This window comes from Streptosporangium sp. NPDC006930, assembly GCF_040635605.1.
Classification (GTDB): Bacteria; Actinomycetota; Actinomycetes; order Streptosporangiales; family Streptosporangiaceae; genus Streptosporangium.
In genome coordinates this window covers 1-40,995 of record NZ_JBEYID010000041.1, presented here as the reverse complement: position 1 = coordinate 40,995, position 40,995 = coordinate 1, and the positions used below count along the sequence as shown (strand labels likewise).

23 protein-coding genes are annotated in these 40,995 nt (G+C 70.7%); 8 read left to right on the top strand and 15 right to left on the bottom strand.

The window, feature by feature from the left end; translation table 11 throughout:
• From ABZ664_RS38440 to ABZ664_RS38425, 4 genes are all read right to left on the bottom strand, one after another.
• A partial coding sequence (locus ABZ664_RS38440) for a beta-ketoacyl synthase N-terminal-like domain-containing protein (protein WP_362522018.1) occupies positions 1 to 5,492 on the bottom strand: 5,492 nt, incomplete at its 3' end.
• 166 nt (positions 5,493 to 5,658) lie between these two features.
• Positions 5,659 to 6,882: a type III PLP-dependent enzyme gene (locus ABZ664_RS38435; RefSeq protein ID WP_362522015.1), complete on the bottom strand. Its 1,224-nt coding sequence runs from the start codon at positions 6,880 to 6,882 to the stop codon at positions 5,659 to 5,661.
• The gene (locus ABZ664_RS38430; protein ID WP_362522013.1) at positions 6,879 to 8,411 is read right to left on the bottom strand and encodes an AMP-binding protein; all 1,533 of its coding nucleotides are present in this window, start codon (positions 8,409 to 8,411) and stop codon (positions 6,879 to 6,881) included. Before ABZ664_RS38430 ends, ABZ664_RS38435 begins: the two co-directional genes overlap by 4 nt.
• Positions 8,412 to 8,701: 290 nt before the next feature.
• Complete coding sequence (locus ABZ664_RS38425) at positions 8,702 to 10,240, bottom strand: AMP-binding protein (RefSeq protein ID WP_362522011.1); 1,539 nt, start codon at positions 10,238 to 10,240, stop codon at positions 8,702 to 8,704.
• A 261-nt stretch (positions 10,241 to 10,501) separates the two neighbouring features.
• On the opposite strand from ABZ664_RS38425, the gene ABZ664_RS38420 reads away from it, so the two are divergent.
• Positions 10,502 to 10,750 carry an acyl carrier protein gene (locus tag ABZ664_RS38420; RefSeq protein WP_362522008.1) on the top strand — a complete coding sequence of 83 codons (249 nt, stop codon included), beginning with the start codon at positions 10,502 to 10,504 and terminating at the stop codon, positions 10,748 to 10,750.
• Positions 10,751 to 10,807: 57 nt separating this feature from the next.
• On the opposite strand, the gene ABZ664_RS38415 is transcribed toward ABZ664_RS38420, so the two are convergent.
• The 4 genes from ABZ664_RS38415 to rfbC (ABZ664_RS38400) all read right to left on the bottom strand — a co-directional run bounded on the left by ABZ664_RS38415 (position 10,808) and on the right by rfbC (ABZ664_RS38400) (position 14,599).
• Complete coding sequence (locus ABZ664_RS38415; protein ID WP_362522006.1) at positions 10,808 to 11,758, bottom strand: ACP S-malonyltransferase; 951 nt, start codon at positions 11,756 to 11,758, stop codon at positions 10,808 to 10,810.
• Between the two features lie 4 nt (positions 11,759 to 11,762).
• On the bottom strand, positions 11,763 to 12,662 hold the full coding sequence (locus ABZ664_RS38410) for a proline iminopeptidase-family hydrolase (RefSeq protein WP_362522004.1): 900 nt from the start codon (positions 12,660 to 12,662) through the stop codon (positions 11,763 to 11,765).
• Between the two features lie 157 nt (positions 12,663 to 12,819).
• Positions 12,820 to 13,944, bottom strand: a complete 1,125-nt coding sequence (locus ABZ664_RS38405) for a DegT/DnrJ/EryC1/StrS family aminotransferase (RefSeq protein ID WP_362522002.1) — start codon at positions 13,942 to 13,944, stop codon at positions 12,820 to 12,822.
• Positions 13,945 to 13,969: 25 nt separating this feature from the next.
• A complete protein-coding gene (gene rfbC, locus ABZ664_RS38400; protein ID WP_362522000.1) occupies positions 13,970 to 14,599 on the bottom strand; it encodes a dTDP-4-dehydrorhamnose 3,5-epimerase in 630 nt (209 codons plus the stop codon).
• Positions 14,600 to 15,389: 790 nt separating this feature from the next.
• On the opposite strand from rfbC (ABZ664_RS38400), the gene ABZ664_RS38395 reads away from it, so the two are divergent.
• The 4 genes from ABZ664_RS38395 to ABZ664_RS38380 all read left to right on the top strand — a co-directional run bounded on the left by ABZ664_RS38395 (position 15,390) and on the right by ABZ664_RS38380 (position 20,280).
• On the top strand, positions 15,390 to 16,838 hold the full coding sequence (locus ABZ664_RS38395) for a carboxyl transferase domain-containing protein (RefSeq protein WP_362521997.1): 1,449 nt from the start codon (positions 15,390 to 15,392) through the stop codon (positions 16,836 to 16,838).
• A gap of 134 nt (positions 16,839 to 16,972) precedes the next feature.
• The gene (gene ccrA, locus ABZ664_RS38390; RefSeq protein WP_362521994.1) at positions 16,973 to 18,403 is read left to right on the top strand and encodes a crotonyl-CoA carboxylase/reductase; all 1,431 of its coding nucleotides are present in this window, start codon (positions 16,973 to 16,975) and stop codon (positions 18,401 to 18,403) included.
• A 6-nt stretch (positions 18,404 to 18,409) separates the two neighbouring features.
• Entirely contained in the window at positions 18,410 to 19,423 is a 1,014-nt protein-coding gene (locus ABZ664_RS38385; RefSeq protein ID WP_362521991.1) for a ketoacyl-ACP synthase III, read from the top strand.
• Complete coding sequence (locus ABZ664_RS38380; RefSeq protein ID WP_362521989.1) at positions 19,420 to 20,280, top strand: 3-hydroxybutyryl-CoA dehydrogenase; 861 nt, start codon at positions 19,420 to 19,422, stop codon at positions 20,278 to 20,280. Before ABZ664_RS38385 ends, ABZ664_RS38380 begins: the two co-directional genes overlap by 4 nt.
• 320 nt (positions 20,281 to 20,600) lie before the next feature.
• Here the strand turns inward: ABZ664_RS38380 and ABZ664_RS38375 are convergent, their stop codons facing one another.
• Complete coding sequence (locus ABZ664_RS38375) at positions 20,601 to 21,398, bottom strand: alpha/beta fold hydrolase (RefSeq protein WP_362521987.1); 798 nt, start codon at positions 21,396 to 21,398, stop codon at positions 20,601 to 20,603.
• A gap of 623 nt (positions 21,399 to 22,021) precedes the next feature.
• On the opposite strand from ABZ664_RS38375, the gene ABZ664_RS38370 reads away from it, so the two are divergent.
• Positions 22,022 to 24,796: an AAA family ATPase gene (locus tag ABZ664_RS38370; protein WP_362521984.1), complete on the top strand. Its 2,775-nt coding sequence runs from the start codon at positions 22,022 to 22,024 to the stop codon at positions 24,794 to 24,796.
• A gap of 67 nt (positions 24,797 to 24,863) precedes the next feature.
• Here the strand turns inward: ABZ664_RS38370 and ABZ664_RS38365 are convergent, their stop codons facing one another.
• Positions 24,864 to 26,402, bottom strand: coding sequence for an MFS transporter (locus ABZ664_RS38365; RefSeq protein ID WP_362521981.1), 1,539 nt, complete (start codon positions 26,400 to 26,402; stop codon positions 24,864 to 24,866).
• A gap of 516 nt (positions 26,403 to 26,918) precedes the next feature.
• Between ABZ664_RS38365 and ABZ664_RS38360 the strand changes: the two genes are divergently transcribed.
• Positions 26,919 to 27,608 carry a TetR/AcrR family transcriptional regulator gene (locus ABZ664_RS38360; RefSeq protein WP_362521978.1) on the top strand — a complete coding sequence of 230 codons (690 nt, stop codon included), beginning with the start codon at positions 26,919 to 26,921 and terminating at the stop codon, positions 27,606 to 27,608.
• A 116-nt stretch (positions 27,609 to 27,724) separates the two neighbouring features.
• Here ABZ664_RS38360 and ABZ664_RS38355 read toward each other — a convergent pair whose 3' ends face one another.
• Together ABZ664_RS38355 and rfbA are read right to left on the bottom strand one after the other, a co-directional pair.
• Positions 27,725 to 28,015 carry a DUF5988 family protein gene (locus ABZ664_RS38355; RefSeq protein WP_362521974.1) on the bottom strand — a complete coding sequence of 97 codons (291 nt, stop codon included), beginning with the start codon at positions 28,013 to 28,015 and terminating at the stop codon, positions 27,725 to 27,727.
• Between the two features lie 87 nt (positions 28,016 to 28,102).
• Positions 28,103 to 28,975, bottom strand: a complete 873-nt coding sequence (gene rfbA / locus ABZ664_RS38350; RefSeq protein WP_362521972.1) for a glucose-1-phosphate thymidylyltransferase RfbA — start codon at positions 28,973 to 28,975, stop codon at positions 28,103 to 28,105.
• A gap of 354 nt (positions 28,976 to 29,329) precedes the next feature.
• On the opposite strand from rfbA, the gene rfbB reads away from it, so the two are divergent.
• The gene (gene rfbB / locus ABZ664_RS38345; protein ID WP_362521970.1) at positions 29,330 to 30,304 is read left to right on the top strand and encodes a dTDP-glucose 4,6-dehydratase; all 975 of its coding nucleotides are present in this window, start codon (positions 29,330 to 29,332) and stop codon (positions 30,302 to 30,304) included.
• A 143-nt stretch (positions 30,305 to 30,447) separates the two neighbouring features.
• On the opposite strand, the gene rfbC (ABZ664_RS38340) is transcribed toward rfbB, so the two are convergent.
• The 3 genes from rfbC (ABZ664_RS38340) to ABZ664_RS38330 form a co-directional block, all read right to left on the bottom strand.
• Positions 30,448 to 31,047: a dTDP-4-dehydrorhamnose 3,5-epimerase gene (gene rfbC, locus ABZ664_RS38340; protein ID WP_362521968.1), complete on the bottom strand. Its 600-nt coding sequence runs from the start codon at positions 31,045 to 31,047 to the stop codon at positions 30,448 to 30,450.
• Positions 31,048 to 31,319: 272 nt separating this feature from the next.
• Positions 31,320 to 32,129, bottom strand: coding sequence for a 4'-phosphopantetheinyl transferase superfamily protein (locus ABZ664_RS38335; protein WP_362521966.1), 810 nt, complete (start codon positions 32,127 to 32,129; stop codon positions 31,320 to 31,322).
• A 216-nt stretch (positions 32,130 to 32,345) separates the two neighbouring features.
• Positions 32,346 to 40,955, bottom strand: coding sequence for an SDR family NAD(P)-dependent oxidoreductase (locus ABZ664_RS38330; RefSeq protein ID WP_362521964.1), 8,610 nt, complete (start codon positions 40,953 to 40,955; stop codon positions 32,346 to 32,348).
• Between the last annotated feature and the right edge of the window lie 40 nt (positions 40,956 to 40,995).

The following is a 40,995-nucleotide window of genomic DNA, read 5'->3' as shown; positions in this document are numbered from 1 at the left end:
GCCTCCGGCGCCCGCCGCACATCCCACGACCGCACCGGCAACGGCCGCAACACCCCCCGCCCGAACAGCCCAAGCACCTCCGCCAACATGTCGCGCAGGCGGTCGAACCCCGCCTCCATCAGCGAGTACGGGATGTAGTCGACTCCGGGACACGTGGTGGCGATCTCCTCGGGGGCGCGCAGGTCGGTCTTGCCGATCTCCAGGAACCGGCCGCCTCGGGGCAGCAGACGCAAGGAGGCGTCCACGAACTCACGCGCCAGCGAGTTCAGCACCACATCCACCCCGCGACCACCCGTCACCCCCAGGAAACGCTCCTCGAAGTCCAGATCCCGCGACGAGGAGATGTGCTCCTCATCCAGCCCCAACGACCGCAACACCCCCCACTTGGCAGGACTCGCCGTCGCGAACACCTCCGCCCCCAGATACCGCGCCAGCTGCACCGCCGCCATACCCACCCCACCGGCACCCGCGTGCACCAGCACCGACTCCCCTGAGCTCAGGCCGCCGAGCTGGACGAGCCCGTAGTAGGCGGTGAGGTAGACCACCGGGACGGACGCGGCCCGCTCGAAGGTCCAGCCCTGGGGAATCGGCGCGAGCAGCCGCCGGTCGGTCACCCCCACCGGGCCGAACGCGCCGTCCAGCAGACCGAAGACCCGGTCACCGGGCGCCAGGTCGTCCACCCCGGCACCGACCTCCAGCACCACGCCGGCGATCTCTCCGCCGATGGGCTCGTCGTTCTCGGGCACCATGCCCAGGGTGACGACCAGGTCCCGGAAGTTGAGCCCGGCCGCGCGGATGGAGACCCGCACCTCACCGGCCTCCAGTGCCCTCGCCGCCTCGGGTGCCGGGACCAGCGCCAGGTCCGACAGGCTCCCCTTGACCGGCGCGTCCAGCCGCCACTCGGCCACCCCCGCCGGCACCGCGAGCCCGTCCCCGCCCGCCGCCCGCGCCAGGCGGGGGACGAGCACCGTGCCGGACCGTACGGCCAGCTGCGGCTCGCCGGAGCCCGCGGCCGCGAGCAGGGCCGCGCCCGGCACGTCGTGCTCGTCGAGGTCCACCAGCACGATGCGATCCGGGTTCTCCGACTGCGCCGACCGCAGCAGGCCCCACACCGGCGCGTTCGCCAGGTCGCGCACATCCTCACCGGGCCCGGTCGCGACGGCGCCCCGGGTCACCACCACCAGCAGCGCCGACCCGAACCGCTCCTCGGCCAGCCACTCCCGCACCAGCCCCAGAGCCCGGCGCGTGGCCTGTCGTGCCTCGCCCGCCACATCCGCGTCGGCCCCGGCTCCCGAGAAGGAGGTGAACACCAGGTCGGGAACCGCGTCCGCACCCGCGAGCGACCCCAGGTCGGCGAACTCCCCGCCCACCACGCCCGCCGACCGCAGGCCGTGCGTGTCGGGGCCGAGCAGGGCGGCCCCGCTCGCCCCCGGCGTCTCCACCACCGGCAGCACCGCCCAGTCGAGGCGGAACAGGGAGTCGTGACGCGAGGTGGTGGCCGCGGAGAGCGACTCTGCGGAGACGGGGCGCGAGACCAGCGAGCGTACGGACGCGACGGCGGCCCCTGAGGTGTCGGCCAGCCGCAGTGACACGGTGTCCGGACCCTCCGACCACAGCCGCACCCGCACGGCGGAGGCGCCGGTGGCATAAAGGGAGACCCCGCTCCAGGCGAACGGCAGGCTCACGCCGCGCCCTGCGGTCTCCTGCTCGCCCTCCAGCAGCGATTCGGCGTGCAGGGCGGCGTCCAGCAGCGCCGGGTGCAGGCCGAACCTCCCGGCGTCGGCGGCCACGCCCTGGGGCAGGTCCACCTCCGCGAAGATCTCCTCACCGCGCCGCCAGGCCGCCCGCACCCCCTGGAACACCGGGCCGTAGCCGTAACCCTGGCCCGCCAGCCGCTCGTACAGGCCGTCCACCTCCACCGGCGTCGCATTCGCCGGAGGCCACTCGACGAGATCGAACACCTCCGGAGATCCGGCAGGGGTCACGAAACCGGTCGCGTGACGGGTCCACGGGGCGTCGAGCGGGGCGCTCTCCGAGCGCGAGTGGACGGCGACCGGACGGCGACCGGACCCGTCGGGCGCACCTACCGACACCTGTACCTGCACGCCGTCGTCCCCCAGCGGCAGCGGCGCCTCCAGGGCCAACTCGTCCACCACCCCGCATCCCACCTGGTCACCGGCACGCACCGCCAGCTCCACGAACGCCGTACCCGGCAGCAGCACGGTGCCCGAGGCCGCGTGGTCGGCGAGCCAGGGGTGGGTCTGCAGCGAGAGGCGGCCGGCGAACAGCACCCCGTCGGAGTCGGCGAGCATCACGGCCGCGCCCAGCAGCGGGTGCTCGGCGGCGACCAGCCCCGCCGAGGTGACGTCGCCTCCGGACACGTCGGCGTCCAGCCAGAAGCTTCGGTGCTGGAAGGCGTAGGTGGGCAGGTCGACCCGCCGCGGGCCGTACGGGGCGAACGCCTGCTCCCAGTCGACGCTCAGGCCGCGGACGTGGGCCTCGGCCGCCGAGGCGAGGAAACGGCGCGGGCCGCCCTCGTCGCGGCGCAGGGAGCCGAAGGCGGAGGCGTCGACGCCGGCCTCGTCGATCGTGTCCTGGACGCTCATCACGAGCACCGGGTGCGGGCTCGACTCCAGGAACACGCGGTGTCCCTCGGCCAGCAGCATCCGGACCACCTGGTGGAACTCCACCGGGTAGCGGGCGTTGCCGAACCAGTATTCGGCGGTCAGCTCGGCGGTGTCGAGCAGGCCGCCGGTCACCGTCGAGTAGAACGGGGTGTGGCCGGTCTTCGGGGAGACCGGGGCGAGCAGTTCCAGCAGCCGCTCGCGCAGCGGATCGACCTGGGCGCAGTGTGAGGCGACCGAGGAGGCAGGCACGCGGCGGGCGCGCACGCCCTCGGCCTCGCATCCGGCGACCAGCTCGGCCAGGGCGCCGGCGTCGCCGACCACGGTCGAGGAGCGGGGGCCGTTCTTGCCGCCGACGGACAGCTTGCCGTGCCAGCGGGCGAGCCGCCGCTCGACCTCGTCGGCGGGCAGCGCGACCGCGGCGACCCCGCCCTTGCCCAGCAGGGTCTCGGTGAACAGCCGGCTGCGCAGCACGATCACGCGTACCGCGTCGGCCAGCGACAATCCTCCGGCCACATACGCGGCGGCCACCTCGCCCTGCGAGTGACCGACGACGGCGGCCGGCCTGACCCCGTAGGACTCCCAGAGCGCGGCGAGCGAGACCATCACCGCGAACAGCACCGGCTGGACCACGTCCAGCCGGTCCAGGGAGGGCGCGTCCGGTGCGCCGCGCAGCACGTCGAGCAGTCTCCAGTCCACGTGGGTCTCGATCTCCGCCGCGCATTCCTCCATGCTCCGCGCGAAGACGGGGAAGGAGTCGAGCAACTCGACGGCCATTCCCGCCCACTGGGACCCCTGACCGGGGAAGACGAAGATCGGGCCTTCCCCGGCGGAGGCGACGCCCTCGACCACGCCGGGGGCCGACTCGCCCTCGGCGAGGGCGGCGAGGGCGGCGAGCAGTTCCTGCCTGTCCCCGGCGACGACCACGGCGCGGTGGTCCCACGCCGACCGTGTGGTCAGCAGGGAGTGTCCGAGATCGACCAGTCCCAGGTCCTCGTGGGCCTCCACGTGGGCGGCGAGGCGCGCGGCCTGGTCGCGCAGCGCCTTCTCTCCCCTGGCCGACAGCGCCACCGGCACCGCGGCGGGCTCGGTCCGCTCCTTCGCGACGGCGGCCGGCGCTGCGCCCTCGCCGCCCTCGCCGCCCTCGCCGCCCACGTCGTCCGGGACGCGCTCGGCGGCCGGGGACTCCTCCAGGATCACGTGGGCGTTGGTGCCGCTGACGCCGAAGGAGGACACCGCGGCCCGGCGCGGGGCGCCGGACTTGTCCCAGGGCAGGTCCTCGGTCAGCAGTTCGACGGCGCCGACGGACCAGTTGACGTACGGGGAGGGCTCGTCGACGTGCAGGGTGCGGGGCAGCACGCGGTGCCGCATCGCCATCACCATCTTGATCACACCGGCCGAGCCGGCGGCCGCCTGGGTGTGGCCGATGTTCGACTTGATCGAGCCCAGTTTGAGCGGCCGGGCGTCGCCACGGTCGCGCCCGTACGTCGCCAGCAGGGCGTGCGCCTCGATCGGGTCACCCAGCTTGGTGCCGGTGCCGTGCGCCTCGACCACGTCGACGTCCCCGCTGGACAGTCCGGCGTTCGCCATCGCCTGGCGGATGACCCGCTCCTGCGAGGGGCCGTTCGGCGCGGTCAGCCCGCTGCTGGCACCGTCCTGGTTGATCGCCGAGCCACGGATGACCGCCAGCACCGGGTGCCCGGCGCGCACCGCGTCCGAGAGCCGTTCGACCACGATGACGCCGACACCCTCGGAGAAGCCGGTGCCGTTGGCGGAGGCGGAGAACGCCTTGCAGCGGCCGTCGGCGGCGATCACGCCCTGCCGGCTGAACGCGGTGTAGGTACCGGGGGTGGACATCACGGTCACGCCGCCGGCGAGGGCGAGCGAGGTCTCGCCGGTCCGCAGCGACTGGCAGGCGAGGTGGATCGCGACCAGGGAGGCGGAACAGGCGGTGTCGACGGTGAGGGTCGGACCCTCCAGGCCGAGGGCGTAGGCGATCCGGCCGGACACCACGCTGGTGGCGTTGCCGGTGACGAGGTATCCCTCGATCTCCCTGGGCGCCTTGTCCAGGCGGGGTCCGTAGTCCTGCGGCTCCGCGCCGATGAACACGCCGGTCTGGCTGCCCTTCAGCGAACGCGGGTCGATACCGGCTCGTTCGAAGGCCTCCCAGGCGGTCTCCAGGAGGAGGCGCTGCTGCGGGTCCATCGCCTCGGCCTCGCGCGGGTTGATCCCGAAGAAGTCGGGGTCGAACTCCGCGGCGTCGTGCAGGAAGTGCCCCACGCGCGCGTAGCTGGTGTTGGACTTCGCCGGATCGTCGTCGAACAGCCGGCCCAGATCCCACCCACGGTCCGTGGGAAACCCGGTGACCGTCTCGCGCCCCTCGGCGACGAGCCGCCACAGCTCCTCGGGAGTGGCGACGCCGCCCGGGTAGCGGCAGCCGATGCCGACGATCGCGATCGGCTCGTCGGAACCGGCGGCCGCGCGGACCTCGGAGACCCTCTCCCCTGCCAGGTCGAGGACCTCGGTGAACAGGTAGGCGGCGACGGCCGCCGGGGTGGGGTGGTCGAAGGCGATCGTCATCGGCAGCTCCGCGCCGATCCTCTCGGCCAGCCGGTCGTGCAGTTCGACGGCGGCGAGCGAGTCGAAGCCCATCTCCCTGAACGCCTGGTCGGGGTTCACCTCCTCCGGCGCGTACGGGAGCATGTTCCCCAGGATCTCGACGGTCAGGTCGTGCACGAGCCCGACCAGGAAGCCGAGCCGCCGCTCGACGGGCAGGTCCGCGAGGGATGACGCGAACGCCGAAGGTTCTCCCTGCCTGCCGCCCGCCACGTCGGAGGTGCTGGAAACGAACTGCTCGGACTCGCTCATCGGTCCACTCCACGTCGTGTGAAAAGCCGTATAGGTCTTCGAAGTCGGCGGAGACCACCGCGGGTCCGCGCCGGACGGCCCCGCCGCTCCGCCCTGCCGGGGCTCGTGCCGCCGAGGTCAGGGCCCGGCAGGGGCTCGGGCCACTGAGGTCGGGGCCGGTGGGATCTCAGTCGTATTTCCTGGTGAACTCGACGCGCGAGGCGGACACGACCTCGCCGCCGCGTACGACGACCTCGGTGGGCGCGGGGCGCCCGAGGAACATCAGCAGGCTCGCGGTCATCCCGTACGCGCCGGCGTTGGGGATGCTTACCACGTCGCCGACCTTGAGCACCGGTAGCGGCACGTTCTTGCCGAGCACGTCGCCCGGCGTGCACAACGGCCCCGCCAGGGTCGCGACCTCCCGCTCGGCGGGGTCGGTCTCCTCCAGCCGCACCGACACCGGCAACAGCCGGCCCAGTCCTGACATGCCGCCGAGGGTGTTGATGCCCGCGTCGAGGATGACGAACTTGCGGCCCCGGCTCTCCTTGATGTTGACCACGGTGCACAGCAGCTCCCCGCAGTCGCCGACCAGGTGACGGCCTGACTCGCAGGCGATCCGAGGGACGCCGCGGCGCCAGTCGGGGAACTCCTCGTCGAGGATTCCTTCCAGCTCCGCGCGGAGGTTGGGGTAGGCGGGCCGCTCTCCCGGCGAGAGGTACGGGGCGGCGAATCCCCCGCCGATGTCCAGGAGGTGGACGGGCAGGCCCACCTCCCGCCGGAGTCGCGCGGCGACGGAGATGGTGTGGCGAAACTCGCCGACGAGGCTCTCCTCGTCCTTGGCGTTGCTCAGTGAGAACAGGTGGGCCCCGAACAGCCGGGTGCCGGGCACCGCGCGCAGCTCGGGCATCAGCTCCGGCAGCGTCTCGCTGTCGATGCCGAACTGCGACGGCGTGCCGGTCATCCTGATGCTGGTGGCGGCGCTTGAGGTGGCGCTGTTGACGCGCAGCAGGCAGTCGGCGACCACGCCGTGCCCGGTCGCGACCTCTCCCACGTGCCGCAGGTCGCTCGGCGACTCCACGGAGAACGAGGTGACCCCGGCGCCGATCGCGACCTCCAGCTCCTCGTGGGTCTTGCCCGGCCCGGTGTAGAGCATCTCGGGGCCGGTGAAACCGGCCTCCAGCGCGGCGGTCAGCTCTCCGGTCGAGCTGATCTCGGCCAGGCAGCCGCGCTCACCGTCCCCGCGCAGCGCCCGCGCGATCTGCGGGTGCGGGTTGGCCTTGAAGGAGAAGAAGAGTTCGAAGCCCTCGGGAAGCGAGGACAGCAGGGAGTCACGGGCGGCCGTGACACGGTCGAGGTCGTAGACGTACAGCGGGGAGCCGTACCTGGCGACGAGGTCCGCGTTCCGCGTCATCGCGCGCTCTCCTCCAGCAGCGACGCCAGCCGCTTGCGCTCGTTCTTGCCGTTGAGGGTGAGGGGGAACCTGTCGAGCACGTGGCAGGCGGCGGGCACCTTCGGCGGTTCCAGCCGCCTGGCCAGCTCGCGCAGCACCACGTGGGAGGGCAGGTCACCCTCCACGAACACGACGAGGTCGCGGTGCTCGTCGGGGGGCAGCGCGACCGCCGCCGTGACGCCGGGGATGTCCATCGCGGCGGCCTCGATCTCCACCGTGCTCATCCGGGTGCCCTTGCGTTTGAACATGTCGTCTCGTCGCCCCTGGAAGTAGAGGTAGCCGTCCTCGTCGAGCCGTCCGTAGTCGCCGGTGTGCAGGCGCACCTCGCCGGTGTCGGGGTCGGGGCGGTAGGCGCGCGCGGTCAGGACGGGGTCGCGCCAGTAGCCGGCCATCACGTTCGGCCCGGCCACGACGATCTCCCCGACCTCCCCCGGGGGCACCGGGCGGCCCTCGCCGTCCAGGATGAGCACCCGGGTGCCCGGTAGCGGCCTGCCGGACGCGCCGGGACGCTCGGTGTCGAGCTCCGGTTCCATGATGGTGACGCGCTTGCACTCGGTGATGCCGTACATCCGGACCACCCGCGCGCCGGGAAACGACTCGTGCAGGCTGTCGATGGTCGCGGTCGGCAGCGCCGCCCCGGTGTTGGTGAACATCCGCACGGTGGGCGCGGAGCCGGGGGCGCGCCTGGCCAGGGTCGCGATCATCCCGCCCAGGGAGGGGACGACCGGGACGATCGTGGCTCCGCACTCGCGGATCTGCCGCAGCAGCACCAGGTCCGGCTCGTCACCGGCCAGCACCAGCTCCGCGTGACCGAGGGCGGACAGGAAGATCTGGTACAGGCCGTAGTCGAAGGACATCGGCGGGCGGCAGAAGACCACGTCGCCTCGCCGGTAGCCGAGCACCGCGTTGATGGCGGAGGCGGCGTAGGTGACCCGGGCGTGCGGGCAGACCACGGCCTTGGGCGCGGCGGTGCTGCCCGAGGTGTAGATGAGGATCGCCACGTCCTCCGGGAAGATCTTGACGGGCTCGCGCTCGGCGGGCCGGCCGGCCCGCTCCTCCACCTCGGCCCAGATCTCGTCGATGTCGTGTACGGGCACCTCGGTGCCGGTCTCCCGCACGGTCTCCCCGGAGCTCCCGGTCCCGATGACCAGCGCGGGTTCGGAGTCCTTCAGGACCGATCCCAGGTGGAAGGACTTCATGCCGGGGTTCAGCGGCACGAGGACGGCGCCGCGTCTGGAGACGCCGTAGACGATGGGGGCCACCTCACGCCGGTTGGGGAGTTGGACGATCACCCGGTCGCCGGGGATCACCCCCCGGTCCGCCAGCCAGCCGTCGAAGGCGTGGCTGAGTTCGACGACCCGCTGGTAGCTCCACGCGCCCCGCGAGTCGCGGACCGCGGGTTCGGCCGGGCCCGCGGCCGCGGCGTCGTCCAGCAGGTGGTGCAGGAGATCCGACCGCAGTGGCGGTGTCCCGGGTACCAAGCCTTCCAACGCGACTCTCCCGTTCCTGAATGAAAAAAGAATTCACTCCGGCTCTCACACCACTTACTCAATAAGTGGGAGCCGAACAAATACATGGAAACGTTACCCCGGCACTCCCCGGACCCCACACCCCTACGCCCCCCTAAAGGATTCCGAGATCATCCACGCATGCTCGGCACCCTTTTCCGAGGCGGCTTCCAGGAGAACACATTCGCTGTCCTGGGCGCCATTGGGTGTGGCGCTGCAGGACCTGACGGGTGAAATTCCGTATCCATGGGTCGCGCCGTTTCCGGCAACCGTCACACAGACCGGCCGGCACCGGCGAGCACGGTGGTGGCCCGGTCGCGCAGGCCCGCACGGTCGACCTTGCGATTGGGGTTCAGCGGCAGCTCGTCCATGTGCCGGTAGTGGCGGGGGACGATGCCCGGCGGCAGGACCCGGCGGAGCCCGGCGGCGAGGTCCGCCGGGCGCGAGGGCGTCCCGGTGTAGAACACGACGAGCTCGGTGACGCCGTTGATGGTGCTGCTCACGGTCACCGCGTCGTCGACCCCTTCGCAGCCGCACACGGCGTGGTCGATCTCGGCGAGCTCCACCCGCCAGCCCTGCACCTGCACCTGCGCGTCGGCCCTGCCCAGGTAGACCAGCTCGCCGTTGGCCGCCCGGCGGATCCGGTCGCCGGTGTTGTACCAGGTGCGCCCGTCGCGCTCGACGAACCGGCCGTCGTCGTCGGCGGGGTCGAGGTAGCCGGGGGTGGTCTGCGGCCCGGTGATCCACAGTTCGCCCTCGACCTCGGCGGGCCGGCCCTCGTCGTCCAGGAGCACGTGGTCGTGCCCGTCGTTGACGGTTCCGATCGGCGACATGCCGTTCACGCCCAGAGCCGGGGAGGTCTCCTGGTCCCAGCGATGACCGGCGATGGTGATGGTGAGCTCGGTCGGCCCGTAGAGGTTCTCCAGCGCGCAGGCGCCCGCCGCCCGTTGCCAGTCGGCGGCGTCGGCGCACTTCAGCGCCTCGCCGGCGAAGAAGCTCCAGCGCAGGTCGGGCATCGTGCCCGGCTCCAGGCGGCCCGTCCTGCGGACCATGGAGATGGCGCTCGGCGTGGAGAACCACACCGTGACGCCCTGCTGCCGCAAAAAGGCCGGCAGGTCCCGGTAGGCGTGCGGCGGTACGGCGACCGCCGTGGCCCCGGCGCCCCAGGCGCAGAACAGGTCGAACATCGCGCAGTCGAAGGTCAGGTCGAAGGTCTGCGAGAAGACGTCGTCCGGGGTGAAGTCGTAGCGCGCGTCGAGGAGGTCGAAGTAGTGAGCGGTGTTGCCGTGGGTGATCGGCACCCCCTTGGGGCGCCCGGTGGAGCCGGAGGTGAACAGCACGTACGCGACGTCGGAGGGGGCGACGGGACGCGGACGCGCGAGCGCGCACTCCGGATCGAAGGAGGTGATCGCCGGTTCGAGAACCTCGACGTCCAGCCCCGCCTCGCGCAGCTCGGCGGCTCGCGCCCTGCCACGGCCGTCGACGATCAGCGTGGAGACCCCCGCGGCCTCGATCATCTGCCGGGTGCGGGCCGCGGGGAAGTCCGGCTGCAGCGGCACGACGGTCGCCCCGGCGAACAGTCCGGCGAGGATGCCGGTGTAGGAGGTGGCCCCCTTGGCGGCGAGCACCCCGACGGCCCCGAGCGGGGAGGGGGTGAGGAGTGGCAGCGCCCCGGCCCACAGCAGCGCCGAACGGTGGACCTCGGCGTAGGTGGCGACGGCACCGTCGACACGGAAGGCCGCCCGTCCCGGAGACACCTCCAGGCCGCGCAGGAAACGCGCGTAGAGGGCGTGCGAGCTTTCTCCGTTCATTTCCATCCTAAGATCTCGACGAGTATCCGTAGTTATTCGGATACGCTTCACGGAAAGCGCGGGGACAATTAAATTAATTCCGGCCGGCTCGATGGACATCGAAGCGCACGCGCGCTAGATTCAACAACGGAAGGGCTGATTCCACAGCGTCGCCCGGTGCGGGCACCGACTTCGACGGCGAATTCCGCGAACCACGGCCCCGCCCCTCCTTTTCGCACGCCCGCTCATCGCGACTCTCCTTGAGAAGGGAAATCGATTGCCATGTGGGACGATCGTTTCGAGGAAACCCTGCGCAGGCAGCTCCCCTTTCTGCCCGCCGACGAGAGGATCCGGGAGGACACCGGCCTGTCCGACTTCGGGCTGGACTCGCTCGGCATCGTCGAGTTGCTGGCCACGCTGGAGGAGGAGTACGGGGTGAGGTTCAGGGACGAGGCGCTGACCATGGAGACCTTCGAGACGCCGGGGACGCTCTGGAAGGCGCTGTCGGGGATGTTCAGACCCGTCGCCTGACCGGTGACCTGACCGAGGGTGCCCGCGGGACACCTCCCCGCGGATCCGCGGGCCCCCTCACGCACCTGAGCGCCGCACCGGCTGCGGCATCGTCGCCACCCGGGGATTCACCGGGACCACCGTGAAGTTCCTCGTCGTGACGGGCACCCGCCCGAACAGGCTGTCCTGCCCGGCGACGCAGACTCTGGCCACGCCGAGCTCCCGAAGGGTGGCCACCACCTCTGGCCAGCGCAGCGCTCGGACGAAGCCGTCCAGCAGCATCGTCCGCACCGCCTCCCCCGTCCTCAGCACGGTCCCGTCGTGGTCGTCGACGACCGGCAGGCGCGGATCGGCGAAACGCAGGCCGTCGAGAACCTCCTCCGCGGCCCTGCGTCGCAGCGGCTCGAACGCGGCCGAGTGCATCGGGGGGCGCATGGTGTAGAGGGAGAGACCCCCGAGGGAGCGCACCCGCCCCTGCAGCCACTCGACCCGCCGCTCGCGCAGGGACAGCATGTGGAAGTCGTGGTCGATGCGGCAGGAGAGGTCGTACCACTCGTTCCCCGCGTCCAGCTCCGCCAGCACCTCCTTCAGCGCGGGCTCGGGGACGCGGACGAAGGAGTGGGTGACGACGTCGGTGTGCTCGCGGCCGAAGTAGTCCTCGGTGACGCGGGCCAGCCCCGCGGTCACGCGCACGGCGTCCTCGAAGGACAGCGCGCCCGAGTAGGCCGCGGCGGCCTTGCCTCCGAAGCTGGGTCCCGCGCACACCTCGGGCTCGACGCCGAGCTCCCGCTCCGCCCAGTCGGCCAGGGCGAGGCAGTTCACCATGAACGCGACCTGGGCCGCCTCCGTGTAGTCGTCTCCCGAGTCGCGGAAGCGGTCGACCAGCGAGTAGCCGAGCGCGTCGTCGGCGAGGGCGACCAGCCGCCGCGCCGAGGGGTTGTCGAGCATGAACCCGGCGACGTCGGCGAACCTGGTGGGGCCCATACCGGGAAAGACGATCGCCGTGACGGCCTTGGCGCCGGTCTCCATATCGCTATTCCAAACTCTTGAGAAACTCGATCATGACCGCGATGAAGCGCTCCGGCTCCTCCAGGTGCGGAGTGTGGCTGGAGTCCTCGAAGATCTCCCAGCGCGCGCCGGGGACGAGCTCGGCGTACGGCCGGACCGTGGCGGGAGTGGCCTCGTCGTGCCGCCCGGAGATCACCAGCGTGGGCACCTCGATGTCGGGCAGGCAGTCGACGACCCCCCAGTCCCGCAGCGAGCCGATCACGTGGAACTCGCTGGGCCCGTTCATCGCGTAGTAGACGGTGGGATCGTTGTAGATCTCCATGAACGTGGCGACGAACTCGCGCGGCCATGGCCGGAGCGTGCAGACATGCCTGTTGTAGAAGACCATCATGGCGTCGAAGTACTCCTTGGAGTCCGTCGTGCCCGCGGCCTCGTGCTCGCGCAGCGTGTCGTCGACGCCGGGCGGCAGCCTGTCGCGCAGGACCCGCATCTCGCTCAGCCACAGCGGATACGAGGCGGGGGCGTTGGCGACCACCAGACCGCGCAGGCCCGCCGGCCGGGCGGAGGCGTGCTTCGCCGCGAGCAGGCCGCCCCACGACTGGCCGAACAGCACGTAGTCACCGTCCACGCCCAGCCGTCGCAGCAGGTTGTCCAGCTCGTCGAGGAAGAGCTGCGGCGTCCAGAAGTCAGTGCCCGCGTCGGGCAGGTGGGTGGAGCCGCCGTTGCCCAGCTGGTCGTAGTGGACGACGGGCCATCCCGACTCGGCGAGCACCGCCATGCCGACCAGGTAGTCGTGGGTGCTGCCGGGGCCTCCGTGCAGGGCGACCACGGTCGGCCGCCCCGAGTTGGGCGTGCCGGTCACCCGGTACCAGGTCCGGTGCTCACCGAACGGCACGGTTCCCTTGGCGCTGGGGGCTGTGGACATGTGAACCTCCCTCACCGGATCGGCGTGCCGGGAACGGACTCCGGGCCCGAGGCGCGACGGGCGCCTTCCCGCTCCCGGTGGTTTCCGGGGGTCCGGTGCCCTCGCGCGTCCGGCTCTCCGGGCGGACGGGCACCCGGCCGCCCGGGTGACGGGGGCGTCACCACCCCTTCCTGATCGTGTCGACGATGTGGCCGCGCTGCTCGTCGGTGACCCACGAGCCGACGGGGACGCACACGACGCGCGGGGCGACGCGTTCGAGGTTGGGCAGCAGCGCCGAGTACTCACGCACGCAGGTGTGCAGGTCGTTGCGCTCGTGCACGTTGCTGACCATGATCCCGGCATCGTCCATGCGCTTCATGAACGACTCGCGGTCCTCGACCTTCATCGGGTAGATCCAGAAGGAGGACTCCCGGTCGCCCGCCCGTTCGGTCAGCTCCAGTCCCGGGATCCCGGCGAGCTCACTGTCGTAGAAGGCGGCGTTCTCCCGGTGCCTGGCCAGGACCCGGTCGACGCCCGCGAGATTGGCCAGGCCGATCGAGGCGTTGATGTCGTTCATGTGGAACTTGAAGCCCCACTCCAGGACGTCGGGCGGGTTGCGGAGCCGGTCGGCGGTGCGGTCGATGCCGAACCAGCGCAGCAGCCGGGCGCGCTCGTGCGCCTCGTCGGTGGGCAGCACGATCGCGCCGCCGTCGCCCGAGGTGAGGTGTTTGATGGCCTGGAAGCTGAAGACGGAGATGTTGCCGTGGTTGCCGAGCGGCCTGCCCCGGTAGGTGGCGCCCCAGGCGTGCGCGGAGTCCTCGATCACCGCCGGCCGGAACCCGAACCTGGCCTCGGCCTCGTCGAGGATCTCCTCCAGCCTGTCGAGGTCGACCGGGTAGCCGGCGAAGTGCACGACCATGATGGCGCGCGTCCTGGGCGAGATCTTGCGGGCGAGGTCGTCCAGGTCGACGTTGAGGGTGGCCGGATCGACGTCGACCCAGCGGATGCGCAACCGGTTGGCCAGGATCGCCCAGTTGGTGGCCTCCATGGTCAGCGGCGTGGACAGCACCTCGCCCTCGGGGTCGCCGCCGGGCCCGCCGTCGCCGGCGACCAGGCGCAGCGCCAGGTGCAGGCCGGCCGTGGCGCTGTTGAGGGTGGCCACCCTGGGGTTGCCGATGGCCGCACCCAGGGCTCTCTCGAACTCCTCGACCTTGGCCCCCTGGCCGATCCTGCCGCTGCCCAGGATCTGGGCGACCGCGGCCGGGGCGTCGGCGGACATCGACACGCTGAACAGTGGGATCATCGCTGGCTCCAGGCTTTGCGGGGTTTCATCCGGTGAAGGCGTATTCGTCGAGGTCACCGAGGCCGTCGAGTTCCGCGTACCTGGCCTTGCAGTCGGCGTACGTCGGCAACATGCCGCACTCGGCGGCCTCCCGCAGCGAGGGGGCCACGCGGTCCTTGTCCGACAGCAGCAGCCGCTGCCCCCGCGGCCAGGGCAGGGCCAGTTCCTCGTCCAGCGGGTCGATCTGGATCTGGCCTTCGGGTGACCAGGTGCTGGAGCACAGGTAGACGACCGTGGCGTGCTCGGTCAGCGGGGCGAATCCGTGCGCCAGGCCCTCCGCCAGGTAGAGGGCCTGGCGGTTCTCGGCGCTCAGCGTGACCGCGACGTGGTTGCCGTACGTGGGCGAGCCGACCCGGATGTCGACGAGGATGTCGACGATGGCCCCCTGCGCGCAGGTCACGTAGCGGGCCTGGCCGGGAAGGGCCGTCGCGTGCAACCCGCGGATCGTCCCGCGCCGGGACAGCGAGCAGTTGACCTGGGCGACCGAGAGCGGGTGACCGATGGCCTTGTGGAACGCGGGCTGGTTGAAGACCTCCAGGAACAGCCCTCGGTCATCCGTGAAGATCTGGGGGCTGATCAGGAACGAGCCGTCCACCTCAAGCTGGTGGATCTCCATGTCCGGAACCTTTCTGGGAGCCTGCCATCTGCCGGGGAACACGCGCGGGCCCGCGAAGCCTCTGACCACACGCAGAAAAACCGCACTCGGTCTCTCCGGATGTCACCGAAGATTTTCCTCGCACCATCGGAACGCGCATCGTGAAATCACGCCCGGTTGAATGCGAATTCACCGTGAACCCGCATTCCCGGAAACGTGTTCCGCGCCGGCCCCTCCCGCGCCCTGCCTTTCCGCCGCCTGCCTTCGGAAGGGGATGGACGTGTTTCACAGAGGCTCGGCGAACTGGATCACACGTCCGGCGCCGTTTCTTGTTGACACCGTTCATGGTTGTCAGCGGCACCGCGCGGGACAACCCCTACCTGCCCCTTAACGAGGTGCGCGGGACCGTTCAGATCACGGCGTCCGCGCCGGACCGGTCATCGGCGAAAACTCCGCACGCTCCTGATCTGCGAACAGGTGCCGACATCTCCACCCGGGGCTGCTGACGTGCACTCGCGGAGGGCTCGGTCTCCCCGACCGGTCCCGCGGAAGGATCCGGCACCGCGCGACCGGCGCGGCACGGCCATTCGGATGGACAATCCGTTAGGGGTGCGATAAGGGTTGGTGCTCACCTGGACGACATATAACGTTTCCTCCACATGCCGGGTAAAAACTGCGAACCCCTGTGGCGGTGACTGCGAAACCTCCTGGCCGCCGGCCGCCGATCGCGCCCGTACCTGATTTCGATGGGGGTGCCCCACGTGCAAGGAAAAACGCCCTTCACCGTGTCGACTTTTCTTGGGAATGGATTATGGCACTGACCGCCGGCTATCCGAGCACTCAGCGGGGACCGGAACTCGTCCAGCGAGAGCCCGAGCTCGACCAGCGCGCACCGGCCGTCCGCCTGGCACGGCTGCTCGACCCGGACTCCCTGATCCCGCTGCACGAGGCGGACGGGAGCGGTGTGTCCGCCGTGCGGGGCCGCGTCTCGGGCATCGACGTGATCGCCTACTGCACCGACGCCACCGACATGGGCGGCGCGATGGGCGCCGCGGGCAGCGCCAGGGTCGTGAACGCCATCGACACGGCCCTGCTGGAGGGGGCACCGGTGATCGGCCTGTGGCACTCCGGTGGCGCCAGGCTGGCCGACGGCGTCGAGTCGATGGACGGCGTGGGCCGGATGTTCGCCGCGATGACCAGAGCTTCCGGCCGGGTGCCCCAGGTGTCGGTGGTCCTCGGCCCGGCGGCGGGCGCCGCCGCGTACGGGCCCGCGCTCACCGATGTGGTGATCATGGCGGAGGCCGGCCGGATGTTCGTGACCGGACCCGACGTGGTGCGCGCCGTCACCGGTGAGCAGATCGACATGGAGTCCCTGGGCGGAACCGTCGCGCACGGCAGCAAGTCCGGTGTGGCGCACGTGGTGGTCGCCTCCGAGGCCGAGGCCTACGAGCAGGCGCGCCGGACCGTCGACCTCCTCGCCCGCCGTTCCGGCTTCGACGTCACCGCGGTGCACGAGGGAGCGGACCCTCGGGCACTGCTGCCGGACAACCCTCGCCGGGCCTACGACGTGCACCCTCTGCTGCGCGAGATCCTCGACCCCGGCGTGCCCTTCGTGGAGATGCAGCCCCGCTGGGCGGCGAACGTGGTCGTCGGCCTGGGCCGGCTGGCCGGGGGGTCGGTCGGCGTGGTCGCCAACAACCCGCTGCGCAAGGGCGGCTGCCTCGACTCGCTGAGCGCGGAGAAGGCGTCCAGGTTCGTTCGCATGTGTGACGCGTTCGGGGTGCCCTTGGTGGTCGTCGTGGACGTGCCGGGCTACCTGCCGGGTGTCGGGCAGGAGTGGGGCGGGGTGATCCGGCGCGGGGCCAAGCTCCTGCACGCCTTCGCCGAGGCGGTCGTCCCGCGGGTCACGCTCGTCACCCGCCAGTCCTACGGCGGGGCGTACATCGCGATGAACTCCCGGTCCCTGGGCGCCACCGCGGTGTTCGCCTGGCCGGACGCGAAGGTCGCGGTGATGAGCGCGGAGGCCGCGGTCGGCGTGTTGCACCGCAAGCGGCTCGCCGCCGCCCCTGACGACGAACGCGAGGCGCTGCGGCTGCGGCTCGTCGACGAGCACGTCCGTACGGCGGGAGGGGTGAACCGCGCGCTCTCCCTCGGCGTCGTCGACGAGGTGATCAACCCGGTGGAGACCCGGCGCAGGATCGCCGAGGCCCTCGCCGCCGCCCCGGCCCAACGTGGCCGACACGGGAACATCCCCCTCTGAAACTCTCCTCCGATCTCTCCCCCGAGTCCCGTGACCGTCGCGGCAAGACCACTTCAGGGCCAAAGACGGGCTCGCCCGCAGAGGGCCGTCACCGCAGGCAGACCCACCACACCGAAAGGAGCCGGTGGATTCCGATGAACGCCGTTTCCCCCGACCTGCCCTTCCCACGCCGGACGACCCCGGCGGCCCTCACCGCGGATCCGGTGGCCGAGGCCGTGCTCGGTGGGGCGTCCCCCGACCAACTGGCGCGGACCCCGGTACCGGAGGACTACCTCGCCGCCCACCTGCGGATCGAGGACGTCGACATGTTCACCGGCATCGAGGACAAGGACGTGCGCAAATCGATGCGCGTCGGGCGGGTGCCGATGCCCGAGCTCGCACCCGACGAGGTCCTGATCGCGGTGATGGCGAGCTCCATCAACTTCAACACGGTCTGGTCGTCGATCTTCGAGCCGCTGCCGACGTTCAATTTCCTGAAGCGGTTCGGCGCCACCGGCGGGTTCGCGACCAGGCACGACCTTCCGTATCACGTCGTGGGCTCCGACTGCGCCGGGGTGGTCGTGCGGACCGGGGTCGGGGTGCGCCGCTGGCGGGTAGGCGACCGCGTCGTGGTGAGCCCGATCCAGACCGACGACCAGGAGCCGGCGACGCACGGCGACGGCATGCTCGGCGCCGAGCAGCGCGCCTGGGGCTACGAGACGAACTTCGGCGCGCTCGCCCACTACGCGGTGGCGCGTGCCAGCCAGTTGATCCCCAAACCCGCCCATCTCACCTGGGAGGAGGCCGCCAGCATCACGCTGTGCGCGGGTACGGCCTACCGCATGCTGGTCAGCCGCCAGGGGGCGGACATGAAGCAGGGCGACATCGTCCTCATCTGGGGCGCGACCGGCGGGCTCGGCGGATACGCCGTGCAGATGGTGAAGAACGGCGGCGGCATCCCGGTCGGGGTGGTCGGCTCCGCGTCGAAGGCCGCGGCCCTGGAACGGCTCGGCTGCGACATCGTCATCAACCGCGGCGAGATCGGAATGGGCGGCGACGCCCCCAGCAGCCCGGAGCGGACGGTCGAACTGGGCAAGCGCCTGGGGAAGATCATCCGGGAGCGGGCGGGCGGGGACCCGCACATCGTCTTCGACTACATCGGACGGGCCACGTTCGGGATCTCGGTGTTCGTGGCCCGCCGCGGCGGCACGGTCGTCACCTGCGGCTCCAGCACGGGCTACCAGCACCAGTTCGACAACCGCTACCTCTGGATGAACCTCAAGCGCATCGTCGGCAGCCACGCGGCCAACATGCAGGAGATGTGGGAGTGCCTGCGGCTGTTCGAACTCGGCAAGCTGATGCCGACCCTGTCGTCGTCGTACCCGCTCACGGAGGTCGCCGAGGCCGCCCGGCTGGTGCAGACCAACACCCACCTGGGCAAGGTGGGCGTGCTGTGCATGGCCCCCGAGCCCGGTCTCGGCGTGACCGATCCCGAACTGCGGGCCAGGATCGGCGAGGAGAGGCTGAACCCGCTGCGAGACCCGTCGGCCCGGCGCGACGCGCCCCTCCTCGCCGGAAAGGTGTAGGCGACCGTGGCCGGGCGAACCGCCGGAATCCTGGCGACCGGCTCGTATCTTCCGAAGGAAGAGGTCGGCAACGCGCAGGTCGCGGAACGAGTCGGTGTCACCCCGGAATGGATACTGCGCAAGACCCGGATCTCCTTCCGGCGGTACGCCGCGCGGGACGAGGCGACCTCGGACCTCGCGGCGCGGGCCGCGATGAGCGCGATCGAGCAGGCAGGCATCGATGTGGACCGCATCGGCTACGTCATCGTCTCCACCTCGACGGGTGACCACCCGCAACCGCCCACCTCCTACCTCGTGCAGAACGCGCTCGGCGCCTACGGCGCCGCCTGCTTCGACATCAACGTCGTGTGCAGCGGGTTCGTGTACGGCCTCGCCCTGGCGAAGGCCCTGCTCTCGCTCCAGCCCGACACGTACGCGCTCGTGGTGGGCGCGGACCTCTACACGCGCTGTGTCGACTTCACCGACCGCCGCACCTCGGTGCTCTTCGGGGACGGCGCCGGCGCCGCCCTGGTCGGCATGGTGCCCGAGCCGTACGGGATGATCGCCTGCGACCTGTCCAGCCGGGGCGAGGCGAGCGGGCTCATCAGCGTCAAAGCCGGGGGCAGCAGGTTCCCGACCTCGCACGAAACCGTCGCGGCCGGCGAGCACTACTTCAGGATGGACGGCCGCGGGGTACGGGACTTCGTGATGGAGAACGTCCCGCCCGCGCTGAAAAGGCTGGTGGTCGGTGCCGGGTACAGCCTCGACCAGGTCGACGCCTTCGTGCCGCACCAGGCCAACGGGGCGCTGCTCGACGAACTGGTGGAACGCTGCGGGCTCACCGGCGCGCACACCCCGCGCACCGTGGAGCGTTACGGGAACATGGGGAGTGCCTCGGTGCCGGTGGCGCTCGACGAGGCCAACAGGGCGGGCATGCTCGGCGACGGCGACCTGGTGCTGCTCGCCGGTTTCGGCGGCGGCATGTCGATGGGAACGAGCCTGCTTCGCTGGTCGGCGACCACACGTCTGGAGACGAGATGAGCGACATCCACAGGGTCGGTATCGTCGGATGCGGGCTGATGGGCTCGGGTATCGCCGACGTGTGCGCCCGCGCGGGGCTGGACGTGCGGGTCGCGGTCACCAGCGGCGCCTCGATGAACCGGGGACGGCAGCGGCTGCTGAGATCCCTCGACGGCGGGCTGCGCAAGGCGACGATCACCGAGACGGAGCGAAGCGAGGCGCTGGAGCGGGTCTCCTTCACCTGCGACCTCTACGATCTGGGCGACCGGCAGATCGTCTTCGAGGCCGTCCCCGAGCACGAGCCGACCAAGCTCGACCTGTTCCGCACCCTGGACAAGATCGTGGAGGATCCGGACGCGATCCTGGCGTCGAACACGTCGTCCATCCCGATCATCAGGATGGCGAGGGCCACCGAACGGCCCGGCCAGGTGGTCGGCGTGCACTTCTTCAATCCCGTACCCGTCATGCCGTTGGTGGAGCTGATCGGCTCGCTGCTCACCGAGGACGAACCCCTGGCGCGGGCGGAGGCGTTCGTCACCGGGACGCTCGGCAAGCAGGTGATCCGCTCCTCCGACCGGGGAGGCTTCGTGGTCAACGCCCTGCTCATCCCGTACCTGCTGTCGGCCATCCGGATGGTGGAAACGGGGTTCGCCACCGCCGACGTGATCGACAAGGGGATGGTGCTGGGCTGCTCGCACCCGATGGGTCCGCTGAGGCTCGCCGACCTGATCGGGCTGGACACGGTGGCCTCGATCGCCGACGCGCTGTACGGGGAGTTCAGGGAGCAGCAGTACGCGCCTCCGCCGATACTGCTGCGCATGGTCGAGGGCGGCCTCCTCGGCAAGAAGACCGGCCGAGGATTCCACGTCTATCCCTGATCCCTCTCCTCTCTGGAACGGCGCCTGGACACGGTCCGGCGCCGTTCTCGCGTCTGTACGCGGGGGCGGGGCCGGGGCGTGTGGTCGGGGCGCGTCGCTCGTCTACGCCACGCGTGTCCGTGCGCGAGCACGCGTGGGGGCGCGGGACGGGGACGCGGAAAGGGTGCGCGGGACGAGGGCGCGGCGAAGCGTTTCGACGCGAGGGCGCGGTCGTTTCCGCGCGGCGGGCGGTCATTTCAACACAGGGCGGGCGATACGCGAAAAGCGAAAGGCATCATTTCAACACGGAGAGGGCGCGTGACGGCCCCCGGGGCAGGGCCTCAGCGGCGCGAGTCCGCGGCGAGCAGGGCCGACGAGACGCGGCCGGCGACGAGGGCGACGATCTCCTCGGCGTGTTCGGTGAGGTAGAAATGACCGCCGGGAAAGAACCGCGCCTCGAACCGCGCCCGCGTATGGTCGCGCCACGCCCGCACGTCGTCCGGGCGGGCCTTCGGGTCGTCGATGCCGGACAGGGCGGTGACCGGGCACGACAACCCCGGCCCCGGCCGGTGGCGGTAGGTCTCGACGGCCCGGTAGTCGCTCCTCACCACGGGCAGCATCGCCCGCATGAAGTCGTCGTCGCCGAGCACCGTCGTGGCGGTTCCGCCCAGTGCGCGCAGTTCGGCCAGGAGCCCGTCGTCCGGCCGCAGGTGCGTCCGGTCGTCCCGGTGGATCGACGGGGCGCGCCGCCCCGAGACGAACAGTTCCAGCGGCGCCGTACCGCGCCTCTCCAGCCTGCGGGCCACCTCGAAGGCGACGAGAGCCCCCATGCTGTGCCCGAAGAGCGCCAGGGGGCGTGTGACGGCCCTGGCCGGTAGCGCCGAGACGATCAGGTCGGCCAGCTCGTCGATGTCCTCGACACACCTCTCGGCGCGCCGATCCTGCCTTCCCGGATACTGCACCGCGAGCACCTCGACCGTGGGCGGGGCGAGGCGCGCGACCGGAAGGTAGAAACTCGCGGAGCCTCCGGCGTGCGGGAAGCAGACCAGCGTGGCCGGTGCCCGCACGGCCCTTTCCCCCGCCTGCCCGAAAAGAAGGCGCCGGACCCACATGTCGTCGCCGTCCTTGACCGCGCTCATGACTCCCGCCCCGTCTCGACCATCGCGTTCCGGCCGGCGCGTCTCGATCCCGCCATCCAGGACGACCGGTCATCGGCGGCCTTTCCGACATCCGGAATCAGGTCTCCGATAGATCCAAAATCATCGACCTCTTTCACATCAATACCTCGGAAGGAATATAATCCATCTCGCCCTGCACTCCCGGAAGCATTCGTCACCCACCGTCATACGCCAATCACATTACGGCAACATCTAGCCGTCGGCATGCGGAAGGATATCCAAAGTAGCCTGCGACGATCCAGGGAGGCAGCCCTTCGCGCCCCCCTAAATCAAACCCCCCGATAAGGGTTAATAGGGGGTTTGCATTTTCCCCGAGAGCCATAGATGATCCCGCTGGGGCGGATACGGGGTTACCGCCGAGTTAAGCGTTCTGGATGCCGTGATGAAATTAGGTGCAAGAGAATGACGAAATCATGGACAGCACCGTGATGAAATTCCAGAACGGTACCTTATCGTCGTCGGCAGTTCCATCGGAAAAGAGGAAAGCTTGACGTCACCTACCGGCAGATACAGGTTTCCTTCTCTTGTGAGCCGGGTGTTATCGTTCCATCATCTGCTTTCATCTAGGGTGGGCGGGGAGCCCTATGATACTTATCGAGCGGGATAGCGAAACCACTTTTCTCACAAACCTGCTTTCGGATTGTGCGCGCGGCCGTGGCCGGGTGGCGACGATCACGAGCCCTACCGCGACCGGCAAGACCGAGCTGGTGTACGCCTTCGGTCGCAGCGCCGTCGAGTCGAAGGTCACCTGGCTGAGCGCCACCTGCTCACGGGCGGACCAGAAGGTGCCCCTCGGCGTGGTGAGCCAGATCTTCCACAACGCGGCACTCCCCATCGACCACGCCTTTCGGGCGGCACAGCTCATCGAGGACGCCGTGCTCGGGGCGAAGTCGTCCGGTGAGCGCCCCGAGGAGTCCGACTGGCTCCGTATCACTCAGGGCCTGTGGGCCATTGTCCTCGAACTCTCCAAGTCGAATACCGTGCTCATCACCGTGGACGACATCGAATATGCGGACTCCCTTTCCTGGCAGCTTCTGCTCAACTTCCTCCATCGGCAGAAGAGTGCCAACGTGCTCATTCTCCTGACGGCGACAGAGGGCCTTCAGGGAATGGATCCGCACCTTGAGATAAACCTTATGCGCCATCCTCACTACGAGCGCATAACACTGGCACCGCTTTCCCTGCGAGGCGTCATCAAGACATTGTCCGCTTTTGTCGGCACCACTGCGGCGGTTAAGTTCGGCCCAGCGGCCCACAGCGCCAGTGGAGGCAACCCACTGCTGGTCAAGGCATTAACGGAAGACTACAGGAGTGCCGGCGAACCGGATAACCTCATCGTCTCCGACGCATTCTCCCGATCGGTCCGGGCCCTCCTGCACCGCAGCGATCCCACCATGTTGCTGGTCGCCCACGGGCTCGCGATACTTGGGGACCTCGCCCTGCCGACTCTTCTCTCGGAGTTACTCGGCATCACGACGACAATGGTGAATCAGGCGCTGAACCGTCTCGGTGTCATCGGCATTGTTGACTCGCTACGTTTTCGGCACCCCGCCGCCAGGTCCGCCGTGCTCGACGACCTGGACCCACATCGACGTCAGGAAATGCATCGGCTCGCCGCGCGGCTTCTCCACGCTGAGGGAGCCGCGGCCGCCGTGGTCGCCGAACATCTCATCGGCTCTCCCCACTTCCGGGAGTCCTGGGCACTGGCCGAGCTCCGCGAGGCCGCCGAGCAGGCGCTCACGAACGACCGGCACGAGTTCGCGGTCCAGTGCCTGAAGCTCGCCCTGCAGTTGTGCGACGACGACCGGCAGCGCACGACGACCACGGCGATGCTCGCCCGGGCGGAGTGGCGCCTCAACCCCGCCGCCGCCAACCGGTACGTCGACCGGCTCATCACGGACGCCCGCGAGAACAGGCTGGGCTTCGACGAGCTGGACACCCTGCTGGGGTTCCTGCTCTGGCACGGGCAGCACGACGAGGCTGTCGAGGTGCTCGAACGGCTGACCGAGCTGGCAGGCGAACCCGGCGCCGACGAGGAGGCGGCCTGGCTCGACGTCCTCCGCCACCGGCTGTCGTGCATCCACCCCACGGTCCTCGCCCGTGCCCGCGTCGTCGCGAGCGCCGACTCCGTGACCAGAACGACGTGGACGACGTGGACGACGGTCGAGGGCGGTCCGCACTCGCAGGCGGCGGCTCTGCTGGCGGGCGTTCTGCGGGACGGCCCGGACGAGAGCACGCTCAGGACCGCCGAGCGCGTGCTGCACTCCACCTCGCTGGACGACGTGAACCTGGAGACCGTGGGGGTGGCGCTCCTCGCCCTGGTCTACTCCGACCGCCCCGACAAGGCCGCGCTCTGGTGCGACCTCCTTTACTCGGAGGCCGTGCGGCGCCGCTCACCCACCTGGCGGGCGCTACTCGCCTCCCTGCGGGCGAGCATCGCCATCCGCCAGGGGGACCTGTTGACCGCCGAGGAGTACGCGCGTGCCGCACTGGACATCCTGCCGCCCCGGAGCCTGGGCGTCCTCGTCGGGTTGCCACTCGCCGTACTGATCCGCGCCACCACCGAGATGGGCAAGTACGACGTCGCCGAGCGCCATCTCAGATGGCCGGTGCCCAACGCGATCTTCCAGACCCACTTCGGGCTCCACTATCTGCAGGCCCGTGCCCATTACTATCTGGCGACGAACCACTCGCATGCCGCGTTCAACGACTTCTCCACCTGCGGGCGGTTGATGCGTGCCTGGAATCTGGACACCCCGGCGCTGGTGCCGTGGCGTCACGGCGCCGCGGCCGCCCTGCTCCAGCTGGAACAGCGGGAACAGGCACGGACCCTGCTGGAGCAGCCCTACGACCTACCCGGCGGCGACTCGCTCAGGACACGGGGGATCTCACAGCGTCTCCTCGCCGCCACCAGCGACCTCAGGCAGCGTCCATCCATGCTCCGGGAGGCGATCGACACGCTCCAGAGCGCGGGCGACCGCCTGGAAATGGCCTACGCGCTGGTCGACCTCACCCACACCCTCAACGAGCTCGGCGAGCCCAACAAGGCACGGATGATCGGTTACCGTGCCGACAGTGTGGCCGGCGAGTGCCGGGCCGAGCCGCTGCGGCAGGCCGTACGGCACAACAGCGACGGTTACGACAGCGGCGACGGCGGCGACGGCGCGGAGAGCATGAACGTGCTCAGCGACGCCGAGCAGCGCGTCGCCTCGCTCGCCGCGCTCGGCTACACCAACCGCGAGATCTCCAGAAAGATCTACATCACCGTCAGCACCGTGGAGCAGCATCTGACCCGCATCTACCGCAAGCTCAACGTGAAAGGCCGCAGGGATCTGCCGGCACAGTTCTCGCAGATGTGAATGTGAATGACCGGCTCGCCGCCCGTGCCCGTCCGGCCGGGGCTTCCGGGGGCACGGGCGGCGAGGGTCACTCGGTGCGACCGTCCACCTGCGGGGTGTCCACTCGTACCGATCGGAGAAGGATCGTGGCGAGAACCGCCGTCAACGCCATGATGACGGCTCCGAGGACGGCGGCCACCTGCATGCCGCCGGTGAAGGCCGAGCGGGCGGCGTCGAGCAGGGCCGTCCCGGTCTGTTCCGGCATCCTCGCGGCCACCCCGAGCGCACCGCCGAGGGTCTCGCGCGCCGCCTCGGCGTCTTCGGGGGGCAGGGCGGGCGCCGAGGCGACGAACCTCTCGCTGTAGATGGAAAGGCCGACGCTGCCCAGGATCGCGATACCGAGCGCGCCCCCGAGTTCGGTGGCGGCCTCCATGACCGCGGACGCCGAGCCGGCGCGTTCCGGCGGGGCGGCAGCGACGATCATGTCGGATGCCACCGCCTGCACGGCTCCGATGCCGGATCCCAGCAGGAGCAGACCGCTGATGAGAAACCACCGCTCGGAGTCCACATCGATCAGGCTCATCACGACGAAGCCTCCGGCGGCGAGCGTCATGCCGCCGCCCATGATGTATCCCGGACGCGTCCACTTCGCGATCACGGCGGTCAGTACGGAACCGGCGAGGGCCGCACCGGCCGCGGGCAGGGTGAGCAACCCCGCGGTGAACGGCCGCAATCCGAGCACCATCTGCAAATACTGGGCGATGAAGTAGAACAGCCCCACCAGAGCGAAGATCGCGAGTGTGCTCGTGATCAGCGACATGCTGAAGGCCCGGCTGGAGAACAGTCTCAGGTCGAGCATCGGGTCGGGCAGCAACCGCTGCCTGCGCAGGAACACGACACCGAACGCCAGCCCGACGACCACGCCGGTCAGGGCCTGGAGCTCGAAGCCGTCGGCGGCGAACTGCTTGATCCCGTAGACCATCGGCAGCAGGGCCGCCAGTGACAGCAAGGCGCTGAGCAGGTCGAACCTCCCGGGACGGGGGTCGCGGTACTCCGGCAGCACGATCGGCCCCAGCAGCAGGAGCAGGACCATGACCGGCACATTGATCAGGAACACCGATCCCCACCAGAAACGCTCCAGCAGCCAGCCTCCGACGATCGGTCCCAGCACGCTGCCTCCGGCGAAGCCCGCGGCCCACACGGCGATGGCCATCCGGCGCTGCCCAGGGTCGTGGAACATGTTGCGGATCAGCGCGAGGGTCGGAGGCATCAGGCTCGCCGCCGCCGCGCCCTGCAGGGCGCGGGCCACGACGAGCAGCTCGGCGCTGGGGGCGTAGGCGGCGACGGCCGACGTGACACAGAACGCGGTGGCACCGATCAGCAACAGTTTCCTGCGGCCGATCCTGTCACCCAGGGTGCCCATCGGAATCAGCAGACCGGCCAGCAGGAAGGCGTAGATGTCGACGATCCACAGCAGCTGGGAACCGGTCGGCGCGAGGTCCGCGCTCAGGAAGGGGAGCGCGAAGTACAGCACCGTCACGGTCACGGAGATGAGCAGGACAGGCAGGACCAGCACCGCGAGGCCGAGCCATTCCCTCCGCCCGGCTGTGGCTACGCCCTGTGTCATGACTACAACTCCTTGGGTACTTCGTACATCAAATAGACGCATACATCGTACGCACAACTCTTCCGGGAGTACAACGACTCATCTTCAGATCGACCTTGACTTCTGGAAAGTTCCAGATAAACCCTAGAGTGCAGCGAGTTCGCGCCCAACGACACCTCGCCCCCACTAGCCATTTCATCACATCCGGATCACTAATTACGTCACAAAAAGCATGTGCTAGAGTTTCGTCACACGGCTGTGCATCTGGAATCGGACGGGGACCACATGTTGACGTGCACACAATGTGGAAAGCCTTTGAACGCCGCACCTCGGGGACGACGCCCCCGGTACTGCTCCCGAGCCTGTCAGGCGCGGGCCTACCGTGCCCGAACCGCCGAGCGGTCCGCGCAGTCCTCCGGACGGACCCCGGCCTCCGCGCTGCGAGTCGCTCCCCCCGGCGTTCCCCTTGCCGTGGCGCCGGGATGCGCCCCCGCCGCGGACCATGCCCCGCTCCGGCAGAGCGCCGACGATTTGGCCATGCACCACGAACCCCCGAGCGGCCTGAGCACGGAGCGGATCGTACGCACCGCGGTCCGGATCGCCGACACAGAAGGCCTGGACGCGTTGTCGATGCGCCGCGTCGCGACCGAGCTGGGCGCCGGCACGATGTCGCTGTACCGCTACGTGTCGGGCAAGGACGCGCTCGTCGAGTTGATGGTCGAGGTCGTCTTCGGTGAGACCTCCTATCCGGTCTCCATACCGGGAGGCTGGCGCACCAGGCTGGAGATCGCGGCACGAAGGGAGTGGGGGATGTACTCCAGGCACCCCTGGGCGCTGCGGGTTATCGCCACTCCACAGCCGCCGCTCGGGCCGAACGTGCTCGCCGATGTCGAGTGGGCGATGCGCGCCATGGACGGCCTCGGCCTCGACCCGATGACGACACACTGGGTGGCCATGATGGTGAGCGCCCAGGTGCAGGGCGCGGCCCTGCTGCTGGTGAACGAACTGGAGGCCGAACGCCGCACCGGCGTCACGACGAGACAGTGGCGCGCGTCGAAGACGCCGATGCTCCTGGAGATCCTGGAGTCCGGACAGTTCCCGATGCTGTCCAGGCTGTATGCGGAACAGGACGAGCCGATCGACATCGACGAGTGGTTCGAGTTCAGCCTGCGGCACCTTCTCGACGGTATCGCCGTCCTGGTGGAGGGCCGGAGCAAGGGTGCGTAGGGCGCGAACCCGGATTCGCCCCACGGCCCCCGCGGGACGCGAATCACTCCCTGTCACCGGAGAGCCTTTTTTCGGCAAGTCGTTCGTGTATAAATGAAAAACATCGGAGGACTGCGCTACTCGGCGATTCTGGTCCGGGTCGTCCAACGAAAGACAGCCGCTCCGGAATCATCGGAAATCGATTCCGCCTGCCGCTCGAAGTGCTCGTAGCCATTGTGCCGGGGAATCTTTATCTTTCCGTAGGCCGCCGTCGCGTCGTCGACACGGAAGGTCCGTGAGATATCAGCGGGACCCCCTTCGAGTACGACGTCGACATATGTCCGGTCGAGCTGCGGCGTGGCGAATCCGGAATGGCCCTGCCCTTCCGCCCCGCGCTCCTGCCCGCCCCGGTCGATGGAGACGCTCATCTGGAATACCTCCGGTCTGTGTGTTCGGTCGATGTGGTCCGCCGCCGTGGCCGCGGATCGTTTCCACGCCTCCGAGCCCTGGAGCGCTCAGCGGAATTCGGCCGCGACGCCGCGTACGTACCGGCCGTAGCTGGAGGCGGAGAGTTCGGCTCCCAGCCGGTCGCAGGCCGCGGCGTCGATGAAGCCCATGCGCAGCGCGACCTCCTCGATGCAGGCGATGCGTACGCCCTGCCGGCTCTCCAGCGCCTGCACATACTGGGTGGCCTGCAGGATCGACTCCGGCGTGCCGGCGTCGATCCAGGCGAACCCCCTGCCCAGGTCACGCAGACGCGCCTTGCCCCTTCGCAGATAGGTGCGGTTGACATCGGTGATCTCCAACTCCCCCCGGGGGGAGGGCCGCAGGTTCTTGGCGATGTCGATCACGTCGTTGTCGTAGAGGTAGAGGCCGACGATCGCCCTGTTGGATCGGGGATTCGCCGGTTTCTCCTCGATCGAGACGAGCCGGCCTTCGGCGTCGGTCTCCCCGATGCCGTAACGCTCGGGGTCGCTGACCGGGTAGCCGAACAGCACGCAGCCGTCCACGTCCGCGACGTTCTCCTGGAGGATGTCGTAGAAGGAGTTGCCGTGGAAGATGTTGTCGCCGAGCACGAGGGCGACCGAGTCACCGCCGATGTGGTCGGCGCCGATGACGAAGGCGTCGGCCAGGCCCTTCGGCTCGTCCTGCCGCGCGTAGCTGATGTCGAGCCCCAGATGTGACCCGTCCCGCAACAGGCGGGTCAGCTGCGGCAGGTCGGCGGGGGTGGAGATGATCATGATCTCCCTGATGCCCGCAAGCATGAGCGTCGACAGCGGATAGTAGATCATCGGCTTGTCGTTCACGGGGAGAAGCTGCTTGGAGACCGCAAGCGTGAGCGGATACAACCTCGTGCCATGGCCGCCCGCGAGAATGATGCCTTTCATGGAAAAGCCCTTCATGACGAAGTCGGCCAACGGTGGTCAATCGGATAGGAAGCCGACCGGTACCAAAAAGACTCACATGGGATATAGGGGGCATCAACCCCCTACCGTCTCCCTTAATCCCCCTATTTCCTCCAGTCGAATTCATCGCCCGCGGGCAGGGCTTCTCACACCGGATCTCACCGCCTACAGTCGGAGCCGCGGCCCCGGAATTCCGCGCCGACGAATCATCTCCAAAAAACCATGCGTGCCGAAATTCCGAACATCCGCGCATTCACGGAAGGGCACCGCCCCCGCGACGCCCACAGCCATGAGGGCGGGTCTCCCGTCCAGCGATCACAGCGAGGTGGATCTCCGTTGAGAATTCTCGTCACCGGGGGTGCCGGATTCATCGGTTCCCACTACGTACGCACCCTTCTCGGCACGGACGGCCCGGCGACTGTCACCGTGCTGGACAAGCTCACCTACGCGGGCAACCCGGCCAACCTCGACCCGGTCCGCGACAGCGACCGCTTCGCGTTCGTCCAGGGCGACATCTGCGACACCGAACTCGTCGGCGAACTCGTCTCCCGGCACGACCAGGTGGTGCACTTCGCCGCCGAGTCCCACGTCGACCGGTCGATCCTCGGCGCCGGCGAGTTCGTGCGGACCAACGTGGTGGGCACCCAGACCCTCCTGGATGCGGCACTCCGAGGCGGGCCGACGACCTTCGTGTACGTCTCCACCGACGAGGTCTACGGCTCGATCGAGGAGGGGGCCTGGCCGGAGACCGACCCGCTGAGCCCCAACTCCCCCTACGCGGCCTCCAAGGCGGCCGGCGACCTGCTGTCACTCTCCTACCACCGCACCCACGGCCTGGACGTGCGGGTGACCCGCTGCTCCAACAACTACGGGCACCACCACTTCCCCGAGAAGGTCATCCCGCTGTTCATCACCAACCTGCTCGACGGACTGAAGGTCCCGCTGTACGGCGACGGCCTCAACGTCCGCGACTGGCTGCACGTCGACGACCACGTCAGGGGCATCGAGCTGGTCCGCACGGCGGGCCGCCCCGGTGAGGTCTACAACATCGGCGGCGGCACCGAGCTGAGCAACAGGGAACTCACCGGCCTCCTCCTGGAGGCCCTGGGCGCGGACGAGAGCAGCATCGCCTACGTGGAAGACCGTAAGGGCCACGACCGCCGCTACTCCGTCGACTGGACCAAGATCGAGCGAGAGCTGGGCTACCGCCCGCGCAAGGACTTCGCGACGGGCCTGGCCGAGACCGTGGCCTGGTACCGCGACAACCGCGCCTGGTGGGAGCCGCTCAAATCGGGGCTGCGGACCGGCTGACCCGCTCTTCTCGCCTCCGTACGGGGCGGGTCCCCGCACAACGGTCGTACCGGGGCCCCGCACCGCCCCCCGGGCCCCCGGAGACCGGCCCGGGGGCGGAGGCGACGCCGAGCGCCGACACCCGGATACGGGGGCGGCGCCACTCACGTGCGAAGCTTGGCGTACAGGCCACGGCACTCCTCGTACGTGGGGAGCATGCCCCTTCGCCGGGCCTCGGCGAGGGTCGGGGCCGCCTCGTCCTTCTCCGACAGCAGGGGCTCAAGTCCGGCGGGCCACTCGATCCCCAACTCCGCGTCGAGCGGGTTGATACCGTGCTCACGGCCGGGCGCGTACCCCTCGGAACAGAGGTAGACCACCGTCGCGTCGTCGGTCAGCGCCATGAAGGCGTGGCCGAGGCCCTCGGAGACGTAGACGGCGCGGTGATCCCGGTCGTCGAGGACCACCGCCTCCCACCTCCCGAAAGTGGGCGATCCGACGCGGATGTCGACGAGTACGTCGAAGACCGCTCCCCGGACGCACTTGACGTACTTGGCCTGGCTGGGCGGGACGTCGGCGAAGTGCACGCCGCGCAACGTCCCCCGGCGCGAGACCGAGTAGTTCGCCTGGACCAGGGCCAGGCTCTGGCCGGTGGCCTCACGGAAGGGCGCGTCGTGGAACCACTCGTGGAAGCTGCCCCTGCTGTCGGGGAACACCTTCGGTTCGAAGACCCACGCACCGTCGACACCGAGCGGACGCATGCTCATCAGATCTCCTTGAGCGTGGAAGACCCGGGCTGCGGGAGCCCCTTCCCGCGGAGTCTTCAGGAGCCCCTTCACCCTGGGAACCCCTCATTCACAGAGGCCGACAGGGGTGGCACCCGGTTCGTTCGCCGAGGCCGACAGGGGTGGCGCCCGGTTCCTTCACGGAGATCGACAGGGGTGGCACCCTGTCGGATGAGGTCAAAGGACCCGTCGCCGGGTCCGGCTACAGGAAAACACCGGCGTTCGACGGGGCTCCCCCTCCCCCTACTCCGGACTCACGGACCCGGAGAATCGTGAACGTCCCCTTCGCTCCCTTCGCCCGAGCGGCGGACAGGATCCGGCCGATCGGCGTCACCGCCCGGCCACGGACTCCCCCGCCTCCGCCGGTGCTCATCGACGTGCGGGGCGGCCGAAAGTGCCGTCACGACCGCGACGGCCGTGATCATGAGCCCTCGGCCCACCAGCCATCGGCCGAAGAACTCCTTCAGCTCGACACCGTCGCTCAGCCTCGGCCCCTCGGCCAGCAGCCGGGCGTGGAAGCCGCCCCAGGCCGGATCGAAGGTGATCGACGCCTCCGTGAAGTCGAGACGCGGTTCCCGCATCGGTGCCAGGGGGAACCACGCCTTGTAGACGGACTCCTTCGCGCTGAACAGCAGCCGGTCCCACCTCACCGACGGGTCGCGCCGCAGGAGATACGTCACACGGCGCAGCTCCTCGCCGACCGTGATCACCTCCAGCACCCCGGAGGGCAGCGGCTTGTTCGGCTCGGCGTCGATGCCCAGGGTCGTGATGTCACCGGACCGCGCGACGGCGGCGGCACGGTATCCGGCGCAGTGGGTGATGCTGCCGACGACACCCGGGGGCCAGACCGGCGCGCCCTTCACCCCGGGCGGCACGGGCACCGGAGGGTAGCCCAGACGGCCCAGGGCGTCGCGAGCGCACCAGCGTCCCGTGGTGAACTCGCGGCGGCGCTTCTCCACCGCCCTGCTGATCACGGCCTCCTCCTCGAGGAACAGGGCGCAGGGCCGCGAGTCGTCGAACACCTCCGACGACCTGACCTCTCCCGGCAGTAGATCCTCGATCATGAGGCGCGTTCGGAGATCGGCGGGACCTGCCCGGTCCGGCCAGAGCTCCCGGCACTCGGCCGGACCTCCTCGGCGAGGTTTCCACCCCTCGCGTGGACGGCGTGCGGGGTGCCCACCGCGAGCGGACCTCGTGTCCTCATGAGGTGGCCGACTCACGCACGAACCGAAACGGCGACGACAGCGACGACAGCGACGACAGCGACGACAGCGACAGGGTCACGACAGGCCGAGCTCGTTGTCGAGCATGTCGAACATCTCACTGTCCGTGACCGAGTCGAGGTCGAGCTCCGTGTCGCCGGGATCACCGGAATCGCGCGAGAGCGCCGCCCATTTCGTCTTCAGGACGTCCAGGCGCGCCGCGACCTGCCTGTGCGCCTCGGGGTCGACGGCCATCCCGGTGAACGCCCTCTCCAGCTTCGCGAGCTCGCCGAGGAGCGCCGCGGACCCCGTCTGCTCGGTCAGGCCGAGCCGGTCGAGCAGGTGGTCGACGAGGGCGAGCGAGGTGGGGTGGTCGAACACCAGGGTGACCGGCAGGCGCAGCCCGGTGGCGTCGGTCAACCGGTTGCGCAGCTCGACGGCGGTGAGCGAGTCGAAGCCCAGCTCCTTGAACGCCCGGTCCGGCTCGACGGAGCCGGTTCCGCTGTGCCCGAGTACGGCCGCCACCTGGCCTCGTACGAGATCCAGGAGCACTTCGGCGCGCTCGGCGGCGCCGAGGGCGGTCAGCCTGTGCACCAGGGTGTCCGGCTCCTGGCGCCCGCTCGCGGCCGTCCGGCGCCTTCCGGCGGGCACCAGCCCTCTCAGCAGCGGCGGAACATCCTCACGCGCCCGCAACGCCGGCAGGTCGAACCTGACCGGCACCAGCACCGGGCGGTCCACACCCCCGGCGGCGTCGAACAGTTCCAGTCCCTGCTTCACCGACAGCGGACGGATGCCCACCCGCGCCATCCGCCGCCGGTCGGTGTCGGCGAGGGCGCCGGTCATTCCGCCGGTCGCCCCGGCGTCCCGTACCCAGGGACCCCAGGCCAGCGACAACGCGGCGAGCCCGGCGGCCCGGCGGTGGTGGGCCAGTCCGTCGAGGAAGGCGTTGGCCGCGGCGTAGTTGCCCTGCCCCGCACCGCCGGCCACGCCGGCCACCGACGAGAAGAGCACGAACGCGGCGAGATCCACCCCCTGGGTGAGCTCGTGCAGATGCCAGGCGGCACCCGCCTTGGGCCACAGCGCGGTGTCCATCCGCTCGGGGCGCAGGGAGGGAATCGTCGCGTCGTCCAGCACCCCCGCCGCGTGAACGACCGCCGTCAGCGGATGCTCGGCGGGTACGCCTGCCAGCAGGCCCGCGAGCGCGCCCCGGTCGGAGACGTCACACGCGGCGACGACGACCTCGGCACCGCGGGCGGCCAGCTCGGCCCGCAGCTCGGGGGCGCCGGGCGCCTCCAGCCCTCGGCGGCCGGCCAGCAGCAGCCGCCGCACACCGTGCTCGCCCACCAGGTGCCGCGCCACCTCGGCACCGAGGCCGCCCGTGCCGCCGGTGATCAAAACCGTGCCCTCGGGATCCCACCGCCGCACACCGTCCCCGCCTATAGCGACCGGCACCAGGCGCGCCGCTCTCAGCACTCCGTCACGCACCGCCACCTGCGGCTCGCCGCAGGCCAGGACGGCCCGCAGAAGCGCCGCCGAAGGCTCCAGCGGCTCGTCGAGATCGACGAGCACGAACCGGCCCGGGTTCTCCGCCTGCGCGGCGCGGACCAGTCCCCACACGGCGGCACCCGGCAGGTCGGTCACGCGGTCGTCCTCGTGGACGGCGACCGCGCCACGCGTCATCACGATGAGGGTGGCGTCACCGAGCCGCTCCTCCGCGAGCCAGCGCTGCAGAAGGCCGAGCACGCGGACGGTGGACTCGCGGGTCGCGGCGATGACGTCGGCGGGATCGGCGGGGTCGGCGGGGTCGGCGGCGAGGAACGCGGCCGCGGCACGCGGCGGGGCACCCGGCGTGACGAGATCCCCGGGATCCGCCGCCACGTCCAGCGACACCACCTCCGCCTCCGCTTCCTCTTCCTCGACGTCGGCGGGCGTCTGGGGCAGGGGCGTCCACTCCAGCCGGAACAGTCCGTCCCCCGATGTCCGGCGCCCGCCGACGACCAGGCCGCCGGGCGACGCCGGACGCGACACCAGCGACTCGGCGGTGAGCACGGGCGCTCCCGCCGTGTCCACCGCGCTCACCGACACCGTGTCCTCGCCGGTTCTGGTCACGCGCACGCGCAGCGTCGTCGCGCCACCGGCGTGCAGGTGCACGCCGCCCCACGCGAACGGCAGGCGTCCCGCCTCGGGCTCGGCGGACTCCAGGAACGGCACCGCGTGCAGGGCGGCGTCCAGCAGCGCCGGGTGCACGCCGTACGAGCCGGCGTCGCCGGCCTGCTCGGGCAGGGCGATCTCCGCGAACACCTCGTCGTCACGCCGCCAGGCCGCGCGCAATCCCTGGAAGAGGGGGCCGTAGACGAACCCGCCCTCGGCGAACCGCTCGTAGAGGCCGTCCAGTTCGACGGCGGACGCTCCCCTCGGTGGCCACACCTCGGTGTCGAAGACCTCGGCCGGGTCAGCGGCCTCGCGTCCGCCGCCGGAGAGCACACCGGTCGCGTACCGTGTCCACGGCTCGTCGTCGGCGGCGCCCGCGGGCCGCGCGTAGACGCCGAGCTCGCGGTGGTCCGACGCGTCGGGCGCGCCCACCGACACCTGCAGGTCCATCGCCTCCCCCTCGCCGAACACGAGCGGGGCGGCCATGGTGAGTTCCTCCACCCGGTCGCAGCCGACCTGGTCCCCTGCCCGGATGGCGAGTTCCAGCAGTCCCGCGCCGGGCAGGATCACCATCCCGCCGACGGCGTGGTCGGCGAGCCACGGGTGCGATCGCGGTGAGAGGCGGCCGGTGAGCACGACCCCGTCCGACCCGGCGAGCCGCACCGCGGCCCCCAGCAGGGGGTGCGCCGCCGCCGCGAGCCCGAGATCCCCGACGTCCCCGACCCGCCGCCCACTCGGCCAGAACCACTGATGCCTGAAGGCGTACGTCGGCAGGTCGACCCGGCGGGCGTCGCCGAACGCGGCCCCGAACACGGCCGGCCAGTCCACCGTGAGACCGTGCGTGTACAACGTCGCCACCGCCGTCATGATCGCGTCCTGCTCGCCGCGGTCACCGCGCAGCGCCGGGACCAGCACCGCGGCCTCGTCCTGGACGGTGTCCTCGGCCATCGCGGTCAGCACCCCGTCGGGTCCCAGTTCGAGGTACGCGCTGACCCCGCGCCGCCGCAGCGTCCCCACGCCGTCGGCGAACCTGACCTCGCGCCGCACCTGCTCCACCCAGTGGTCCGGTGAGCACAGCTCCTCCGCCGACGCGAGCTCGCCCGTCACGGTCGAGACCACCGGGATCCGCGGCGCCGCGAAGTCCAGGCCCTCGGCCACCCTGCGGAACTCCGCCAGCATCGGCTCCATCAGCGGCGAGTGGAACGCGTGGCTCACCCTCAGCCGCCTCGTCCTGCGTCCCCTCGCCTCCAGCAGGCCGGAGATTCGGACGACCGCGTCCTCGGCACCGGCGATCACCACCGAGGCGGGACCGTTCACCGCGGCGACGGAGACCTCGTCCTCGCACCCGGCGAGGAGCGGCAGCACCTCATGCTCAGGGGCCTGTACGGCGATCATCGCGCCGCCCTCCGGCAGCGCCTGCATCAGCCGGGCGCGTGCCGCCACCAGCCGGCACGCGTCCGCCGACGACAGCACGCCCGCCACGTGCGCGGCCGCGATCTCCCCGATCGAGTGCCCCACCAGGAAGTCCGGCTTGACACCCCAGGACTCCACCAGCCGGAACAGCGCCACCTCCAGGGCGAACAGCGCGGGCTGGGTGTATCCGGTCTGGTTCAGCGACTCGGTGTCGCCGCCGAACATCACCTCGCGCAGCGGGCGGTCCAGCTCAGGGTCCAGGTGTGCGAGCACGGCGTCGAGGGCATCGGCGAACACCGGGAACCGCTCGTACAGCTCCCTGCCCATTCCGGCCCGCTGAGCGCCCTGTCCGGTGAACAGCAGCGCGAGCCTGCCCGGCCGCGCGCCACGTCCCCTCACCGTTCCCGGCGCCGGGCGCCCGTCGGCCATCGCGGCCAGGCCCGCGAGCAACCCGTCCCGGTCGCCGGCCAGCACCACCGCCCGGTGCTCGAACGTGGAACGGCCCGTCGCCAGTGAGAAGCCGATGTCCGCACAGGAGACGTCCGGATCGTCCTGGACCCGCGACAGCAGGCGTGCCGCCTGCGCCCGCAGCGCGTCATCCGTCTTCCCCGACACCGACACCGGCACCGGCATCGGCACGACGTCCGGCGCCGAGCCGGTCGTGACACCTGACGACGATCCGTTCAGTGATCCGTCCTGCGCCCCGTCCGACGACCCGTTCTGCGGTCCGTTCAGCGATCTGCCCGGTGAGCCGTTCGGCGACCGGCGCCCGGCCGTCGCGTCCGCGGACGGCGGCGCCTCCTCCAGGATCACGTGCGCGTTGGTCCCGCTGATGCCGAACGACGACACCCCGGCCCGGCGCGGCCATCCGCCCCCCGGCCACGGGCGGTGCTCGGTCAGCAGCTCCACCGCGCCCTGCTCCCAGTCCACGTGCGACGAGGGCGCGTCCACGTGCAGCGTGCCCGGCAGTACCCCGTGGCGCATCGCCATCACCATCTTGATCACACCGGCGACGCCCGCCGCCGCCTGGGTGTGACCGATGTTCGACTTGATCGAGCCCAGCAGCAGCGGCCGGTCCTGCGGCCGGTCCTGGCCGTAGGTGGCCAGCAGCGCCTGCGCCTCGATCGGGTCGCCCAGGCTCGTCCCCGTCCCGTGGCCTTCCACCACGTCCACGTCCACCGTGGCCAGGCCGGCGCCGGCGAGTGCCTGGCGGATCACCCGCTGCTGAGACGGGCCGTTCGGCGCGGTCAACCCGTTGGAGGCGCCGTCCTGGTTCACCGCGGAACCGCGTACGACGGCCAGCACCTGGTGACCGTTGCGCCGCGCGTCGGACAGGCGCTCCAGCACCAGCGTCCCGACGCCCTCGGACCAGCCGACACCGTCGGCGGCCTCGGAGAAGGACTTGCACCGGCCGTCGGCGGCGAGCCCGTCCTGAGCGCTGAAGTCGATGAACGCCCCCGGGGTCGCCATCACCGTCACCCCACCGACCAGTGCGAGCGAGCACTCACCGCCGCGCAGCGCCTGCGCCGCGAGGTGCAACGCCACCAGCGAGGAGGAGCACGCGGTGTCCACCGTCATCGCCGGCCCCTCCAGGCCGAGGATGTAGGACAGCCGCCCGGACAGCACGCTGCCGGCCGTACCGGTGCCCATGAAGCTCACCACGTCCGGCGGGAACTCCGCGCTCGTCGCGTAGTCGTGGTACATCACCCCGGCGAACACACCCGTGTGACTGCCGCGCAGCGAGAGCGGGTCGATCCCGGCCCGCTCGACCGCCTCCCACGCCACCTCAAGAAGGAGCCGCTGCTGCGGGTCCATCGCGAGCGCCTCACGGGGCGAGATCCCGAAGAAACCGGGGTCGAACTCCCCAGCGTCGTGCAGGAAACCGCCCTCGCGGACATAGCTGGTGCCCCGGCGCTCGCGGTCGGGGTCGTACAGCGACTCCAGATCCCAGCCACGAGAGGTCGGGAACGCCGAGATCGCGTCCGTACCCTCCTCGACCAGCCGCCACAGCTCCTCGGGAGAGGTCACCCCGCCCGGGTAGCGGCACGCCATCGACACGATCACCACGGGGTCGTCGCCGACCGGTGTGACCGGCCGCGCGACCACGCGTCCGCTCACCGGGGCGCCGAGGTCACCCGGCAGCTCCGCCAGGAGGTACTCCGTCAGCGCCGTGACGTTCGGGTAGTCGAACACGAGCGTCGCGGGCAGCCTCAGCCCGGTGTCGGCGGCCAGCCGGTTGCGCACCTCGACGGCCGTCAGCGAGTCGAAGCCCATGCTCTGGAAACTGCCCAGCGGCTCGATCGAGTCGCCGTCCGCGTGGCCCAGCGCCAGCGCCACCTGGCCCCGCACCAGCTCCAGCAGGACGGCCATCCGCTCGCCCTCCCCGAGCGGCGCGAGGCGTTCGACGAGCGTGGCCGCCGCCTCGGTCGTGGCCTTCCTGCGGACCTGTGCCCTGACCAGCCCTCGCAGCGGGAACGGGACGTCCCCGCCGGTACGGAACGCCGACAGATCCAGACGTACGGGCAGCAGGGCCGACTCTTCGCCCATGACCGTCGCGTCGAACAGCGCCAGCCCCTGCTCCGGGGAGAGCGGGAGCGTCCCGCGTCTGGCGAGCCTGCCCATCTCGGCCTCGCTCAGGGCGCCGGTCATGCCGCTCACCTGGTCCCACGGACCCCAGCCCAGCGAGACCGCCGGTAGCCCCTCGGCCCGGCGGTGCCGGGCGAGCGCGTCCAGGAAGGCGTTCGCCGCCGCGTAGTTGGCCTGCCCCGCCGTTCCGAACGTTCCCGCCACCGACGAGAACAGCACGAAGCCCGCCAGATTCTCGTCCCTGGTCAGCTCGTGGAGATGCCAGGCCGCGTCCACCTTGGGGCGGAACACCTTCTCCAGGCTCCGCGACGTCAACGTGCCGATCACACCGTCGTCCAGCACGCCCGCGGCATGCACCACCGCGGTCAGCGGATGTTCGGCGGATATCCCGGCCAGCAGGGCGGCGACGGCGTCACGGTCCGCCAGGTCGCATGCCACGACGTTCGTCCGGGCGCCGAGTCCGGCGAGCTCCGCCACCAGCTCCTCGACGCCCTCCGCCCTGTCACCGCGACGGCTCGCCAGCGTCAGGTGACCGACGCCGTGCTCGGCCACCAGGTGGCGGGCCAGCATGCCACCCAGGCCGCCGGTGCCACCGGTGATCAGCACCGTGCCCTCCGGATCCCAGGTCGGACCGACCGCCTCGGCGGGCGGGAAGACGCGGGCCAGCCGACCTGCCAGCACGGCACCGTCCCTGATCACCAGTTGCGGCTCGGCGGCGGCCAGGGCCGACGGCAGCGCCGCGATCGACGTCGCCGGCACCCCCCTCGGGTCGTGGGCGTCACCGTCCCGGAGGTCGAGGTCGATCAGCGCGAACCGGCCCGGATGCTCGGCCTCGGCGGCACGCACGAGCCCCCACACCGCCGCCGCCGCCACGTCGTCGCCGTCCACCGCGCCCCGGGTGAGGAACACCAGCCGCGAATCGGCGAACCGCTCGTCCGCGAGCCAGGAACGCACCAGGTCCAGCACGGACGACGCCAGGCCGTGAGCGGCCATCGGCACCTCGTCACCCGGGCCCGCCTCCACCGGGACCAGCACCGTACGCGGCACGGAAGCGTCACCGTCGCACGCCTCTCCCAGCGACCGCAGATCGGCACCGACCCCGACGGGACCACCCACCGTGGCGGCGAGTGCCTCGGTGAGCCCCCAGCCGTCCGTGCCCACCACCGCCAGAGTGCCCGGCGAGACCGTGGACACCGGCGACGCCGGGGCTACCTGCGGAACCCAGTCCAGCCTGAACAGGGAGTCCCTTCCGATCGCTCGCGGACCGGCGGCCTGCCCTTCGGAAAGGAGACGCAGGGACAGCGATCCGATCGAGGCCACCGGGCCGTCCACGCCGGCGATCGCGATCGACATCGCGTCGGGTCCGGCCCAGGACATCCGCACCCGGACCGCCGACGCCCCCGCCGCGTGCAACGACACACCCTCCCACGCGAAGGGCACCTTACGCCGGGCCTCCTCGCTCCGGTCGAGGAGCAGGCACAGGTGCAGTACCGCGTCCAGCAGCGCCGGATGCGCTCCGAACGCCCCCGCCTCGGCCGCGTCCTGCTCGGGCAGGCTGACTTCGGCGTACATCTCCGAGTCGCCTCGCCAGGCCGCGGTGAGGCCGCGGAACGCCGGTCCGTAGTCGAAGCCGTCCGCGGCCCGCCCCTCGTAGAAGCCTTCCAACGAGACCGGCGTCGTACCGGCCGGCGGCCACACGGTCGTGTCGAACGCCGGTGTGGTGTCGGGGGCGATGAGAGGCTCGTCGACCGCGAGGAGCCCGCTCGCGTGCCGTGTCCAGGGACGCTCCTCCTCGCCTTCCGGCCGCGCGTACACGCTCAACGGCCGCTGTCCCCTCTCGTCGGGCCCGCCCAGCCGTACCTGTACCCGGACGCCGCCCTGTTCTGGCAGCGTCAACGGCGCGGCCAGGGTCAGCTCGTCCACACGAGCGCAGCCGACCTCGTCACCCGCCCGGATCGCCAGTTCCAGGAACGCCGTCGCCGGCACCACCACCCGGCCCGACACCACGTGATCGGCCAGCCACGGCTGGGAGCGCACCGACAACCGGCCGGTGAGGAGCACCTCGTCGCCACCCGCCAGCTCGACGGCGGCTCCCAGCAGGGGGTGATCCGGCGCTCCGAGCCCGGCGTCGGTCACATCGCCGACGCGGACGCGCGAGGGCCCCGGCCAGAAACGCCGACGCTGGAAGGCGTAGGTGGGCAGCTCCACCCGACGGGCGCCGGGGAACGCCGCCCGCCAGTCCACCGGCACCCCGTGTACGTGCAGGGCGGCGAGCGCCGCCATGATTGTTTTTTGCTCGTCCTGGCCCCTGCGCAGGGCCGCTACCAGCACATCCGGAGCGGCCGCCGACCTCGCCTCGGCGTCGCGCGCCGGATCCTCGGGCACGTCGGCACCGGTCTCGGCCTCCACGGTGAGGGTGTCGTCGGCCATCGCGGTGAGCACACCGTCGGGGCCCAGCTCCAGATACGCCCGCACCCCCTGGCCGTGCAGGGTGCGCACGCCGTCGGCGAAGCGAACCGCGCCACGCACCTGCTCCACCCAGTACTCCGGCGAGCACAACCGCTCGGCCGTCGCCTGC

What these genes read in the sequence shown, in the direction of transcription:
- ABZ664_RS38435 (WP_362522015.1), bottom strand. Translation starts at nt 6,882, where the DNA reads ATGACGCGGAACGCGGACCTCGTCGCCAGGTACGGCTCCCCGCTGTAC.
- ABZ664_RS38425 (WP_362522011.1), bottom strand. Translation starts at nt 10,240, where the DNA reads ATGAACGGAGAAAGCTCGCACGCCCTCTACGCGCGTTTCCTGCGCGGC.
- ABZ664_RS38420 (WP_362522008.1), top strand. Translation starts at nt 10,502, where the DNA reads ATGTGGGACGATCGTTTCGAGGAAACCCTGCGCAGGCAGCTCCCCTTT.
- ABZ664_RS38415 (WP_362522006.1), bottom strand. Translation starts at nt 11,758, where the DNA reads ATGGAGACCGGCGCCAAGGCCGTCACGGCGATCGTCTTTCCCGGTATG.
- ABZ664_RS38410 (WP_362522004.1), bottom strand. Translation starts at nt 12,662, where the DNA reads ATGTCCACAGCCCCCAGCGCCAAGGGAACCGTGCCGTTCGGTGAGCAC.
- ABZ664_RS38405 (WP_362522002.1), bottom strand. Translation starts at nt 13,944, where the DNA reads ATGATCCCACTGTTCAGCGTGTCGATGTCCGCCGACGCCCCGGCCGCG.
- rfbC (WP_362522000.1), bottom strand. Translation starts at nt 14,599, where the DNA reads ATGGAGATCCACCAGCTTGAGGTGGACGGCTCGTTCCTGATCAGCCCC.
- ABZ664_RS38395 (WP_362521997.1), top strand. Translation starts at nt 15,390, where the DNA reads ATGGCACTGACCGCCGGCTATCCGAGCACTCAGCGGGGACCGGAACTC.
- ccrA (WP_362521994.1), top strand. Translation starts at nt 16,973, where the DNA reads ATGAACGCCGTTTCCCCCGACCTGCCCTTCCCACGCCGGACGACCCCG.
- ABZ664_RS38380 (WP_362521989.1), top strand. Translation starts at nt 19,420, where the DNA reads ATGAGCGACATCCACAGGGTCGGTATCGTCGGATGCGGGCTGATGGGC.
- ABZ664_RS38375 (WP_362521987.1), bottom strand. Translation starts at nt 21,398, where the DNA reads ATGAGCGCGGTCAAGGACGGCGACGACATGTGGGTCCGGCGCCTTCTT.
- ABZ664_RS38370 (WP_362521984.1), top strand. Translation starts at nt 22,022, where the DNA reads ATGATACTTATCGAGCGGGATAGCGAAACCACTTTTCTCACAAACCTG.
- ABZ664_RS38365 (WP_362521981.1), bottom strand. Translation starts at nt 26,402, where the DNA reads ATGACACAGGGCGTAGCCACAGCCGGGCGGAGGGAATGGCTCGGCCTC.
- ABZ664_RS38360 (WP_362521978.1), top strand. Translation starts at nt 26,919, where the DNA reads ATGCACCACGAACCCCCGAGCGGCCTGAGCACGGAGCGGATCGTACGC.
- ABZ664_RS38355 (WP_362521974.1), bottom strand. Translation starts at nt 28,015, where the DNA reads ATGAGCGTCTCCATCGACCGGGGCGGGCAGGAGCGCGGGGCGGAAGGG.
- rfbA (WP_362521972.1), bottom strand. Translation starts at nt 28,975, where the DNA reads ATGAAAGGCATCATTCTCGCGGGCGGCCATGGCACGAGGTTGTATCCG.
- rfbC (WP_362521968.1), bottom strand. Translation starts at nt 31,047, where the DNA reads ATGAGCATGCGTCCGCTCGGTGTCGACGGTGCGTGGGTCTTCGAACCG.
- ABZ664_RS38335 (WP_362521966.1), bottom strand. Translation starts at nt 32,129, where the DNA reads ATGATCGAGGATCTACTGCCGGGAGAGGTCAGGTCGTCGGAGGTGTTC.